The sequence below is a fragment of the Streptomyces violens genome (assembly GCF_000717745.1).
GTDB classification, from domain to species: domain Bacteria; phylum Actinomycetota; class Actinomycetes; order Streptomycetales; family Streptomycetaceae; genus Streptomyces; species Streptomyces violens.
On the sequence record NZ_JOBH01000019.1, the window covers coordinates 1 to 57,671 of the forward strand.

At 68.8% G+C, this 57,671-nt stretch carries 44 protein-coding genes and 6 pseudogenes (1 of these 50 running past the window's edge); 32 read left to right on the top strand and 18 right to left on the bottom strand.

Annotation, left to right across the window (positions count from 1 at the left end):
* The 4 genes from IF04_RS0129910 to IF04_RS0129925 all read left to right on the top strand — a co-directional run.
* On the top strand, positions 1-469 hold a 469-nt coding region (locus tag IF04_RS0129910; protein WP_030264809.1), incomplete at its 5' end, for an adenosylhomocysteinase.
* Positions 470-1,139: 670 nt separating this feature from the next.
* Positions 1,140-1,436: an RHS repeat-associated core domain-containing protein gene (locus IF04_RS39970; RefSeq protein WP_245654555.1), complete on the top strand. Its 297-nt coding sequence runs from the start codon at positions 1,140-1,142 to the stop codon at positions 1,434-1,436.
* Complete coding sequence (locus tag IF04_RS0129920) at positions 1,436-1,885, top strand: hypothetical protein (RefSeq protein WP_030264813.1); 450 nt, start codon at positions 1,436-1,438, stop codon at positions 1,883-1,885. Before IF04_RS39970 ends, IF04_RS0129920 begins: the two co-directional genes overlap by 1 nt.
* The gene (locus IF04_RS0129925) at positions 1,852-2,448 is read left to right on the top strand and encodes a Hint domain-containing homing endonuclease (protein WP_030264815.1); all 597 of its coding nucleotides are present in this window, start codon (positions 1,852-1,854) and stop codon (positions 2,446-2,448) included. The genes IF04_RS0129920 and IF04_RS0129925 overlap by 34 nt, the downstream gene beginning before the upstream one ends.
* Positions 2,449-3,354: 906 nt before the next feature.
* Here the strand turns inward: IF04_RS0129925 and IF04_RS0129930 are convergent.
* A complete protein-coding gene (locus tag IF04_RS0129930) occupies positions 3,355-3,732 on the bottom strand; it encodes a hypothetical protein (protein WP_030264817.1) in 378 nt (125 codons plus the stop codon).
* A gap of 86 nt (positions 3,733-3,818) precedes the next feature.
* Here IF04_RS0129930 and IF04_RS0129935 point away from each other — a divergent pair, with 86 nt between their 5' ends.
* The 3 genes from IF04_RS0129935 (at position 3,819) to afsR (ending at position 9,020) form a co-directional block, all read left to right on the top strand.
* Positions 3,819-4,136 carry a CU044_2847 family protein gene (locus tag IF04_RS0129935; RefSeq protein ID WP_030264819.1) on the top strand — a complete coding sequence of 106 codons (318 nt, stop codon included), beginning with the start codon at positions 3,819-3,821 and terminating at the stop codon, positions 4,134-4,136.
* The gene (locus tag IF04_RS0129940; protein WP_030264822.1) at positions 4,133-4,987 is read left to right on the top strand and encodes a S1 family serine peptidase; all 855 of its coding nucleotides are present in this window, start codon (positions 4,133-4,135) and stop codon (positions 4,985-4,987) included. The genes IF04_RS0129935 and IF04_RS0129940 overlap by 4 nt, the downstream gene beginning before the upstream one ends.
* Positions 4,988-5,726: 739 nt before the next feature.
* On the top strand, positions 5,727-9,020 hold the full coding sequence (gene afsR, locus IF04_RS0129945; protein WP_078601011.1) for an SARP-family global regulator AfsR: 3,294 nt from the start codon (positions 5,727-5,729) through the stop codon (positions 9,018-9,020).
* Between the two features lie 274 nt (positions 9,021-9,294).
* Here the strand turns inward: afsR and IF04_RS37845 are convergent, their stop codons facing one another.
* The 7 genes from IF04_RS37845 to IF04_RS0129990 form a co-directional block, all read right to left on the bottom strand.
* Positions 9,295-9,492 carry a hypothetical protein gene (locus IF04_RS37845; RefSeq protein WP_030264829.1) on the bottom strand — a complete coding sequence of 66 codons (198 nt, stop codon included), beginning with the start codon at positions 9,490-9,492 and terminating at the stop codon, positions 9,295-9,297.
* A 481-nt stretch (positions 9,493-9,973) separates the two neighbouring features.
* Positions 9,974-11,830 carry a recombinase family protein gene (locus IF04_RS0129960; RefSeq protein WP_078601012.1) on the bottom strand — a complete coding sequence of 619 codons (1,857 nt, stop codon included), beginning with the start codon at positions 11,828-11,830 and terminating at the stop codon, positions 9,974-9,976.
* Positions 11,831-12,427: 597 nt separating this feature from the next.
* Positions 12,428-13,303 carry a DUF4231 domain-containing protein gene (locus IF04_RS0129970; RefSeq protein ID WP_030264845.1) on the bottom strand — a complete coding sequence of 292 codons (876 nt, stop codon included), beginning with the start codon at positions 13,301-13,303 and terminating at the stop codon, positions 12,428-12,430.
* Between the two features lie 199 nt (positions 13,304-13,502).
* The gene (locus IF04_RS0129975) at positions 13,503-13,892 is read right to left on the bottom strand and encodes a hypothetical protein (RefSeq protein WP_030264848.1); all 390 of its coding nucleotides are present in this window, start codon (positions 13,890-13,892) and stop codon (positions 13,503-13,505) included.
* Positions 13,893-14,140: 248 nt separating this feature from the next.
* On the bottom strand, positions 14,141-17,134 hold the full coding sequence (locus tag IF04_RS0129980) for a WD40 domain-containing protein (RefSeq protein WP_030264851.1): 2,994 nt from the start codon (positions 17,132-17,134) through the stop codon (positions 14,141-14,143).
* A 510-nt stretch (positions 17,135-17,644) separates the two neighbouring features.
* Positions 17,645-18,154, bottom strand: a complete 510-nt coding sequence (locus IF04_RS36150) for a hypothetical protein (protein ID WP_030264855.1) — start codon at positions 18,152-18,154, stop codon at positions 17,645-17,647.
* A gap of 366 nt (positions 18,155-18,520) precedes the next feature.
* Positions 18,521-19,720 carry an FAD-dependent monooxygenase gene (locus tag IF04_RS0129990; protein ID WP_030264857.1) on the bottom strand — a complete coding sequence of 400 codons (1,200 nt, stop codon included), beginning with the start codon at positions 19,718-19,720 and terminating at the stop codon, positions 18,521-18,523.
* 300 nt (positions 19,721-20,020) lie between these two features.
* Between IF04_RS0129990 and IF04_RS0129995 the strand changes: the two genes are divergently transcribed.
* Complete coding sequence (locus IF04_RS0129995) at positions 20,021-20,785, top strand: GNAT family N-acetyltransferase (RefSeq protein WP_030264859.1); 765 nt, start codon at positions 20,021-20,023, stop codon at positions 20,783-20,785.
* Positions 20,786-20,841: 56 nt separating this feature from the next.
* Here the strand turns inward: IF04_RS0129995 and IF04_RS36155 are convergent.
* Positions 20,842-21,153 (bottom strand): annotated as a pseudogene (locus IF04_RS36155) (chitinase); the annotation flags it as partial.
* 181 nt (positions 21,154-21,334) lie between these two features.
* Here IF04_RS36155 and IF04_RS0130005 point away from each other — a divergent pair.
* The 8 genes from IF04_RS0130005 to IF04_RS0130040 all read left to right on the top strand — a co-directional run bounded on the left by IF04_RS0130005 (position 21,335) and on the right by IF04_RS0130040 (position 31,234).
* Positions 21,335-23,440: an ATP-binding cassette domain-containing protein gene (locus tag IF04_RS0130005; RefSeq protein WP_030264861.1), complete on the top strand. Its 2,106-nt coding sequence runs from the start codon at positions 21,335-21,337 to the stop codon at positions 23,438-23,440.
* Between the two features lie 58 nt (positions 23,441-23,498).
* Entirely contained in the window at positions 23,499-25,037 is a 1,539-nt protein-coding gene (locus IF04_RS0130010; protein ID WP_051831665.1) for an ABC transporter substrate-binding protein, read from the top strand.
* A gap of 627 nt (positions 25,038-25,664) precedes the next feature.
* Positions 25,665-27,146: a hypothetical protein gene (locus IF04_RS0130015; RefSeq protein ID WP_030264868.1), complete on the top strand. Its 1,482-nt coding sequence runs from the start codon at positions 25,665-25,667 to the stop codon at positions 27,144-27,146.
* Positions 27,147-27,535: 389 nt separating this feature from the next.
* Entirely contained in the window at positions 27,536-29,230 is a 1,695-nt protein-coding gene (locus IF04_RS36160; protein ID WP_051831666.1) for an ATP-binding protein, read from the top strand.
* Entirely contained in the window at positions 29,227-29,655 is a 429-nt protein-coding gene (locus IF04_RS0130025; RefSeq protein ID WP_030264875.1) for a roadblock/LC7 domain-containing protein, read from the top strand. The genes IF04_RS36160 and IF04_RS0130025 overlap by 4 nt, the downstream gene beginning before the upstream one ends.
* Positions 29,656-29,657: 2 nt before the next feature.
* Positions 29,658-30,035, top strand: coding sequence for a DUF742 domain-containing protein (locus IF04_RS0130030; protein ID WP_030264878.1), 378 nt, complete (start codon positions 29,658-29,660; stop codon positions 30,033-30,035).
* Positions 30,013-30,672, top strand: coding sequence for a GTP-binding protein (locus tag IF04_RS0130035; protein WP_063829543.1), 660 nt, complete (start codon positions 30,013-30,015; stop codon positions 30,670-30,672). The genes IF04_RS0130030 and IF04_RS0130035 overlap by 23 nt, the downstream gene beginning before the upstream one ends.
* Positions 30,662-31,234, top strand: coding sequence for a GAF domain-containing protein (locus IF04_RS0130040; protein WP_051831667.1), 573 nt, complete (start codon positions 30,662-30,664; stop codon positions 31,232-31,234). The genes IF04_RS0130035 and IF04_RS0130040 overlap by 11 nt, the downstream gene beginning before the upstream one ends.
* Before the next feature lie 7 nt (positions 31,235-31,241).
* Here IF04_RS0130040 and IF04_RS0130045 read toward each other — a convergent pair whose 3' ends face one another.
* A complete protein-coding gene (locus tag IF04_RS0130045) occupies positions 31,242-32,441 on the bottom strand; it encodes an acyl-CoA dehydrogenase family protein (protein ID WP_030264885.1) in 1,200 nt (399 codons plus the stop codon).
* 745 nt (positions 32,442-33,186) lie between these two features.
* Here IF04_RS0130045 and IF04_RS0130050 point away from each other — a divergent pair.
* Together IF04_RS0130050 and IF04_RS38460 are read left to right on the top strand one after the other, a co-directional pair.
* Positions 33,187-33,369 carry a TetR-like C-terminal domain-containing protein gene (locus IF04_RS0130050; RefSeq protein ID WP_030264886.1) on the top strand — a complete coding sequence of 61 codons (183 nt, stop codon included), beginning with the start codon at positions 33,187-33,189 and terminating at the stop codon, positions 33,367-33,369.
* A gap of 258 nt (positions 33,370-33,627) precedes the next feature.
* Positions 33,628-34,242, top strand: a complete 615-nt coding sequence (locus tag IF04_RS38460; RefSeq protein ID WP_245654556.1) for a transposase family protein — start codon at positions 33,628-33,630, stop codon at positions 34,240-34,242.
* 521 nt (positions 34,243-34,763) lie between these two features.
* Here IF04_RS38460 and IF04_RS0130060 read toward each other — a convergent pair.
* Both IF04_RS0130060 and IF04_RS0130065 read right to left on the bottom strand, forming a co-directional pair.
* Positions 34,764-36,095: an MFS transporter gene (locus IF04_RS0130060; RefSeq protein ID WP_030264888.1), complete on the bottom strand. Its 1,332-nt coding sequence runs from the start codon at positions 36,093-36,095 to the stop codon at positions 34,764-34,766.
* Between the two features lie 168 nt (positions 36,096-36,263).
* On the bottom strand, positions 36,264-37,025 hold the full coding sequence (locus IF04_RS0130065) for an ArsR/SmtB family transcription factor (RefSeq protein WP_030264890.1): 762 nt from the start codon (positions 37,023-37,025) through the stop codon (positions 36,264-36,266).
* Between the two features lie 319 nt (positions 37,026-37,344).
* Between IF04_RS0130065 and IF04_RS0130070 the strand changes: the two genes are divergently transcribed.
* From IF04_RS0130070 to IF04_RS0130080, 3 genes are all read left to right on the top strand, one after another.
* Positions 37,345-37,746: a RidA family protein gene (locus tag IF04_RS0130070; RefSeq protein WP_051831668.1), complete on the top strand. Its 402-nt coding sequence runs from the start codon at positions 37,345-37,347 to the stop codon at positions 37,744-37,746.
* Complete coding sequence (locus IF04_RS0130075; protein ID WP_030264893.1) at positions 37,743-38,519, top strand: ArsR/SmtB family transcription factor; 777 nt, start codon at positions 37,743-37,745, stop codon at positions 38,517-38,519. The genes IF04_RS0130070 and IF04_RS0130075 overlap by 4 nt, the downstream gene beginning before the upstream one ends.
* A 209-nt stretch (positions 38,520-38,728) precedes the next feature.
* Positions 38,729-40,057, top strand: a complete 1,329-nt coding sequence (locus tag IF04_RS0130080; RefSeq protein WP_063829544.1) for an MFS transporter — start codon at positions 38,729-38,731, stop codon at positions 40,055-40,057.
* Positions 40,058-40,157: 100 nt separating this feature from the next.
* On the opposite strand, the pseudogene IF04_RS39975 reads toward IF04_RS0130080, so the two are convergent.
* The 4 genes and pseudogenes from IF04_RS39975 to IF04_RS0130100 all read right to left on the bottom strand — a co-directional run.
* A pseudogene (locus tag IF04_RS39975) lies at positions 40,158-40,457 on the bottom strand (citramalate synthase); the annotation flags it as partial.
* Between the two features lie 70 nt (positions 40,458-40,527).
* Positions 40,528-41,490, bottom strand: coding sequence for a hypothetical protein (locus tag IF04_RS0130090; RefSeq protein WP_078600977.1), 963 nt, complete (start codon positions 41,488-41,490; stop codon positions 40,528-40,530).
* The gene (locus IF04_RS0130095) at positions 41,478-42,362 is read right to left on the bottom strand and encodes a ThiF family adenylyltransferase (RefSeq protein ID WP_030264902.1); all 885 of its coding nucleotides are present in this window, start codon (positions 42,360-42,362) and stop codon (positions 41,478-41,480) included. Before IF04_RS0130095 ends, IF04_RS0130090 begins: the two co-directional genes overlap by 13 nt.
* Positions 42,363-42,425: 63 nt before the next feature.
* Positions 42,426-43,592, bottom strand: a complete 1,167-nt coding sequence (locus tag IF04_RS0130100) for a CapA family protein (protein WP_211259872.1) — start codon at positions 43,590-43,592, stop codon at positions 42,426-42,428.
* A gap of 516 nt (positions 43,593-44,108) precedes the next feature.
* On the opposite strand from IF04_RS0130100, the pseudogene IF04_RS36170 reads away from it, so the two are divergent.
* Positions 44,109-44,581 (top strand): annotated as a pseudogene (locus IF04_RS36170) (phosphotransferase); the annotation flags it as partial.
* Positions 44,582-44,653: 72 nt separating this feature from the next.
* Positions 44,654-45,397 (top strand): Tn3 family transposase, encoded by a 744-nt coding sequence (locus tag IF04_RS0130110; protein WP_030264908.1) that lies wholly within the window; start codon positions 44,654-44,656, stop codon positions 45,395-45,397.
* Here the strand turns inward: IF04_RS0130110 and IF04_RS0130115 are convergent.
* Entirely contained in the window at positions 45,370-45,987 is a 618-nt protein-coding gene (locus IF04_RS0130115) for a CGNR zinc finger domain-containing protein (protein ID WP_030264913.1), read from the bottom strand. The two genes, IF04_RS0130110 and IF04_RS0130115, sit on opposite strands and share 28 nt — an antisense overlap.
* A gap of 80 nt (positions 45,988-46,067) precedes the next feature.
* Between IF04_RS0130115 and IF04_RS0130120 the strand changes: the two genes are divergently transcribed.
* The 9 genes and pseudogenes from IF04_RS0130120 to IF04_RS40435 all read left to right on the top strand — a co-directional run.
* Positions 46,068-46,862 (top strand): MBL fold metallo-hydrolase, encoded by a 795-nt coding sequence (locus IF04_RS0130120; protein WP_030264916.1) that lies wholly within the window; start codon positions 46,068-46,070, stop codon positions 46,860-46,862.
* 247 nt (positions 46,863-47,109) lie between these two features.
* On the top strand, positions 47,110-48,195 hold the full coding sequence (locus tag IF04_RS0130125) for an LLM class flavin-dependent oxidoreductase (protein ID WP_030264920.1): 1,086 nt from the start codon (positions 47,110-47,112) through the stop codon (positions 48,193-48,195).
* Positions 48,196-48,581: 386 nt separating this feature from the next.
* Positions 48,582-49,854: pseudogene (locus tag IF04_RS36175) on the top strand (MFS transporter).
* 793 nt (positions 49,855-50,647) lie between these two features.
* A complete protein-coding gene (locus IF04_RS0130145; protein ID WP_051831670.1) occupies positions 50,648-52,399 on the top strand; it encodes a tetratricopeptide repeat protein in 1,752 nt (583 codons plus the stop codon).
* A 130-nt stretch (positions 52,400-52,529) separates the two neighbouring features.
* Positions 52,530-53,096 carry a TetR/AcrR family transcriptional regulator gene (locus tag IF04_RS0130150; RefSeq protein ID WP_063829545.1) on the top strand — a complete coding sequence of 189 codons (567 nt, stop codon included), beginning with the start codon at positions 52,530-52,532 and terminating at the stop codon, positions 53,094-53,096.
* Positions 53,097-53,584: 488 nt separating this feature from the next.
* Positions 53,585-55,012 carry a hypothetical protein gene (locus tag IF04_RS0130155; RefSeq protein ID WP_051831672.1) on the top strand — a complete coding sequence of 476 codons (1,428 nt, stop codon included), beginning with the start codon at positions 53,585-53,587 and terminating at the stop codon, positions 55,010-55,012.
* A 288-nt stretch (positions 55,013-55,300) separates the two neighbouring features.
* Positions 55,301-55,444: pseudogene (locus IF04_RS38470) on the top strand (IS5/IS1182 family transposase); the annotation flags it as partial.
* 242 nt (positions 55,445-55,686) lie between these two features.
* On the top strand, positions 55,687-56,811 hold the full coding sequence (locus tag IF04_RS0130160) for an amidinotransferase (RefSeq protein ID WP_030264932.1): 1,125 nt from the start codon (positions 55,687-55,689) through the stop codon (positions 56,809-56,811).
* A 452-nt stretch (positions 56,812-57,263) separates the two neighbouring features.
* Positions 57,264-57,368, top strand: a pseudogene (locus IF04_RS40435) (DUF1326 domain-containing protein); the annotation flags it as partial.
* A gap of 243 nt (positions 57,369-57,611) precedes the next feature.
* On the opposite strand, the gene IF04_RS0130170 reads toward IF04_RS40435, so the two are convergent.
* Positions 57,612-57,671, bottom strand: the 3' portion of a protein-coding gene (locus IF04_RS0130170; protein WP_030264937.1) for a DUF4396 domain-containing protein. It continues 483 nt past the right edge of the window; 60 of the gene's 543 nt are visible here — the last part of the coding sequence; its start codon lies beyond the right edge, outside the window — the gene reads right to left on this strand; it ends in the stop codon at positions 57,612-57,614.

Consider the following 57,671-nt stretch of genomic DNA (forward strand, 5'->3'; position numbering starts at 1 on the left):
CAAGGACATCATCATGGCCTCGGACATGGCCAAGATGAAGCACCAGGCGATCGTGGGCAACATCGGCCACTTCGACAACGAGATCGACATGGCCGGCCTCGCGAGCATCGAGGGCATCGTCAAGGACGAGGTCAAGCCGCAGGTCCACACCTGGACCTTCCCCGACGGCAAGGTCCTGATCGTGCTGTCCGAGGGCCGTCTGCTGAACCTCGGCAACGCGACCGGTCACCCGTCCTTCGTGATGTCCAACTCCTTCGCGGACCAGACGCTGGCCCAGATCGAGCTGTTCACCAAGCCCGAGCAGTACCCGACCGACGTGTACGTGCTGCCCAAGCACCTGGACGAGAAGGTCGCCCGCCTGCACCTGGACTCCCTGGGCGTCAAGCTCACCGAGCTCCGCCCGGAGCAGGCCGCCTACATCGGCGTCGAGGTCGAGGGCCCGTACAAGCCCGACCACTACCGCTACTGAGCCGACCGGCCAGACGGAGGGGCCGCACGACCCACGGGGGTCGTGCGGCCCCTCCGTCATGGCACACCGATAGAAGGCTTTGAGTCACCGTCAAGCGTGTTTCAGTCACGAGCCTCTGCGTGTCTCCGTCCGGTTCTCATCCCTGGTCAGCGATAACCGTTCGCCGGTGGTTGGCGGTAGCCATACAGGTCGGTATAGTCCCAGTGTGGCCTCGTCCATACCCGCTCAGCCGTCAGGACTGTTTGGAGACGCCCAGATGAGGATGTTGCTTCGGCACGTGTGGACACTCTTGCGAGACGTCGCGTACGGGATCAATGCGGGACATGCCATTAGGCACGGCGCGCGGGAGTGCAAACGCGCGGGAGTTGGATAGATTCCAAGATCGATTGCGGTCGGCGGCCCGCGCCTGAGTCGGCCGTCGCGGAGCCACTCGGCTCCCGAACCCATGAGATCCATACGACCCTTGCGCACCAGATCTCCCTTCGCGCCCGCCGCGTCAGTGCCGGCCGCGGCCGATCGCGCGCTCACCAAGGCCTGCGGCATCGCCGTGCAGGACGGGCGAGACGACGCCTCCAGGAGCCGCACTACCTCACCCTGTGGGGCTCGCAAAGTCAGCGCTGCAGCTCAAGCGGCATATCGGTACTCGTTGATTCCTCCGCCGAGGATGAGGGTGCGCAAGAGTCTTTGCGCGGCGACCGGCGAAACCACCCGCCGCCGGATGGCCCCGTTCGGCAGCGAGCGAGGGAAGGGAGACCCGGACAAACCCTGGGTCGACGACAAGGGATTCCTCGGCAAGCCCGTCGACAAATCCACCGGTCTCACTCATGTCGGGGCGCGTGAACACGAACCGGAGAACGGTCGCTTCATCTCCGCCGACCCGCTCATCAACTTCACCGATCCCCAACAGATCAACGGGTACGCCTACGCCAACAACAGTCCGGTCTCCTTCTCGGACCGACCGGCCTGATGCTCTACGACGAGGTCACCAAGCTGGGGTACGGCAATGCCCGGGTGCTGCACAACCGCATCGCCGCCAGCCCCGGCGCCCACCAGCGCAGGTTGGCGGACAACTGGGTCAGCTTTCAGCGCTACTGGTCGCAGAAGCACTCGCCGGCCGAGGAGAAGGCGGACCGGGCCCGGGCCGCGGCCAATGCCGCCAAGCAGCGGGCGATCGCGGCGGCCAAGGAACTGGCCCAGGTCGCGATGGACGAGCTGCGCATCACCGACGCCCTGGACTGCTTCACCACCGGCAGCCTCGGCGTGTGCGGCGCCACCGCCCTGACCATCGCCACCAGCTTTGTCGGCGGCCTGGTCGGCAAGTTCGCCACCAAATACGGCCTGCCGTGGAAGTGGTCCAAGGCCGTCGCACTGGGCAAACGCGTATGGGGCCCGGCAAACGCGTATGGGGCCTGCTGAAGAAGATCAAGGATGGCTTCACCGACTGGCTCGATGCCGTGAAGAAGGCCGACCGGCTGGGGGAGGCGGCCGAAGCCGCAACCAGCTGCGCCACCAACAGCTTCACCCCGACGACCAAGGTCGTGATGGCCGACGGCAGCACCAAGTCCATCCAGGACGTCGACATCGGCGACAAGGTCCTCGCCACCGACCTCCGCCCCGGCCAGTGGCTCCGCACCAGCACCGGGACGTACGTCCAGGTCACCGCGGTCAAGCGCTCGACGCAGCACGCGTCGGTCCGCAATCTGACGGTCGCGGGTGTGCATACGTACTATGTGGTGGCGGGAACTGCGCCGGCCCTTATGCATAATTGCGGTGAAGGGGACGGGTATTTGTATCGCGGAGTTCCAAATGGTCACTCGAAGTACGGTGATGCACTGGAGGGACGTTCTGTTCCGCATGGTGGTCATAGTGACCCGGGGCGCCATGCGGGCGGTAACACGGACAGTGAATTTACGTCCTGGACTCACGACTATGACGGTGTCGCCTTGATGCGGCTGAAGAGCTCGGATCGGGTGGGATAGTCATGAGAATCCCTCATTCTGAGGTTCCAGCCGGAAGAGATATACGAATCCATGGAACTGACTATGAGGTGTATGAGGAATCTGAGCACGCGCTGCGCGGAGTCATTGGAGGCGCAGAGATCAGCATCAATAGGGGGCCATGGTACAGGCCGGGTGGCTAAAGAGTAGCGTGCATTCGGTTCACCGAGATTGATGCAACCCAAGACCGGTTGCGTCTGCAGATTCACTGGAGGGTGTCGCGGAAAGAAGCCGCCTCAAGCAGCTGTTGGCAGGTGAGGGTGAAGTGCGGCTTCTTTCGCGATCTGCTCTGAGTGCTGGCGCGGAGTATGAGATTTGGCCTGAATCCATGCCGCCCCAGCGCCTCATCTCGCTTTACGAAAGGAGGCGGCGTGGTGCGCGACGCTCCGGGCAGCCTTCGATCGGATTTGACGAGGCCCTCCGAGACCTCCGCGCCTACCAGGGTTCCGAACTGATCCTAGGGTTCATCGACGATCGACCTCGAGGCGGATACTACTTTCAGCTCTTTTTGGATCCCGCGCTCGAAGTGGTCGTGGCCGGCTTGGCGATCAAGCCTACTGATGCGCATCGGGCTCCGTGAGATGTCATCTGCTGTTCTCTCCTCCGCGAGCGTCCCTTTCAACTCGTGAAACCCGTATGAGAAGCTACCTGATAACTTCTTGATTGGCGTTAGGTGGAACGCCCGACTGGTTGTAGCTTACCTGCGGCAGCTGCGATTCGCCTCGCGGGCACGGGTATAGCGCCGGCTGCCCACGCCTGGTACGAAAGTCTCGCTCGGATACGTTATCCCCACATGTTGTGTGCTTTCCGTTGTAATATGCGAGATGGAGATACGCCGCCACAGCTTTGGTGGGAAATTGAATACCTCGGGCTTCGTGTGGGTGACAGTCACGAGAGGCTGAGTTCATCGGTTACCCACATCTGCATGGCGAATGGTCCAAGACTGACCTCGGACACGGACCATTTCCCCACGGTTTCTCTGAGACCGTGGGATTTGTCGTTGCTGGGGCTCTGTGGCCTGTGTGGATCGGGAGTGATCTCAGCCCGCACGGTCATTCGCGCGGAGTCGTAGGTGAGCCGGAGCCCCAGCTGACGGTAGATCTCGGCCTTGTCCTCGGGACGGGCCTGGCGCACGACGGCGACGAGATCGCTGATGGCGTGCACGAGCCGGGCGATCTGGTCCCGGCTCGTCGGCGGGTCCGGCCCGCCGGTGTGCGGCGCGCAGAGCGCATCGAGGACGCTGGGTAGACGCTGGGTAGCGGTCATGTCCTCACGTATTGGAGCGGTCCCCGCTAGGCTTGCGGGAGTTGGATCTACTGGGCCGGAGCGAGGGCGATGGGGGCGGTTCGGCAGTGGGAGCACCGGAAGTAAGGGTCGAGACCGTCCCGTTGGACGCGCAGGGGTCCCGGCAGATCGGGAGCAGGCAGCGGGCCTCGGTGCCGCTCGGTGATCGTGCCGACGAGGTACGCGAGGCCATCGTGCAGGCATCCGACATCGCCCAGCGGGCCCTGGCCGAAGTACCACAGCGCGACGGGTGGAAGGTCGCCGGGATGGAGGTTGTCTTCGGGCTGACGCTCGCCGCCGAGGCCGGAGTGATCCTCTCCAAGGCATCCGCTGAGGCGTCCTTCGAGATCACGCTCACAGTGGAACGGAGCCCGGAGACGCCATGACGCGGGTCGGCTACTGGGTCGATCTCTTCCAGGCCCAACGGCACTTGGGGGCCGGCTTTCTGCTCACCCGCCGTTTCGCTCTCACCGCCCTGCACTGCCTCCGGAACTTGGACGCGCTCGACGATCGGGTCGACATCGCCCTGGCCGACGAGCGCCGGGTGCAAGGTCGCGTCTGCCGCCGGGCCAAGGACGCAGACCTGGCGCTGATCGAGATCGCAGCCTCCCACGAACTGGCGTTGCAGGTGCCGGCCGCTCATGTCGCGCTGCGGGGCGACCGCTGGTGGGGCCCCTACCGCCCGGCACCCGGGGACGCGCAGCTCAGCGGTGGGGTCGACCACGGTGCGCTGCGGCACACCTGCGAGGGTGGTGGTGCCATCGAAGCCCTGCAGCTGACCGCCGATCAGCACCTCGGTGACTACTCCGGGTATTCCGGAGGACCGGTCGAAGGCACCTCCGCGGAACGTGACCCGGTTGTCCTGGGCATCCTCCTGGAACAGGCCATGGATCGTCAGTCCACCGAGCACCGAGCCGCCAATGTGCTGTTCGCGGCAACCATCGCCGAGGCCATGCGCCGTTTCGACCACTTCGACGTCGGTCATCTCATCGATGCGCTGCGGCCTCCTGAGGAGATCGAGGGGATGCCCCGGCCGCCCGCCCCGGCTCCGGAGCTGCGCAACGAAGATACGCCACCACCTCAGCACACCGAGGCGGAGTCCTTGCTGGTCACCCTGCGGCGGTGGTCGGAGCGGGGGCTGATCGACCCGACACAGGCCGCACAGCTGCGGCTTCAGGTGGCTCAGCGCATCATCGACGGGGAGTTGGGCGCCGGAGGGCGGGATGAGCGTGATTGAGACCTGGCCGGAAGCCATTTCCTGTGCCGAAGGGGCCCTGCACGGCGACGTTTCCTCCCGCACAAGGCTGCTCTCAGGCCTCGCCCGATTCATGCGGAGAACGGACGCCATGGACGCTCCCGACGCGGGGAAGCACCTGGCGTACCTGGTCGGCATGCTGGAGACACTGGGCCTGCACGAGTCGTCCCGTATGGTCTTGACGCAGGCGGCTCAGTGGGTCTCGCACGAGCGTGTCGGCCCCGGCCAGGGCCGCGAGACAATGCGTCACCGACTGGTCACCCTGCTCGCGGACCTGGGTGAGCCCGACGAGGCCATGCGCCTCCTGCGTGCTGCGCTCTCGCAGCTCCCTGCCGCACCTGGTCCGGACCGTGCCCGGACGCTTGCCAACTATGCCGCGCTCACCCTGCGTACGGGTAGGAGGTCTGTGGCGCTCCCGCTCACAGCGTATGAGCTCGCCGCAGCCGCGCTGGCCGCAGTAGGGCCGGACGGACAGGGGCTGGACGAGGACGATCTACTGGAGATCCGGCTGTTGGGGCTTTCGGTCCAGATGGAGGCGCTTCGCCAGGGCGACGGCCCCCGCGCCGTTGCCACGGCCAAGCGGTTGACCGACGAGCTGGAGCAGGTGTGCCGCCGCCTGGTGGCACGGCTCGGCAGCGACCATCCGCTGTCCCTGTCAGCGCTGGTCACTCTGGCTGCCGCCGAGTTCGAGGTAGCCAAGAACGCCGGGGTACGGGACCGGATGGAGCGCGCGATCGACGTACTGGCCGTTGCGGCGCAGAAGTCCGCCGCCACGTTTGGCCGGGGCCACCCACAGGCCAAAGCTGCCTTCGCCGGCCTGGCCACCGCGGAATTCGAAGCAGCACGGGCAAGCGGCGACGCGGCACGGCTGGCGCGCGCCGTGGACCTGGTGGCGGCCGCGGGTCGGCAGTCCGAGGCATCTGCGACTGCGCAAAGGAAAGTCCCGGCCGCCCCGCACGCACGTACTACCCAGGCCGGACCGTATCCCCGTACAGCGGCCGGCGCCCCGCACACGCGCCCTGCCCCGTCTACGCAGGAGCGTGTCGCGGCCCCACCGGGCCATGTCGACGAGGTCAGTGCCGGCGTTCAGCAGGGCGCGGCCGCGACGCGACTGTTCTTCACGGTGCTCGGTCCAGTACGCGGCCGCCAGAGCGACACCCCGCTCCGAACCGGTAGCCCGCAGCAACGCGCACTGCTGGCCATCCTCTTGCTACGCGGCGGGCGGACCGCCACCGCTGCCGAACTTGTAGAGGCCATATGGGGGGACGAGCCCCCGCAGGGCGCTATGGCAGCCCTGCGTACCTACGCCTCCCGCCTGCGTAAGGCTCTCGGCACGGACGCCGGTGTGCTGGTCTCAGAGTCGGGTGGCTACGCCCTCTGTTCCAACGACTCGACGGCGATCGACCTCGACGTGGACCGCGCGGAGCGGTACGCGGCCGAGGCCGAGCGGGCCAGGGCGGCCGGCGACCGAGTCCGTGCCCGTGACCTGCTGGACGCGGCCCTCGCCTGCTGGGACGGCGAGTCGCTGGCCTCGCTGCCCGGCGCGTATCTCAAGGCCCAGCGCCAGCGCTTGGAGGAATGGCGGCTGGCCCTCACCGAAAGCCGCCTGGACCTGGCGCTGGAGCTCGGTGACCACGCCGCGGCCGTTTCCGAGCTCACCGCCCTCACTGCCGCGCACCCGCTGCGTGAGGGGCTGCGCGAGCTCCTGATGCTCGCCCTCTACCGCAGCGGTCGACAGGCTGAGGCGCTCGCCGTGTACGCGGACACCCGTCGCCTGCTCGCCGACGAACTGGGGATGGATCCCCGGCGGTCTCTCTCCGACCTACAAATGCGCATTCTGCAGGCGGACCCCGAGTTGGCCGAGCCGGACACCGAACCGGGGGACGAGACCCGCAACGGTCCCTTCTTCGTACGTCCGCAGCAACTACCGGCCACTGTCCCCGACTTCATCGGCCGTGCGGCCCTCACTGCCGAACTGGGCGATCGGCTGGCCGCCGCGGAGGGAGTCATGGCGGTCACCGCGATCGCGGGCCTCGCGGGATCAGGGAAGACAACGCTGGCCGTCCACGTCGCGCACGCCGCACGGGAGCACTTCCCCGACGGACAGCTCTACGCCGACCTCCATGGCACGGGGCGCGAGCCGGCCGAGCCGCAGGCCGTGCTCGGCGCGTTCCTGCGCGTCCTGGGCACTCCGGACTCCCAGATCCCCGACGGCCTCGACGATCGCGCTGCCCTCTACCGCTCCATGCTGCAAGGACGCCGACTGCTCGTCCTGCTGGACAACGCCCGAAGCGCTGCCCAGGTACGTTCCCTGCTGCCCGGTACGGAAGGCTGTGCCGCGCTGATCACCAGCCGAACCCGCATGGTGGACCTGGCGGGGGCCCACCTCGTGGACCTCGATGTCATGAGTCCGGAAGAAGCGCTGGGTCTCTTCACCCTGGTCGTGGGCGAGGAACGGGTGGTCTCCGAGCGCGAGGCCGCCATGGACGTGGTCGCCGCCTGTGGCTTTCTGCCGCTGGCGATCCGCATCGTCGCCGCCCGGCTGGCGGCCCGGCGCACCTGGACCGTCTCTGTGCTGGCTGCCAAGCTCGCCGACAAACGCCGTCGTCTGGACGAACTCCAAGCCGGGGACGTCGCGGTCAAGGCCACCTTCGAGCTGGGATACGGCGGGCTGAACTCCGAGGAGGCGCGTGCCTTCCGCCTCCTTGGGACGGTCGACGGCCCGGACCTCTCGCTCGGCGCCGCGGCTGCCGTCCTCGGCCTACCCCAGGAAGCGGCTGAGATTCTCATCGAATCGCTCGTCGACGTGTCCCTGCTGGAATCCGCCGGCCCTGGCCGTTACCGCATCCACGACCTGGTACGCCTCTTCGCTCACGCCTGCGCCGAGCGGGACGAAGCGGCGTCCGAACCCGCCGCCGCTCTATCCCGTGTGCTGGACTTCTATGTGGCTACGGCTGCCCGTGCGCACGCCCTGGAGCGCCCCGGGGACCGGCTCCCGCACGACATCGAGCAGACCCGGTACCCCGGCCTGGACTTCGAGCACCACGACGCGGCACAGAGCTGGCTCTTCGCCGAGTCGCGGTGTCTGATGGCCGCTGCCGAACAGGCCGCTGGGCAAGGGGACGTGCGGCGAGCCGCCGACCTGCTGCTGCTGTGCCGGGACCTGTCCGAATCGGGTGCCGGCTCCGTGCAGTACGAACGGGCGTGCAACGTCGTGCTCGATGCCGCGCATGTGGTGGAGGACCAGCGAGCGCAGGCCCGCGTCCACCTCGCCCTCACTGGCGTGTGCATCACGGCGGGCCGCTTCCCTGACGCGGTCGTGAACGCCGAGGCGGCGGTGCTGATCGCGCATTCGGCCCAGGACTCTCTGACCGAGTTCCGTGCCCTGCACGAGGCGGGCGTTATCGCGACCGTACAGCGCCGGCCCGCGGAGGCTGAGGAGTATCTGCAGCGCGCGCTCGTCGCATATCGCGCTGACAACGACCGCGAGGCCGAAGCCGGTGTGCTGTGCGATCTGTCGCGTGTGCACCTGGATACCGGACGGACCGACAGTGCGATTCGCCTCGCCGAGCAGGGGCTCGCCATCTACCGCAGGCTCGGCTCGCCCAGGCGCTCGGCGTACGCAACGTACATGCTGGGGCTGGCCTTCGCGCGGGCTGAGCGTCTGGAAGACGCCGCACGGGAGCTCAGGGAAGCAACCAGCGTCTTCGGCGACGGCCGACAGCGATTCTGGGAGGGGATGGCGTACTTCAGACTTGCCGAGGTCGAGCTGACCGCCGATCGGGCGGCGGATGCCGCCAACTATGCCGAGCAGGCGCTGACCGCCCTGCGGGGGATCGGCGGTGATTGGTGGCGCGCCACCGTACTGACGACCCTCGGGCGCGCCCTGCATCGGATCGGACACAGCAGCCGCGCACAGGTGTGCTGGCAAGAGGCCCTCAGTGTGTTCGAGCGGCTCGGTGCGCAGGAGGCCGCCGAGATCACCGCACTTCTTGATCCCAGGATCGTTGCCTAAAGCATGTTGCAGGACCAAGGTGGCTCCACCTCCATGACGGCCCCAAGTCCTGTCCCGACCAGAGTCACCCACTCCACGCCGACGGATGGTGCCATGCGGCAAGAGGACACAGAACCCTTTGGTCCATAGCGGTATCGGAATCAGTCGACAGCGGCCATACAGGTCGAGTGATGGCCCCTTGCCGCACTCCACTTCCTGGCGATCATCCGGCGGTGCCAGGCCAGCGGGGTTCCCGGCGTGACCGGGAAGACATGGCTCCAGCGGTGGTGCAGTGTCAGCGACGGCAACACGGCCAGCCATAACCGGTCGGCGAGCTCGTAGCGGACCGGACCGCCGAGTTGCCGCCGCAGCACACCACGTTCTCGTGCCGCAGCACCAGGATTTCCGCTTCCTTGGCCGTGTCCCGGCGCAGCAGCACCGCAGGCACCGACAGCAACGCCCGGGTGGTCCGGTACAGCATCGAGATGATCACCCGTGCAGCATCCCAGCCACCATTGATCACTCTCTACGCAGCTCTCTCACTGCAGCGATGACTTTGCGATCCCCACAGGAAGCCGGTGTTCGAGCACGAGGCTCCGCTGATGGTGCCAAGCCTCCACACCGACGCCCCGCCCGAAGCGCAGCGTGTTCTTCACCTCGACGCTCCGGAGGAAATCGAGAGCCTCGTTCTGGAGCTGCTGACCAAGAAGCCCACAGACCGCCCCACGCACGCGGGTGAGGTGTATCTGTGCCTCGCTGCCCATCTGCCCGCGCCGGGAAACTCCGCAGGGAGCTCTGGTGCCCTGGGCGGAGGCCGATCCGTGCCGCCCTACGTGTGTGGTTGTTGATCGCTCGTTGCACGGCGGTGCGCTGCCTTTACGCCTGATGGTCGAGGGCGGCAGTGATCCCCGCCCCAGATACCTGTGATTACCCGACTCCGCAGCCGGTTGTGTACGCCCTTCCCGCGATCCGTACTACCCGGCCCGTCGCCGCGAGTCATTCTCTCGTGCCGTCGGCAGTACTCGAACGAAGAATGGGGGGCAGATCGGAGCAGCGGTAAATTGCCAGTAGACCGATTGAATTCCTGGAAGAGTTCCAGGCAGTCGGGATTCACGGAAGTTCGAGCTCCCCGGTCGCCCACTTCTGCGTGGCGAATGGTTCAAGACTGACCTCGGACACGCACCATATGCACATACAAGCGCGGGTCGTGACTCAATGCTCACGACTCGCGCTTGTGCGTTGTAGATCAGCTCAAGCCCGAAAGCCTCATACAGCGGTCGCTTCTCCAGCGGCTTGGCGGTACTCAGCAGTCCGGCCATGCCACCGAGCTCGTCGATCATGGTGCGGATCTGTTCGGTAGTGAGGACCACGGGGCTCTGCGTGGAGCGGCGATGGAGCTGCTGCTGGGCGACGTGCCGCTCGGCTTGCGCTTCGTTGATCCACCTGGTCACCACGACGGGGTCGGCTCCGCCGTCCAAGGCGGTCCGGTACTGAGTGAGGCGGCGTTCACAGTCGGCCACCGTTCTGCGGGCGGCTTCCCACGTGGGATCGGGCGCCTGTGCGTGCTCCTGGCTGCGCTGTAGCAGCTGGAGTGTGCGACCGAGCCGGGCCGGGGCGAATGCGGTAGCGATCCAGGCATCGAGTGCCGGCAGGATGGCGTCCTCGCGGAGGTAGATCGTGAGTGGGTGGTCCATGGCGGCGGTGCGGGCGAATTCCGCGGTGTAGCGGCAACGGTGGTGGGCCTTGTCGTTGTTGAAATTGCCTTGCATCTTGCGGTGGCAGATTCCGCAGCGCAGCAGCCCGCGCAAGGCGTATGGGCGTGGCGTGCTGCGAGGTTTACGTTCGGCGTTGCGTCCTCTTCCGCCGGCGCGGGCGAGTCGCTTGGCCTCTACGGCCTGGAAGTCCTCCCGGCTTACCAGCGCATCGTGAACCGGGATAGCGGACCAGATCCATGCCTCGCGGTCGTTCCAACGCGGCTTGGTGCGGTGCCCGAGCGTGACATCCTCAACGTCCAGCAATACCTCGTCCTTGCGCTGCTTGTTCCATACCTCGTAACCGGTGTATCGGGGGTTGCTGAGAATGGCGCGGATGGCTCCTTTGGACCAGGCCAGACTGTTGCGGTGCGGATTGCGTGCGCGATCGTATGCCGAGGGGCAGGGGATGCCGTCGTAGGTGAGGCCTTCCGCGATGGCGTAGATGCCTTTGCCCTTCAGGTATTCGGCAAAGATGCGCTGGACGATGGGAGCGGCAATGGGATCCGCTTCCAGCCGGTGTCGCTGTCTGCCCTCGGCGGCTTTGCCGGGGTGCGGGTGGGGCCCGTCATCGACGATCTCGAAGCCGTACGGTGGCCGGCCCCCGAGAAACCGGCCCTCCAGCTGGGCCTGGGCCGCCATGGAAGTGCGGACGCGAATCTTGACCCGGTTACGTTCCCCCTTGCTCATTCCACCGAAGACCGACATCACCAGATCGTGGGCCTCGTTCTCCGGGTCGATAGCCCCGCCGACCTCGGGCACCCACAGAGGCACTCCGAAGTGGACGAACAGCGGGAATGTGTTCCCGAATTGGTTTCCGTAGAAGGTGCGCTGCGGTTCACCGATGACGACGGCATCAAAGCCGCGCTGAGGGTCACGCAGCGCCTGCAGCAGCTCGGCGGCGCGTGGGCGGCGCTTCCACGGAAGAGCCCGGGAGTGCCCGGAGCCGAAGTACTCAGCAACGACCTGCCCGCCGACCGGTTCGATCAAGCCGGTCGCTCTGCGCAGCTGCCATTGCCGGGACGCCTCCGGATCCTGCAGATCTTCGGTTGAACAACGCCCGGCAAAGGCGAATCGCATCACGTTGACCTCCGTGCGGCGGTAGGACGCGGGAATGGTGGTCGTCCGTGGTACCTCTGGGCGGCGTCAGAGGGCCAGCCACGGGGTGACAGATGCTGCGATCGAGAAGGGAAGCTCCTGGCCAGTCGTCGACTGTAGGTGTCCTTCGGTCGACTTCTGGCGGCGCGGGGAGAGGCGAAGGTTACGGTCCGCCATCGTCACGCGGAGCCTGCAGATGATGGTCATCACGGACGTCCACCGGCACGTCTGCCGTCGGAAGAGCACCAGCGCGAGGGCGGCCGGTGGCGTCAGTCGGGGTGCGGGGGTTGCGAACAGCACCCGAATTTTCGGTACATCTCCGAGAGCGTGGCCCTCGTTCCTGTCCGTGTGTCGGGGAGTCAGAGCCATGACGGTGTTCCGGTCAGAGCCATGCCGCACTCGACGCGAGCTCGGCGACGCGACACCGAGGGTGGTTCGGCAGTCTTGAGGACGAGGAGTTGTTTGGCAGGCAGCCACTCTGAGTTGGTCTGATCAACCTCGGGCTGGGAGTGGGTGACATCGCGCTGATCCACATGTGAGACGCCGTGCTGACCCACATGTGAGACGCCATGCAGCGCCTTACATGTGGGAAGCCCGCCACAGGGTGTGTTCGCGGGAGACGGCGTCCTCGGCGTTCGCCACGAAGGTCGCCCATTCCGCCTCGGTGACCGGCTGTTGGGCGCGGAAGGCGATCGTCGCCAACTCGTGCCGGGCGACGGCGTACGCGACGGCGAGGGTCTTGTGCTGCTTCGTCTGTACCCACGCGGTGCCTCCCGCGGCGAGGGCCGCGCACACGCCGAGGAGGTCCACGTCGATGACGCCCGTCACCTTCGCGACGCCTGCGCAGACGCCGAGCAGTTCCAGCGCCGTGAGGGCGAGCGCCCACATGGTGCTTCTGCGCTCGTTCCACCGCGACTTGGTGCCGTACCACTCACGCTGGTTCTCGATGCGTTCCCGCAGGTAGATGGCCCGGCGTTCATCCAGGGGCAGCTGGCGCACCCGCGTCATCCCGGTGGTGACCTGCTCCGGGGCGCCCCCGTCGGGCACCAGCCAGGCGGCCTCGACATCGGACTCGATCTCCACGAAACGGGTCAGCAGCAGGTCGGCGGCGGCATCGGACGAGGTCTCCTCGCTGCCCATCGGGCTGCCGCCGACCATGTACCGCCAGGTGAGCGTCTTCGCCGACTCGGCGACCGCCCGCCCCTCGTACCAGATGCGGTCCGGGCGTTCCTTGAGGAGGTACACCTCGGTGACCACGGCCGTGCAGAACGCCACCACCGAAGCGGCGGCGGCGACGTCCGCGCCGTTGACCTGCCAGCTGAACACACCCAGCGCGGCCGCGGCGACCAGCGCCCCCAGCTGGAACTTGGTCGCCAGCAGATAACGCCGCTGCCCCTTCAGGGAGTTGGCGTCGGCCGCTCTGAAGAGCGCCGGGAAATCCTCGTATGCAGGCATTGCCCCCCCCCGTTCGATGGTTTCCGCCCGCTCGGCTACCGGAGCCATATGATCGCAGATGGGAGATCGGGAGTTCCATGAAGGCCCCCCGGGTCACGGTGACTTCGTTCATGTCCGGGTCGGCGCACAGGTGCGGGAATTCCTGGTCGTACGGCGACGGTGCTCGGAGGAGAGGCCCCTCGCCACTGCCAGGCACGTCCTACGCCCCCGCCTGTCGCTCAAAGCTTTCGCCGTTCCAGGTGAAGGTGCGCTTGAGCCTCAGTGAGGGGCAACAGAAGGCGTCGTCAGCGGTGTAGGCAGCAAGGCTCAGGGTTACGGAGTCGCCGGAGAAGGAGATGTCGGCCACCCGCGGTCCAGGGCCGTTCGCCTTCTCCTCGGCACTGAGCAGCACCCCGATACGCCTGGGCGCTTCAGGAGGCGACGAGCCGTCGTACACCTCCACCTGCTGGGGGTAGGTGGAGGCCTGGTGTCGGCAGGTGAACGAGACGAAGGCGTCGGGCACTCCCGTACCGCGGACGTCGGCGAACCAGGTGCGCAGGATTTCGACGCCTTCGTTGCCCGCGTCGGTGCAGTCGATGTCGTCGATCACGGCTGCCCAGTCGGTGTCCGCCAGCGGTGTTCCGTCGGGCGAACCGGGCTCATCCGGTGCGGGCTTCTCACTGGGGGACGCTGCGTGGCTCGGGCTCGGGGAGGAGGGGATACCACCCTTCGGGTCAGCGCCCCCCTCGGAACCGCTGCATCCGGTGATGAGCAGGCTCGCCGGGAGCAGCAGGAGAACGGACAGGCACAGCGGGAGTAAGCGGCCAAGGGACCGCCGGGCACTGGGGATGTAGCACCTCATGATCTGCTCACCTCGGTCGAGTACGGCTGGAGCGGTAGAACCGGATGGTTGCGGATGCGCGAAGGGCCGGCGTCAGCGCAGATCCGGGCGGCGACGCCGGTGGCACCGGTCAGGGCGGATGTGCTCCGGGTGCGGTGCAACGCCTCGTCGACCAGGCGGCACAGGTCCTGTTCGGTGCGTCCGCGCCACAGCCGCACCGCCCCGTCCTCACCGCCGCTGACCAGCCGGGTGCCGTCCGGAGACCAGCTCAGCGTCGTCACAGCCCCGTCGTGCGCCGTCTCCCGCAGCTGCGGCGGTACGTCCCGGCGCGGTTCCCACCAGCGGATCGTTCCTGCACCGTCGCCCGCGGCCAGCCGCGTGGAGTCAGGGGACCAGGCCAGCGCCTCGACGGAGTTGTCAGCGGACTTCAGAACGTCCGGCAGCGGGGTGCCGGTCTCGCCGTCCCACAACCGGATGGTGCCGTCCACCCCGCCGACGGCGATCAGCTTGCCGTCCGGTGACCAGGCCATACTGCGTGCCAGATGCCGGGACGCCCTCGGGGCAGCGCCCCAGGGCTGTCCGCTTGCCGCGTCCCACAGGTGCAGCGAGCCGTCCGGCAGTACGGCGGCCACGTGCCGGCTGTCGGGGGACCATGCCACGGAGCGCACGCTCCGCCCGCTGTCCCGCGCCTCGTCGTTCGTCTGTCGCCCGCTGCTCACGGTGGCGTCCCGCGGCTGTCGGCGCGTCGGCTTTCCGCCGGCGGCGTCCCAGATCCGGACCGTGCCGAAGCGTGTCCCGGAAGCGACTCGCGTCCCGTCCGGGGACCATGCCGCGGTGAAGGCACCTCCACTGCCCCACCAGTGCTTGCCGGTGGTCGCACCGCCGGGCACCGACCTTGGCAGCAGGCCGTCCTGACCCACTCTCAGCAAGCGGCGCCCCTTCGGATCCCATACGACGGCCGTGACGTTGTCCGACGTCCGGCGCGGCCGCTCCGGGCCGTCGGGGAGGGGTTCTCCCGTACGGGGGTCCCAGACCCACAGGGTGCCGTCACCACTGCCGCCGGCGATGTGGCGGCCGTCCGGTGACCAGGCCACGGAGCGGATGGCCTCGGTGGGCCCGGACAGGCCGGCCTCACGGGGTGGCGGGGGCGCGACCTCCCACAGCCGCAGCACGGATCTGGCCGGTCCGTTATGGCCGTCCGAAGCGTCGCTGACGAACGTGCCCGCCAGGAATCGGCCGTCGGGAGACCAGGCGAGTCCGCTGGTGAGCGAGCGATTGCTGTCCCGGCCGAGGGGCTGACCGATTGCTTCGCCGGTGCCCGCATCCCACAGCCGAACGGTGCCGGCGAAGTCGGCCGCGGCCACTCGCGTGCCATCGGGCGACCAGCTGATCTCCTTGACCGCGTCACCGAGCCGCCCGGACGATGACGCCGTGACCTTTCCCGTGCGGCCGTCCCGCCAAGTGATACTGCCGTCCCTGTTGCCGGTGGCGATACGGCGGCCGTCCGGCGACCAGGTCGGTGTAAAGGCCTCGCGCTCCGTCCGCTCGGTCCACAGGAGCCTGCCCCGCCGTACGTCCCAGACCTTGAGGGACTTCCAGGCGAGGGCGCACAGGAACCGGCCGTCGGGCGACCAGGTCAGGCCGTGGATACGCTCCTCGGACTTCGACAGGGGCAGCGGATCCTTCCGGGACGGTCGGCCGGTCCTGACGCTCAGCAGGCTGATGCCGTCCCGTACCGACGCCACGGCGAGCGCATCGCCCTGAGGGGAGAACTTCATGGTGGAGAACCTGATGGACTCGCCCGGCAGCGCGTGCGGGCCTGCGGTGACCCTGCCGGAGACGCTGTCGCGCACGGCGTAGGAGGGCGGACCGTCCACCGAGCCCTTATCGGTCAGCAGCAACGACCGACCGTTCCCGCTCCACTGAACGGACGTGGGCATCGTCCCGTCGACCCTGAGCTCGGAGGGCTTCCAGTACCGTACGACGCTCCTGCCCTCCCGTACGTTCCAGCGGGCCACGCCCCCTGCCGCGTCGGCCACCCATATCCGCGAACCGTCCGGGGACCACCGCACCGCGGTGCCGAAGACGGCCTTCACGGGGACTTCGCCGACCAGGCGCGCCTGCCACGAGTCGAGGGCGCGCACCGCCGCGGCGAACGCGGCACGGGCCTCGGGCAGGGGCGGGGTAACGCGTTGTTCGGCGGCTATGGCGTACGCGAGTGCCGTATAGGGGTCGGTGGCGTTGTGGGACTGTGCCGCGTACTGGCGCACTTCGGCCAGCGCCGTCTGGTCCCGGGCCGTGTTCCGCTGCTGCACAGCGGTCACGGCGGCGAGTGCGGCGAATACGGCGAGTGCGGCCAGGACGGCGGTCGTCAGCAGCACGTGACGCCGCGTCCTGCGGTGCTGGCGGACGTCCTCACCGATCAGCCGGTCCTTGGGAACACCGTGCAGTGGGGCCGCCAGGGTGGCCACCGCGCTGCGGAACTCCGGGTCCCGCAGCGACAGTTCCTGTCTGCTACGGGCCCACCCCAGGACCACCGCGTTGGGCTCCTCCCGGAAGCGGCCCGACAGACACCGCGGCAGCGCCGTCGTGCGCCGCCAGTCGAAATCGCCCACGGACGCGTCCCAGGCCATACCGGGTGGCTGGCGGCTGCCGTCGGCGGGAGGGTCGGTGAGGACGATGATGAGGTTGTCGACGCCCCGGTGGGTGCACCAGTGCTCCACCTCCTGCTGGACCCAGGGCGCACGGGCCGACTGCTCGCAGGCCAGAAGAACGAAGAAGCGCGAGGCGTCCATAGCCTCCTGGAGAGAACCCCACAGCTGGGAGCTCGCGGCCAGACTTCCCTCGTCCCGGAAGACCCGCAGGGCACGCAGCCGGTACCACGGCTTGGCGAACGCGTGCAGACCGTGCTGGATGCCGCGGGCCAGTTCCCCGTCGGCGGCCCTGCTGTACGAGACGAAAGCGTCGTACGCGAACCGGCCCTCGAACCGGTTCTCGGACTCCTGTGGCACGGCAGGAAGTCCCCCGCTGGATAATCGCCGGGAGACCAGGAAACGAGGGACCTTCACCACGGTGCCAGACTCCCGGAGGCTGCTGTGACGCCCGATCAGTTCGGTGCTGCCGACACAGATTGGCAGAACGGGGCTGGAGGGGGAAGGGGTCGACCTACCGCCAGGCTGCTGTCGCAAGCCCCTGCCGCGCTGCATCTGACGGCCGAGTTCGCCGGTGGCGAGGTCGGGGTGCTGAGGTCACGACCGTGGACCCGCCCGGCTGGCACGAGGACGGCAGCGGCAACGTCTCCGGCATCAGCCGGCGCTCGGGATTCGTCCGGCCGGCATGTCCGGGGCGAGTTGGCTCGTACCGGAGCCGGCGGATCGCGGCACAGGAGATCGCCCAGAGTGCCACAGTCCGAACGACGACTGGGGGCCGAGTTTTATGAAGAGTTCTGCCGGACTACAGCACGGAGGCCCGCACCGTCGTGGTGCGGGCCTCGGAGTCTGTGCGCTCCTGTCGTTGGAGTGCTACCTGATGTACTTGTAGCGGTAGGGCTCGAAGGTTCCGTTGCCCGCGAAGTAGGGGTACGGGACGGTGCGGTTCTTGACCCTCGGCGGAGTCTGCTCGTACGTCCAGTACCTGGTCTTGGCCGCGTTGGCCCACCCCGCGAAGATCACGACGTGCTTGCTCTTGTTGAGGAGCAGGTCGCCGACCTGGAGCTGGCTCTTGGTGATCTTCTCGGTGACGGCGGGGTCGGCAAGGCCCTGGGTGTTGCGCCCGGGCGCGGGCAGTTTGAGGACCATCGAGGCATAGCCACTGGAGTCGGTGCGGTACCGCTTGCCCTGGGGATCGGGGTAGGTGCGCTTCTGGCTGTAGGGAACTTGGCGATCGAACCAGAACTTCGTACGAGCCAACACTTCGTCGCGGGTGATTGTGGCCGCGGCGGCGGGGGCGTCGGCGGCGTGCGAGCTGGGTGCGGCGAGCGTGGCGGCAGCCACGGTCAGCGCGGCGAGCGCAGCCGAACGTCGCGTGATCAACAGTTGCTCCCTGGGTCTCGGTGGACATAGAGCGGGGCCCGATGCGTGACGGCTTGGCCCCGCGGGCAGTGTTGATCCTTCCTGCCCGGCGGACGCCGCATCAGTGGGAAATCCGTCATTCCGCCCCGCGATGCCGACCGCTACGCGGGAGTCGACTCCTCCACGCAGCCGTCCCCGGTCGCCCGGCTGGGTGACCGGTGCGGCTCGTGGTGGGTTCACAGGATCGTGGTGGGTTCACAGGCGCGATGGTGGGCTCATAGGCGGCCAGTTATGAAGGCGATGGCCGTCTGTCATGGGCCCGCATGACAGCTGTCGGGGCCTGCGGCGGCGAGGTAGGTCGTCGTGCGGCGGGGCAGGGCCGGCAGGTCAGAGTTCCGGTGTGAGTTCGGGGCCCATGTAGCGCTCCAGGAAGGCCCGCGCGTACGCCGGGTCGTCACGCAGCCGGAACAGCCGGGCCCGCCGGAGCTGTTCGAGGTATCCCACGTCCGGGGTGCCGGGGTGCGGACCGTGCTGGAGGTGGAGCATGAAGTGGCTGAACTCCTGCACCTGCCACACGTCGGCGAGGCGCCGCCGCGAGTAGGCCGCCAGCACCTCGCCGACGTCCCCGGCGGCGCCCTCGGAGAAGTGTCGGCCCAGGGCTGCGGCGAGGTCTGCCGCGTCGGCCATGGCCAGGTTCATCCCCTTGCCGCCGGACGGCGGCACGATGTGCGCCGCGTCACCCACCAACGCCACGCGTCCGAGATGCATGGGCTCCACCACTCGGGTCCGCATCTCCACAATGGACCGCTCGGACACCGGCCCTCGCCGCAGCGCGCCGGGCGGCAGCGCCAAGCGGCTGTCCAGCTCCCGCCAGACGCGCTCCTCGGGCCAGTCCTCCAGGCTCTCCTCCTCCGCCACCTCCAGGTACAGGCGCGTCATCTCCGGCGACCGCAGCATCTGCCCCGCGAACCCGTCGCGGTGCTGGCCGTAGACGGTGTGCGGCGCGAAGGGCGGAGTCTGCGCCAGGACGCCGAGGAGCCGCACGCCGTGCCGGACGTCGTACTCGGTGAAGGCGTCGGCGGGCAGGGCGGCGCGCACGGGACCGTACTGGCCGGCGGCCTCCACCACCACCTCGGCACGTACCGTCGTGCCGTCCGCGCACCGTACCGCCGGCAGCCCCCGCTCGGTGCCGAGGCCGACGACGGGGCGGCCCAGCAGTGCGGCGCCGCCCGCCGACTCGTACCCGTCCAGCAGGTCGGCCACCACTTCCTGTTGCGGATAGACGAAGCTCGGGGTGTCGCCGCACAGCTCCGCGTAGTCCAGCCGTACGACCTCGCCGTCACACCGGAACTCGCACGCGGTGTGCGGCAGGCCCTCGGTGCGCAGCGGCTTCGAGCACCCGAGGCGGTCCATGAGCTGCACGGTGCGGCGCTCCAGGAAACCGGCGCGGGCCCTGGCCACCAGCTGGTCGCGGTCAAACTTGTCGATCACCACACAGGCGACGCCCCGCTCGTGCAGCAGCGCCGCCAGTGTCAGGCCGGCGGGCCCGGCACCGACGACAGCCACCTGGGTTTCGACGGTCCCCACCACAGTGCTCCTTCGTTCGTGCTGGCAAAAAGGGTAGGGATCCGCCGCAGGAACGAGCACAGCGGGGCGTCCAACGCGAGAACCTGGTCACCGTCCGTCTCCCTCCGGCCCCCGCCGCGGCCGGCACCGGCATGCCCTTCACCCTTACCGCTCCCCGAACCGTGAGACACCACCACCGAGCTCTCCTACAGCGGACAAGGCCCGAAAAGGGGAGCTGGCGCGCTCACGGACGTGATGGGATCAATCGTTATGGACGCAAGGAAGACACCGCTCAGCGGCAGCGGCGAACTGTTGGCCAGGATGGAGCAGAACCTGGCCGAGCACGCCTGTCACCTGCACCGTTACATGGAAAGCGCGACCGTCGTGGAGACCGACGACCTCCTGGTCGCCGACAGCGGCCTCGCCGACGACACCTTCAACATCATCGCGGTGGCCCGCTTCACCCCCGAGACCGCTGGGTCACGGATCGCCGAGACCGTACGGACCCTGGCTGCTACCGGTCGCCCGTTCTCCTGGTGGGTGGGGCCTGCCTCCGCACCGGCGGACCTGTCCGCCCGCCTGTCGGCCGCCGGCCTGCCGGCCTCCGAACAGGAGACGGCCATGTGGGCCGAGCTCGACGACACCCTCCCCCGGCCGCACGCGGATGGACTGGACATCCGCCCGGTGACCACACCCACGGAGCTCTCCGACTACGCCACGGTCCTCGCCGCCAACTGGGACCCGCCCGCCGAAACCGTGCGCCGCTTCTTCGACCGGGCTGCTGCACACGCGCTGGCCGCCGACTGCCCAGCCCGCTACCTGGTCGGCTATGCGGAGGGTCACCCGGTCTGCTCCGCCGAGGTCTTCCACCACGCACAAGTCGCCGGGATCTACAACATCTGCACCCTGGCCACCCGCCGACGACGCGGCTACGGCGGTGCCATCACCCTCGCCGCTCTCCACACCGCACGTCGCCGGGACCACCCCATCGCGGTCCTACAGGCGTCCGCGGACGGCGAACCCGTCTACCGCCGCCTGGGCTTCCGCTCCTGCGGCCGGTTCACCGAACACGCCATCACCCCCTGAGCTCCCGTCCGGCGGGCGCCTGCCGGGGGCGGTCAGCAGCTGAGGTTGCCGCCGGGTCAGACGCCGAGGATCTGGGTGAAGCGCTGGTAGTTGTCGATCCGGCTCCGGACCTGTCCCGGGTTGCCGCCGTTGCACTCCAGGGTGCCGTTGAGGGCGCGGATGGTCTCGCCGAACCGACGCCGTTGACCATGGCGTCGTGCGGCGTCATGGTGCCGGGCCCGCTCTGGGTGTTCCAGTACCACAGGCCCGCGAGGGCGCCGCCCGCTGTACTTGTCGTGGCCCGCCGGGCAGCCGTAGGGCCGGGTGGTGTCGCAGTAGTGCGGGTAGTTGGCCTCGTTCTGCTCGACGATGCGGACGAGCCCGCCGGTGAGTCCGCTGTTGCGCGTCATTGGTAACAAGAGGATCAACTACCCGTAGCCGCCCACGACTTCGCGGCAGCATGGCAGGAGCGCATTGACGGAGGGACGAGGAGGGTAAACGACGTAGGGCACAGAGCGGAGAGGCAGACAGCAGGTACACGGCACAACGGGGGAGGGCGACAGATTGGCCATGCCGACGGAACGTCCCCAGGGCGTCAAGGACATCGTCCGTCTGTTCAACGAGTGCCGGACACGCGGGCAGGGCGACCGGGAGCTGCCTGTCATCACACTGCTCGGCAGACGGGGCAGCGGCAAGACCACCACGCTCAGATGGCTCGGATATCTGGCATCCAACAGACCCAACGCCTTCTACGACTTCGCCTCGGCCGTGCCCAAGAGACCTCACGAAGTCGCGGCCCGGCTCGCTCTCGGCCTGTCCTACCGTCTGCCCAGACAGCCGGCGGTCCACTTCCCCCGACTGGCTCTCGGGCTGCTCGTGGTGCGCGCCGGTCTCACCATCGACAGCGCGGACGCACGGCGCGTACGGGCCGAGCTCAAGCAGGCACTGCGCCAGGCGAAGGAGAACACGGAGGCGTACGAGAGGACCAACGGGGTCATCGAGGGAGTCGCTCTCCTGCAGGACCTGAACGTGGTGCAGCTGCCCGGCCTCAATCTCGTACTGAAACTCGTCCAGTTCGGTCTTCCGAGGCTCCCCGTGAGCGTGATGTGGCGTACCGGGCTGACCTGGTACGCCGACAGTCCGAACCGGCCGGTCGATGCCCTCATGAAGCTGAACGAGCTGGCCGGGAGCGAGGCAGCGGCGGACGTCGAGGAGGTGGACCGGCAGCTGTGCGGGGCCTTCCTGGAAGACCTGCGCGATCACTACGCCCGGCATCCGCGCGACAAGGAGTGCGTCGTGCTGCTGGACAACATCGATGCGCCGCAGGGGCGGAAGTTCCTCGACCTCCTGGTACGCATCCGAGAAGTGAACGCGTCATCGGACCGGGCAAACGACCCGCTGCTCGTCGTCGCGACCGCGGCCAACGCCCGCAGTGTGCCCGGCCCCTACGCCCGGGACTTCCCGGCCGAGCTGCGCATCCGCACCCCTGAGCAGGCCTCGTACACGGACTGGCAGGACAGCATTCCGCGCCCCGCGTCCACCACCAAGTGGCACTGGTACCCGGTTCAACTGCGCGACCTCACCGAACCCGAGGTCACCACGCTGGCCGAGCAGGCGGCGTCCGCCGTGGTCCGCGTGACACCCTTGATCCACCGCCTTTCCTACGGGCACCCCTGGAGCGCGCGGGTCCTTCTCGACGCGACGTACGCGATCGTGGTCGAGCGAAGTGGCGGTGCGGCCGAGCTGCGCCACATCCTCGACCACGCCCCGCCGCTTCCGGGCCTGCCGGAGGCTCCCACGGATCCGGAGGACCCTACGGCCGCGGGGGATCCCATGACTCTGGACGAGGCTGCCCGCCACTACCTCCTGCGCGATCTGTCCGAGGGGCAGCGCGCCGCGCTCGTGGTCTGCTCCGCCGCGCGCGCATTCGAATCCGCCGTCGACGCCGGCATCCTGGAGGAGTACGACCAGCTCACCAAGGACACGCTGCGCAGGGACATCGACGCCCGGCTCTGGCTGATCCCCCCGGTCCCCGAGGACGCCAACACACGAGGTGGCCAGGGCAGCGGCTATCTGGAGCACTGCCGGGACCCGGAGGAGAACAAGCCGACGGGCGTACTCCATCCGTGGCTGCGGCTCGTGCTGCTCCAGGCATTGGCCCAGCAAGAGCCGGAGGGATCGATGGGCTGGACCGCCGCCCACACGGCCTTGCGGGACTGGCACCGGCGTGAACAGCAGACCCAGCACCACCGGCTCGATGCCCTCTACCACTCCCTCGCCCTCAACGACCTCAACCAGGTCGTCGCCCACCTCGCCGGACAGTTCGCGGAGCTTCCCGGCACCGACCAATGGCTGTACGAGCTGTACGCCATCACCGCGGCACCCATGCTCCTTCCCGTGGCTCCCCGGCAACGCGGGGAACGGGACCCGTCGCCCTCCGACCGGGTCCGCGAGCTCGCCGCCCGGCTGGCGCCCGGGGCCCTCGAAGAGCACTGGGCGCTCACCATGCTCGTGACCGCCCTGTGGCTGGCTGCCGATCCCCGTAACCGAGTGGCCAACTCCACGCCCGAGCTCAACTCCACGATTGCAGCGATGTTCCACACACTTGCCGCTCTGCCCCACAGCGGTGCCGCCGGCCTCCTCAGAGAGGCCGAGAGGTACGAACCGCGGCCATGACCGAGGTACGCACCGCGGCCACGGCCGCGTCCACCGGCCGACAGGAGACGACAGCACAATGGCGACGCTGCACGCACAGGACCGTCCCGATGAGAATCCCCCCGTTCCGCGGTGGCGGTACATCGCCGCAGGTATCGTCGCACTCCTCCTCGTCGGCGGTGGCGTCACCTTCCTCCTGCGGCCTGAGTCCACCGACTGCGCCGAGGGCGTGAAGAAGGTCGAGGCGGCCGGCGGAACACGCTGTGTGGGGCTCACCGACGGCAGCTATCCGTTCACCAAGGACCTGCGCGATGTGTCCCGCAGCATCGAGAAGGAGAATCAGCGGGTCACCCGCGAAGCCGCCGAGCCGGACGGCACGCCGTACGTCAGCATCGTGTATCTCCTGGGCATGGCACCGGGCAGAGGGGACAGCAACACCACCGAATCCGTACGCCATGAGCTGGAGGGCGCGTACACCGCACAGTACGAGGTGAATCATCACCGCGGCCACGGCCACACTCCCCGGATCAGGCTGCTGCTCGGAGACGTCGGGAACGAGGAGGCGCAGCGCGACTACACCCTCAGTCAGATCAAGGCGCGCCGGGGCACCGACCGGATCGTCGCGGCCGCCGGCCTCGGCACCAGCCTCACCGGCACCAATGCGGTGATCTCCAAGCTGAGCAAACTGGACATCGCGGCCTTCGGCTCCGTCATCACCGCCGACGAGCTGGAGAAGACCGGCGGGTTGGTGCGGGTCGCGGCACCGAACGCCGATGAGGCGGCAGCCGCCGTGCAATTCCTCAAGTCCAAGGAGCACGCCAAGGACAAAGTCCTCATCGTCCAGGACGCCAACGAGCAGGACCTCTACACCAAGACGCTCGGCTCCAGATTCGGCGCCGAGCTCCCGAAGGGCCGGCTCGCGGCTCCGGAACCGATGCAGTACGACTCCTCCAAGTCCCAACTCGCCACCTATTTCAGCAACCAGATGGCCAATCTCTGCCTGAAAAGCCCCGGCATCGTCTACTTCGCGGGCCGGGGCCGCGATCTGCCGGACTTTCTCGCGCCGCTCGCCAACCGCCAGTGCAAGTCCGAGCAGATCACCGTCCTGTCCGGTGACGATGTGTCACAAGCCGCGCAGGCGGCCGGCTTCAACGATGTCAAGCAGGCGCTGCGGAACGGGAACATCAAGCTTCTCTTCACCGGTCTCGCTCACCCCGGAGCCTGGACCGAGGCCCCGCAGTACTTCGACAAGAACGCCATCGTCCCCTTCCGGCCGGGCGGTACCTTCTCCACCACTTTCAAGGACGACAGCCTCGACGACGGCCAGGCCATCATGGGTTACGACGCCGTCCTCACCGCCGTCACGACGATCCGGAAAGCCGTGCCGCTGGAGAACTCCCACCAAGAGATCAAGCGCGATGCCGTCCTGCAGATGCTGACCACGCTCAACGACACCAACGCAGTCCCCGGGGCCAGCGGCTGGATCTCACTGCGGAACAACGGCAGCCCCAAGGACAAGGCCATCCCCATCATCGAAATAGCCAGCAATGGCGCCACCCGAACCGTCGACGTAACCTCCAGCAACACCGGCAACGGCCACCCGTACACTCCCGAATGAGCACCGCCGCAGCCAGGCCGAACAATCGGTGGCCCGGGCCGCACCTCCCTGTGCGGGACGTTCGCCGAGCTTGAGCCCAGCCGGAGGCCGAGGCCGAGTTCGAGACCGAAGGCACGCCACCTTGCCACATCTACCGCACGCAGGTGAATGCTGCCCGAAAGACGCCGAGGGCCCAGGCAGTACGGCGAGGCAACCGATCATCGCGACGAGCAGCGCGGCGGAACAGCCCAGCGGTGTAGGGGCGTAACCGCCGGTCAGGTCGTCCAGGGCGCCGGGGAGGCAGGAGCCGAGGGAGGAGCCGACCTGGTGCGCCATACACAGCAGTCCGAAGACCAGCCCCGGTGACTCGACCGGAAAATGCCGCGAGCGGCGGGCACGGCTGGAGGCAGTGATCAGGCCGGATGATTTGTGGGATGCCGCGCGTATCAATCTCCGAACCTGTGGCCATGGTTTGACGGCGTGTATGCATAATGCTCGGCATGCCGAAGTTGATCTCCGCTGCTCGAGCCGTGCCTGCTCCGACAGGCCCGCAGCGGACCCGCGACCAGGGGCGACGACGGACTCGGACTGTTCCATCAGCGAGCCATGGGGGACTCGCGACTCTTGCAGAGTGGAGATTGGGAATCGATGCGCCCCCGGACGCTGTTGCGGGTCCTGCTCACGGAGCGGGGCTGCGGCCACTTCGCCACGTTCGAAGAAGAGTTCACCCGGTCCGCCCGGCAGGCCGCCGTGAAGCTGAACCGGCCGGATCTTGCGACGGTGACCGCCTCGCAGGCCACGTGGAAGCGCTGGCTCTCCGGTGACCAGACCCCGCGAAGTGACGCCGCCGCCGTCCTCGAATTCATGCTCGGGGTTGACGTAGAGACGCTGCTGAGGACCGCGGCGGAGCGCGGTGTCGTGCTGCCGGAGATCGCACCCAGTACCGCGCGGGATGCGGCGCGGCTCCTGAATGCCAGGTTCGACACGTCCCACCTGAACCCGATGGGCCGGGTTCCGGGCATGGAGGGCGTGTGGCACCTGGAGGGGCAGCGGTTCTTCGACGGCACGTCCGTCGCTGTCCAGATATACGAGGCCACGGAGCAGGATGGCCGAGTCGTCATCGGGCCCCATCACCACGCTCACATACAGGCCTTAACGCGGGCCACCCGACGGGCGCTGGTTCTCGGTACCCTCGGGGACGACGGCCTGTACGCCTTGGACGCTGCGCACGCTCGTCGGCAACTGGCGGTCACGGTCGAGACGCTGCCCATTTCGACACCGTACGAGGTGGATGACCTCACGTACGGACTGCTGTGGGCGATGCTGAACCTGGACGACAGCCTGTCGGCCGACGACCATGCGCTGCACGCCGAACAGCAGATGCTGGAACCGTTGTGGGCGCAGCGGCGCTCGGCGGTTGCCCGCGCCGCCATACCGGAGCTCACGAATGTCGGCAGCGTGTGGCTCGGTATGTACTTCTGTGCCGAGCACATCATCCGGCGACTGGACGAGGACACCCGCGCACCGGTCTTCTGGACCCCAGTACGTACCGGCGAGGAGGCGGCGGTCTGGCTGTTCTTCGCCTCCTGGCCGCAATTCCGCCTGGCCCTCCGGGAACGTCTCGCCGACGGGGGCCCCGCCCCCGAGCGGGTGTTCTGCATCCCCGAGGGTGATTCCCGGGCAAGTCAGCCCTACGAGCGGATCCTGATCTGGCTGACGGTGGCCATGATGGAGCGGGACGGTCAGACCACCTGGGTGTGCGTTGAGCCGCAGTACGAGCGGATCGACGGCTTCGTGCTGGCCCCCGGGCGCCGAGTGATATCTGCCAATTGGTCGGACTCCAGCGGAATTTGGCAGGTGGACACCACCGACAGCCTCACCGATGTCAGCACCTACGCCCAAGTGGTCGACCATGCTCGCAGGCAGAGCGTCACCAGTGGTGGCACCTCCGAGGAACGCCTTCGTTCACTCGCCGACCATCTCGACCTCGACTGGGACTGGCTGGTGCGGCGCTGCCGCGAACTGGGCGCATACGGCATCGCGGGGATGCTGCGCCCGCGCAGCCGCCTCATCGGCGTCGAGGAACTCGAACGAGTCCTGTGCTTCGCGGGCGAATTCGACGCCGACTGAGTCACCCGGGGCGACGGAGGGGCGACGGGGGGCGACCATCGTCACCGGACCGCTGGAGGGTCGTTCGCGGGTCGTTGCGGGGATGCCCTGCGGAGTCGGGCGGGTGTCCCGTCACCCACGCGGCGCGGAGTCGCACCATCAGTCGCGAGTGATCGCCCGGAGGCAGGGAAACGACCCCGGAACGACCCTGGGCGCCGATAGCTCCGCCCTGGTCGGAGCCGAGAAGTTGATGGTTGCTCCAGAAGCCGCTTTGCCACGCGACTGTCACCCTGGACAAGATGCTCGCGAGTCCGAACGGGCCCCCGCCGCAGGGGGTTCGGACGACTGCGGGCGCAATCGACAGCACGTCGACGCGTCGCCTGTCCCTCCGCTCGTATCCGAGGACGACCATGTCTCACTACACGCCGGACGCCACCGCACCTGGCGCCCCGCGCAGCGGCCGCGGGCGCGGCAAGGCCGCTCGGGCCGACCTGAGCACCGAGCGCGGTCTGCGGGAGCGCACCACGATGCTCGCAGTCGCGCCGGCCGGAGCGGTTGCCGCACTCGCCGGCGGAGCGTTCGCCGTCTCCGCGACGGGCGCGACCGGTCCGCTGGTGTGGGGTGCGGGAGTGTCGGCCGGAGTGTGCTGCGCGGCCGTCCTGGTCGCCGCGCGGCGCGCCGCGCACGGCACTGCGGATGCCATCCACCGGCAGCGTGCCGAGACCGACGCCGCGGTCGGCAAGTGGATCAACCATCTGAGGCACCTTGCCGCCGAGGGACACGCGAGCGTCAACCGGACAGTGGACCAACTGCGCAGCGGCGAACGCCCCGAGGAGCCCCCGCCGCTGCCCGAAGCGGCCGGCTCGCCGCATGCCTTCGCCGTACTGGAACAGCATCTGCGGCAGCTCCAGCACGCAGCGCAGACCGCGGTGATCCATGCGGGTACCCGCCAGCAGGTGGACGCCTTCGTCAACATCTCCCGGCGGCTGCAGATCCTGGTGACGCGCGCGCTGAAACAGCTCGACGACGCCGAGCGGGTCGTCGAGGACCCCGAGCATCTCGACCGGCTCTACACCATCGACCACCTCGTCACCCGTGTCCACCGCGCGGTGGAGAGCCTGGCGGTCCTCGGTGGCGCGGTGCCCCGGCATTTCACCTCACCGGTGCCGCTGGCCACGGTGCTGCGTCAGGCTGTCGCGGAGATCGAGCATTACCCCCGGGTGCGTGTGCTGCCGCCGCCGTCCGGTTACGAGGTACTCGGCCACTCCGCCGTCGAGATCATCCACCTCATCGCCGAACTCGCCGAGAACGCCACCAAGTTCTCGCCGCCCCGAACCCAGGTGATGATCCGTACTCAGGTGGCGACCTCCGGCGTGGTCGTGGAGATCGAGGACCGCGGTCTCGGCATGTCCGCCGAGGTGCGGGACGAGATGAACCGACTCCTCGCCCAGCCTGAAATGTTCGACGTCGACCGGCAACTGCAGGACGGGCGTACCGGTCTGTTCGTCGTGGCGAAGATAGCCAGGCGGCGAGGGCTCGTGGTGCAGCTCCAGCAGAACCTCTACGGCGGCGTTCAGGCCGTCGTGGTCCTGTCGCACTCGGTGCTCAGCGACTCCCGCGCCCCGCAGCCACCGACGCGGCACACGACCCCCGAGCCGCCTCCCGAGCCTTCGACACAGCACACCGCCCCGAAGCCGCCTCCTGAGCCGGCGGCATCCCGCGCTCCCGCGCCGGGCCCGAACCGGCAGGCGCAGCCGTCGCCGCCCGCCGTGGACCACGCGCGGGCCCACGAGGACCGGGAGGTCCAGGGCGTGTCCACACCGCCCCTTCCTGAGCGGCCGGTGCAGGCCACGCCCCCCGCGGCCGCCGAAGACGGCACCGGGCGCCCGCGCCTCGCCCAGCGGAACAAGGAACGCCGTTCCCACCTCACCCCTGAACTTCGCGAGCAGCCGCCGACCGCAGGCCACGACCACGGCGACTCGATCGACGCGGGGCTGCTCGCCCGCTTCACCGAGGGACTGCAGAGGGCCGAAGAAGCCGACCGGGCCACCCCCGGACCCCCTGTGGCACCCACTCAGCGCACTGATTCCCAGGAGTACCGATGACGACCCAGCCATCATTCGAGCAGGACCTGGACTGGCTGCTGGCGGACCTCACGGCCCGGGTGCCCGCCGTGACCGGCGCCGTCCTGGCCTCCAGCGACGGTGTGATGCGCCATCGCCACGGACTGGGGCACGACGACGCGGACCGGCTCAGCGCGATCACCACCGGCATGTGTTCGCTCGGCGGCGGTCTCGCCACCATCCGGCAGAACTTCGGCGGGGTCGAGCAGGTCATCGTGCAGGGCGAGGGCGGCTATCTGTTCGTGTCCCGAGCCGGGCTCAACGGCGTACTCGGCGTGCTCACGGACAAGAGCGCGGACGTCGGCATGGTCGGCTACGAGATCGCCATGCTCGTCAAGAGCGTCAGGGGACACCTGGGCACGCCCTCGCGCGTCGCCTCGAGCCCCTCCGGCGCTCCGGTCGACTGACCGTGCCGGATTTCGCCGACGAGCCCTGGCTGGCCGAGGACACGGCGCACCTGCGGCTTTACGCGTTGACCGGCGGCCGCACCCGGCCGGCCCGCGCCCTGGGCCTGGTATCGCGGGTACGGGTCGCCCCCGGACTCGCCCCCGCGACGCTGGACACTCTCGGACCCGAGAGTGCCCAGGTGGTCGAAGTGTGCGGCCGGGCACCGCGTTCGGTCGCGGAGATCGCCGCCCGGCTGGGTATCCCCGTGAACGTCACCAAGATCCTTCTGTCCGATCTGCTCGACTCCCACGTACTCGTCCCCGCGCTTCCGCCGCGAGAAGCGGACGGCAGCGACCCACTCCTCCTGGAGGCGGCACTTGAAGGCCTTCGAAGCCTCTGACGACATCCCCCTGACTGCACTGAAGATCCTCATCGCAGGAGGGTTCGGGGTGGGCAAGACCACCATGGTCGCCACGGTCAGCGAGATCGCGCCGTTGACCACGGAGGAGACGCTCACCACGGCCAGCGCGGACACCGACAGCCTGGCGGGCGTGGAGAACAAGACCACCACCACAGTGAGCATGGACTTCGGACGCATCACGCTGTGGCGCCAGCAACTGCAGCTCCTGCTGTTCGGTACGCCGGGGCAGGACCGCTTCTGGTTCATGTGGGACGACCTCGCCCACGGCTCCATCGGCGCGGTGGTGCTCGCCGACACCCGGCGTCTGGACTCCTGTTTCAACGCCGTGGAGTTCTTCGAGGACCGCGGTGTGCCCTTCGTCGTGGCGGTCAACGAGTTCGACACCGCGCACCGCTACACACCCGAGGAAGTACGGGGCGCGCTGGAGCTGAGTCCCGACGTCCCCGTCATCATGTTCGATGCGCGCGCTCCATTCTCCGCCCGACAGGTCCTGATCCGCCTCGTCGAGTACGCGCTCACCGTCTCCCTCCGCTCCTCGCGGCAGGCCGATGCACCGCACACTTCGCATGCCACCCCCACCGAATCCTTCGACGGGAACTTTCACCGTGCCCTTTGACGCAGAAACAGGCCTGCACGTGCCGGCCCCCGACACCGAACTCGCCGCTCGCACCGCGCGGCTCGCCGAACTCGGACTGGGCGAGGCGGACAGTGGCCTCGACGCCCTCGCCGCCGAGCTCGCCGAGGCGGCAGGCACCCCGTACGCGATGGTTAATCTCATCACCGACCAGCAGTTCTTCGCGGGCCTGCACACACCGCAGGGCCTGCCCAACACCCTGGGCCCGCACGACGCGATGAGCGGGCCCGAGGTCGGCCGGGTGATGGCGCGCGACCACGGCTACTGCCCCGAGGTCATCAGCCGCCGCATCCCGCTCGTCCTGCCGGACGTGTACGCGGCGCCCCGCTTCGCGGGCAACCCCGTGGTCGACGAACTGGGTATCCGCGTGTACCTCGGGGCACCGCTCATCGATGAGGAGACCGGCATCGCTCTGGGCACCGTGTGCGCGGTCGGCACCGAGCCCCGCCCGCTGGCCACCGCGCGCGGCTCCCTCGACCTGATCAAGAGCTTCCGCGACCAGGCCATGGACCGCATCTACGAGGCCGGGCGTTCCCGCCCGTGATGCCGTCCTACACGGCCGCCGCTTCGGGGACGGACGGAGCTGCGAGCCGGCTGGACCAGTCGCTGCGCGAGGTGCCGAGTGCGACCTCGGCGAGGCGGTACAGCTGGACGTCGGACGTGCCGGCGGGGGCATAGATGTGCGAGGCGTCCCGGGCGAACCGCTCGATGGGCCGGTCGGGGAACAGGCCGCACGCGGCATGGATCTCCATCGCCGACCGTGCCGAGTCGATGGCGGACTCCACATTGAGGTACTTGGCGTTCATCAGTTCCGCGTCGCAGGGGAGCCCGGAGTCCAGCAGATGCACGGCATGGTAGGCGGCCAGGCGCGCGGTCATCAGCCGGTGCTGCATGAGTCCGAGCTTCTGCTTGACCGTGGGCACCGCGCTGAGCGGTTTGCCGTAGCGCTGCTGCTCGGCCGCGTACCGGGTCGTCTCCTCCACCAGTGCCTGATGAATGCCGAGCGAAACGGCGGTCAGATTCGGTCTGCCGTACAGCACGCTGGAGGAGTACGCCACGTCGAGTCCGCGGCCCTCGCCGCCGAGCAGATTCTCGGCGGGGACCCGGCACTCGTCGTAGCGGATCTCACCGAAGCTGAAGCCGTGCAGGCCCATCGCGGGCCGGTGCGGGGCCAGTGAGAAGCCGGGCCTGTCGGACTCCACGAGGAACGCCGAAAGGCCGCTCGACCCTTCCCCGGTCCGTACGACCACACCGTGCAGATCGCCGACGTGACTGTTGCCGACGAACACCTTGCGGCCATTGAGGACGTACTCATCGCCCTCCCGCCGGGCGGTCGACTCCATGCCGAGCACATGCCCACCGGACTGGGGCTCGGTCACCGCGATCGTCGGCAGGCAGTCGCCGGCCGCGACCGCGGGCAGCCACTTCCGCTTCTGCCGCTCGTCACCGAAGTGAATGATCTTGGCCACGCCCAGCTGCGATGCCTGCACCATGGCGCCCATGGCCCCGCTGACCCGGGACAGCTCCTCGATGATGACGGTCTTCGCCAAGTGACCCAGCCCCATCCCGCCGTATGCCGGGTCGACGGTGACGCCGAGCCAGCCCTCCTTGGCGATGAGACGGGACAGCTCGTGCTCCACGGACCGGGACGCCTCCATGTCCGCTATCCGGGGCGCCACCTTCGCCTCGGCGAAGGCACGGATCTCCGCCCGCAACATTTCGTGACGCTCCGTCATGAAATAGCTGTCCATCTGCAACCTTTCCTACATGCAGGCCACTTGGACCCCGCCCCGCGCCGCACGGCGCAGGGCCCGGTCGGCCTTCTGGCGAACATACGAAAATCAGGAGCCCGTGAAGATGGCGCTCAGTCGATTGCGGTCCGCCCACCACGCGCGGTGGCATGGGCGGCACGGCCATCCGAGGGCTCGTCGGACAGAAGGAGGCAGACGCGTTCACCGAGGGCGGCGCAGCGCTGCTGCCCGGCGCCGATCCGTCATCCGGCAGGCCTCCCCGGCAGGAGGCGTCGGGCGGATAGGGGCGGGGGCGTGCCGGTACGCTCGGCGCGGACCTGCGCGCCGACGACGCGCACGCGGATCACGTATCGCCCCACACTCGCTCCCGTGGTCGGTTGGCACATTCGATGGCCACAGGTGTGACCACTGCCGGAACAGTCGGACGGCCCTGCCCTGAGCGCGTCTTTGCGCCCCGGAGAAGGACCCGCCTCTACGGTGACGATCTGTCGGCCGGTTTTCACTACATGGCCGGGGTCGTTTCAGGGTCGTTCTCGACGGCCGAGCCCGCGACCTGCACCTTTAGCCGCCAATTTCACCGTTGTCCGCTGTTGCTCGCCGTTGTTCGATCCGAAAGCCGGGGACCCACGCCAAGAAACCGACCCCGCTCGCCGCTCCTGCGGGCGTCTCGACGCCGGGCCGGCGCATGGGCCCGAGGACCGGTCGGAGCCGCGAAAGGTTCCCCCAGTTCACCGGAAACAGAGCCGTGCGCCTCGACGATCAGGTGGTACTCGCTCCCTGCCTTACTCCGCGCGACGCCGACCTCGACCTGGTCCTCGAAGTGCTCTACGCCCCCCTCTTCCAGCGGTGGCTGCACCGCAGCGGTCCGCTGACCACCGCATACGCCGACTCGCTGGTCGACGCGACCCTCAGAGCTTTCGGCCCCTGAACGGGAGAGGGCCCACATCCGCAGAGCTCGGCCCGGTCGGCTCCTGACGTCCGAGCGCCCGTCATCGAGCGTTCCGGCGCGGAGGCCCAGGTGGTATCTCCGGGACCGGACATGCACTGACAACGGAGGTGATTGCTGAGCTCGTCGCCCAAGTAGGCCCGCTGTGGTGCGCCCAACGCGAGCGACGCCTTCAGTCCCGGTCGCGACAGCGAGCGATGGGCGCCGGAGGCCGATACAAGCTCGTCTTCGTCGAACCGGATGCTGGCCACCTTGGTCCATCTGCGGCACGGCGGCACGCGCGATGTGCTGGCCCCGTTGGTTCGGCGTGGACCGCTCCACCATCACCGGGCGATCGGGGAGGTGCGGCCGCTGCTGGCCCAACGCGGCTGCTCAGTGGCGCCGGACGTACGGCTGCACTCGCTCGCTGAGGTCATCGAGCGCCTCGGGGCAACAGGGCAGACGGCGATCGTCGATGCCACCGAAGTCCGAGTCCGCCGACCCGCGGCCGGAACACCCGGTCGCAACAGCTATGTCTCCGGCAAGAGCAAACAGGACGCCATGAAGGCCCTCATCCTCACGGACGCGGCAAGACGCCTGCTGTTCGGCGGCGCCATCAGGCCGGGCAGTTGTCCCGACATCACCCAGGCCCGCGACGCCGGCTTGGTGAACCTGTTCTCCGGCCGAGTCGGACTCGAGATCCTGGCCGTCGCCGGCTACCAGGGCTTGGGCGCCCAGACCGGCGGTCAAGTGATCACCCCTTCGCATCGCAAGTTCAAGAGGAATGCTCCACCGTGGTGGAGGAGATGTTCGTCCAACAGCGCAAGGTGCATTCGTCTCGACGCATTCGGGACGAGCACGGTATCGCCCATCTGAAGAACTGGCGGGCGTTGGCCCGCCCTACGACCGCCGCGAATCGCTCGACGACACGATTCAAGCGATCGCAGGCCTGGTCTCACGCCAGCAAGCAAGAGCGAAGCCACCGGCGACTGTCCTCAGGTGATCTCCGCACGCATCCGCGCTCACTCACGCCGCGGGCCAACCACGCACGAGGCCGTTAGGGGGAGGCGGTTGGCCAGCGCGTATTCGTTGGGGTAACGGCAGCGGTAGTACGCCTCGTCGCAACCAGTTCGGCAACACCTTTCCCCTCTTCATCCACTACGGCATGTCCACCCGCCACGCGCACACCGCCGCGTTTCCGATCGACCACGTACCGGCCGGCCCTGAAACAGGCACCGAGTAGCCGACACGGACGCCAGAGGCCCGGCGGCGCGGGCTCCCTCCCCGGGCATGCCCGCGCCGCCGGGCCTCATTCCACTTGGGGCCGGTCATGCTCAGTGCAGCCAAGCCTGCCACGTACTGCTGCTGCCGTGCTGCGAACGCGATTCGATCACAACTCAAGACAGTTCCTGCCCGTCCGTCTGGAAGATGTCGATCGCGCGCCCGGTGGTGCGTGGCCCCAGTGTCGCGACATTGACGATCAGGAGCAGCATGACGGCGGCGATTGTGGCGAACATCGGGCCTGCTCCTTGCGCGTGCAGCAACGGAAGGAGCAGGAAGGGCAGTGCCGCCGTGACGCTCTTGCCGACCGCGTAGGCCGCGCCGACCGCTGCGCCGCGCAAGTGCGTGGGGTACTGCTCGGCGAGATAGATGTGGTACGTGTTCGAGAAAAGGTTGCTGACCAGGGTGTAGGCAAAGCCGCAGACAACGATGGCGGGTCCGGTGCTGCCCAGCCCGAAACCCAGCCCGCACGCCGCCATGAGCCCGGCCAGCACCATGATGAGGTACTTGCGCTCGAAGCGTTCGACCACGGGTACCGACAGCAGGGACCCCAGCGGATAGCCCAGGTACGAGACGGCCGTATAGGCGAGCGAATGGATCAGGGGGAAGCCCTTGGCTGTCAGGACGAGCGGAGCCAGAGTGCCGAAGCCGTAGTAGCCGACGGCCTGCGTGCCGCTCAGCACCCACGCCATGACCGTGCGCCTGCGCAGCGGGGAGGTTCCGGCGCGCACGGGCGCCGGAGCCGTGACCGCTTGGGTTGGCAGGAGCGGCCCCGTGGCCTGCCGCTCCATGGCACCGACGATGCCGTCGGCTTCCTCGGTACGTCCCTTGGATGCGAGCCACCGCGGCGATTCCGGTAGCGCACGGCGGATCGACCACGTCAGCCCGCTGCCCAGTGCACCGATGACGAAGAGCCAGCGCCAGCCCGCCACTCCCAGCGGGTGCAGCGGCACCAACCACAGGGCGAGGAAGCCGACGAGCGGGATACCCAGGAAGGACACCGTGTAGGCCCAGGCGATCTGTCGGCCACGGTGCGCCGCCGGTAGCAACTCGGAGAGATAACTGTCCGCCAGGGTGAATTCCGCGCCGATGCCGAGCCCTGCTAGAAAGCGGAAAATCGCCATTGTGGTCGGGTCGACAGCGAAGGCCCCGGCCAACGTGAACACCGAATACATCAGCAGATTGACCACGAAGGATTTTTTGCGTCCAAAACGATCCGCGAATCGCCCCATTGCCACCGACCCGATGACCTGACCGATGAATGCAGAAGCGAGAACCAATTCGAGGGCCGACCCGCTGAGCAGGAATTCGTCCTGTAACACCTGCGACACTGTGCCGGCGAGGAAGGTCTCGTAGGCGTCGAAGAGCAGCCCCGCTCCTACAAGGAGTACCGCTTTCCGGTGCATCGGTAGGAGGGGGAGCCGGTCGATGCGCGCCTGGACCGGCACGTCGGGTTCATGGGCAAGGCGGGGTGATGCAGCGGGCTGCGGTTGTGCGCGAGTCATGGCGTCTCCGGCTCCGGCAGCACGTGATGCGTGAAGACACGTGATGGATTCGATGAACCTGCGCGGGGCGTGGCTCCGCAGCTCGCTGGAGCCACGCCCGGGGGTGGGCCGTCAGGCCTGCGTGAAGCTCCTGGTGTCGAGACCCAGCCAGGAGCGCAGGCCTTCTTCGCCGGCGGGCAGGATGCGCAGCGCCCGGCTGTTGGGCGAGCGCTCCACCCAGCCTCGGTCGATGCAGGAGTCCAGGACCGCAGCACCGACGGCGCCCGACAGATGGTGGCACTGCTCGGTCCAGTCCACGCAGTAGCGCACGAGTGGCCTGCTGGTCTCCGGTGCCGTCACGCCGATCTCGGCCATCATGTCCCAGCCTCGCGGGGTGATCCGGTATTCGAGGTCCTTGCCCCGGGAGGAGAGCTTGTCCTCTGTGGCGCGGTTCGGGTCGTGTCGGCCGTCCCCGCCGACCACTGCCTTGCGGTCGATCAGGGCGCGCATAACGCCGACGCCGAGGTGCCCGGCGAGGTGGTCGTAGCAGGAGCGGGCGATACGCAGCGCGCGGGCGCGGGTGCCGGAGCGTAGCGACTTAGGTTCGAAAGGCGGAGCCAGCCGGGCCAGGGACTCGATGGCTCGTGCGACTTCCGGAGAGGCCAGACTGTAATAGCGGTGCCGCCCTTGCGTCTGGACCCGGAGCATCCCACCGCCCACCAGCTGACTGAGATGACCGCTCATCGTGGACAGCGCCACGCCGGCCTCGGAGGCCAGCATGGACATAGGAAGCGAACGTTTGTCGAGCAACGCGAGAAGAATGCGAGCCCGGGTCTTGTCGCCAATCAATGATGCTGGATCGACAAAATTGGCGTCACCGGCGAGATCACGCATCGGCTTGACTTTCCCCCTCGTTCGTCAAGAAACCTGACGGTCCATGCATGACACAAGATCAACAGAGGGTCCGTGTAACTGTCAACCGCCGTGCAATCAAAGGCGAAAAAGGACGGTTTGCTGCGTGTGCCGCGATGTAAGTTTTCCCATGGCATGGGACGAGTAAATTCTTGGCGATGAAGGTAATGCGATTCTCTGCGGTTTCCGTCGCGGCACGCTTCGGCCGGGGCCGAAGGATTCCGGGGTTACGGTGATCGAGCCGATGGGGTGCTCGACACCGGACACCCCGTCAACACCGTGTATTTCCAAGGAGGTTGCAGTGGGTCGGCAGGTCATCACCAGGGGAAAGGTGCCTGGCTACAAGTACTCGCCGGGCGTCGTCGTCGGGGACACCGCGTATCTGGCTGGTCACTTCGGTGTCGACGATCAGGGAGAGCTGGTGTCGCAGGACGTCGCCGAGGAAGGCAGGCGGGCGCTGCGGAACATGGACGCCACTCTCGCGGCCGCCGGGATGAGCCTCGCTGATGTGGTCAGCATGCGGGTGTGGCTGGTCACCTACGACGACATGCCCGCCTTCGACAAGGTCTACGGGGAGTTCTTCCCGCAGGATCCGCCCGCGCGCACCGCGTTCATGGTCGGCCGTCTGCCGCTCGGCGCCAAGGTCGAACTCGATGCCGTCGCGGTACGTGGCTCGGCCGAGGTCGAAGCCCATCTGGCATGACGGACACGTCCGGACCCCCCGAGCCGGCCTCACCCGCCGTCGGCGAGCCGGACCTCGCCCGGCTCGCCGATCTCATCGGCGTCCCGTCCCGAGCCAGGATCCTGCTGGCGCTGGCCGACGGCCGGGCACTTCCGGCCAGCCTGCTGGCCCGGTCGGCGAAGGTCGCGCCGTCCACCGTGAGCGAGCAGTTGGCGAAGCTGGTCGACGGCGGCCTGCTGCGCGTCGAGGCCCACGGCCGCCACCGCTACTACCGGCTCGCCGGACCGGAGGTCGCGGAGGCTCTGGAGACCCTCGCGGCGCTCTCGGGGCACCGTGACGACCGCCCGGGCCAGCTCCGAACCCTCTCCTGGGCGCGTACTTGCTACGACCATCTCGCGGGGAAACTCGGGGTGGCACTCATGCGGGCGCTGCTCGATCTGGGCTGCCTCGCCGGCGGCAACGGTCTCTTCGACTCCCGGACTGCCGTGTGCGACCGGCTGTCCGCCCCCGGCAAGGACCTCACGTACGAGCTGACCGCCACGGGACGCAGGCTCCTCGTCGACGAGTTGGGTGTCGCGTTGCCCAACGGCCGCCGACCGCTTGTGCGGTACTGCGTGGACTGGAGCGAGCAGGCCCACCACCTGTCGGGGGCACTGGGCGCCGAGTTGCTGCGGCGCTTTGTGGAGCTGGGCTGGGTGCGCAGATACGCGGGGCGCCGAACGGTCAGCGTCACCCGGCTCGGAGAGCAGCAGCTGCCTGAGCGGCTCGGCATGCATCTCCCTGGCCAGGCCTGAGGCCCCCTTTACGACTGATCCACCACTCTCCGCGCCGGTCGCGCCGGTCACGCCCGCCGGCGCGAGTGCTCCCCGGTCCGCGCCGGAGCGGGAGCAAAGAAAGAAAGGTATGTCACGTGCCGGATGCACAAGTGCAGGAATCCGGATCCGCATCTGCCTCTCGGAAGGCGTCCGAACGCCCGTCACAACTGCCGCTGATCGCACTGTGCATGGGCTTCTTCATGGTCATGCTGGACGCCACGATCGTCACCGTGGCGCTTCCCCCCATCGGGAAGGAGTTCGGCTCCGGAGGAAACCTCACCGGCGTCCAGTGGGTGGCCGACGGGTACACCGTCGTCTTCGCCGGCCTGCTGCTGTCCGCCGGCTCCATCGGCGACAAGCTCGGCAGCCGCTCCGCGTTCCAGACCGGCCTCGGACTCTTCGTCATCACATCGGCCGGCTGCGGTTTCGCCCCGTCCCTGTGGTTCCTCGTCGTGATGCGACTGTTGCAGGGGCTCGCGGCGGCGCTCGTCGTACCGACCTCCCTGGCCCTGATCCACGCCTCGTACGAGGACAAGAAGGACCGCGCCAAGGCGATCGGGCTCTGGGGCGGGATCGGCGGCCTGGCCGCGGCATCGGGTCCTGTCCTCGGCGGCCTGCTGGTGGCGGCGTTCGGCTGGCGGGCGGTGTTCTACGTGAACCTGCCGTTCGGCATCCTCGGACTCATCCTGACAGCCCGTTACGTCACGGCCCCCAGGCCCGAGCGAGGGGCCGCGCTCGATCTGCCCGCACAGGTCCTGGGCATCCTGGCGCTGGGCGCGGTGGCGTTCGGCATCATCGAGGCGGGGCACTCCGGCTGGACGGACCCGGTCGTCCTCGGCTCGCTGGCCCTGTTCGTGCTGTGCGGTGCGGGCTTCCTGCTGGTGGAGAAGCGCACCACCGACCCGATGCTGCCCCTGGGCCTGTTCCGCAACGCCACCTTCTCCAGCGCCACGGCCGTCGGCCTCTTCCTGAACATCGGCTTCTACGGCCAGCTGTTCGTCGTCAGCTTCTACTTCCAGCAGTACCGCCACTACGCGGTGCTCTGGGCGGGCCTGGCGCTGCTGCCGCAGACGGCGATGGCGGCCGTCGCCTCCACCCTCGGTGGCCGGATGACCGCACGTACCGGACCGCGGCCGCCGATGCTGCTCGGCCTGGGGCTGGGAGCCGTGGGCTTCGTCGGGTTGCTGCTCGCGGGGCGTACGACGCCGTACCTGGAACTGGTCCTGCCGCTGGCCGCCATCGGCTTCGGCACGGCCTTCACGATGCCGGCCGCGGTCGCCGCGGTCGTCGAATCGGCCCCCGCGCACCGGGCGGGGGTAGCGTCGGGCGTGCTCAACGCCGCCCGCCAGGTCGGCAGCGCGGTGGGCGTCGCCCTGCTGGGCGCGCTGGTCACCCAGACCGCCGGCTTCATCGACGGCATGCGCATCGGCTCGGTGATCAGCGCGGCCTGCTTCGCCGCGGGAATCCTCCTTGCTCTCTTCGGAGTGGAGCGCGAGGGGCGGGCGCAGGAAGCCTAGAAGCAGTGGAAGGGACTGGGGGCGTTGCCCGGAAAGCTCTCCGGGCAACGCCCCCAGTCGTACCGCCCCGCTCGCACTGCGGCCAGTCCAGGGCGTCCAGTGCGTAGCCGTCGAAGAAGTGCTCGCAGTCCAGGAAGATCCGGCGGCCCTGCGCGCGGAGGTACGCGACGGTGTCGCGGATCATCGCCAGGTTCTCGTCGAGGGTGGTGCGCAGCGCCGGCTCCACGTGCCGGAAGGGCACCTCTTCCTGTACCCGCTGGAAGAATTCGGTGTCCCGGGGGTTGGCGCCGGGCCAGCCGCCTTCGATGAAGCCCACGCCGAAGTCGTCCAGGTGGCGCGCGATCGTCAGCACCCGATCGGTCATCACAGCACCGTTTCCGGTTGAAGAAGCCGTAAGAATCGAAAGCGGCGCAGGAAGAGGTGGGCACCCCGCTGTGCGGGGTGCCCACCTCAGGGGGCGGCGCGTGCGGTCAGGGCCGCCCGAGCAGTTCTGCCATCAATGCGGCGCGCAGGATCACGCTCCGTCGCACACTCTCGAAGTAGTGCGCGTTCGGGAGCGAGTCCGTTCCCGGAGGTAGTTCCGGGCCGCGGGGACCCGCATGGACCACCGGGACACCTGGCCACCGCGCCAATAGCTCACGGTCGAAGACGTAACGGGAATCGAGACGTTCGGAGCGGAAGTGATCCCGCACCGCCGGCTGATGGAAGTCCGACAGCTCGAACGGAATCACCGACACGGCGTCGGCCTCCTCCATGAGCCGGGCCGCATCATCCACTGTGCGCCAGGCCAGCCCGCCCTCTCCCATCGTCCGCACGATGTCGTCGGGGAAGGAGGCACCGGGCGGGGGCAGGAAGACCAGCTCTGCCGCGTTCACGGCAATGAGCGCGTGGACCAGCGAACGCGTCGCCCGGCACGCCGGATCCCCGGCATAACCGATGACTGCGCCGTCCAGCTTGCCGAGCTTCGAGCGGAGCACCCACAGATCCAGCAGCGTTTGGGTGGGATGCTCCCGATCACCACACCCGGCGCTGATGACCGGCACCGGCGACACGGCGGCCGCACGCTCCGCCGCGTCGTCCTCCGTGTGCCGTAGCACCAGGACATCGGCATACTCGCCGATCACCCGGACCGTGTCCTCCAGAGACTCCTGATAGAAGTCCCCCGCACGGGTCGTGGACACGTCCGAGAACCCGATCGACGCACCACCGATACGATGCGCGGCAGCCTCGAAGCTGATCCGGGTCCGGGTGCTGTTCTGGTAGAAGAGCGTGCCCAGCAGCGCTCCCGGCGCGATCTGCTCCAGTACGGCCCGGGGCTGTTTCAGCATCCGGTCCGCACGGTTCCACACCGCTTCGAAGTCGTCGCGGCGCCACGTACGCAGTGTGGCGGCCTGGCGAAGCGCTACGGGCTTCGCCTCGATCACTCCCACCACTTGCCCTCCACCGTCTTAGCGACCCACTTTTGCGTGTCGAGCATCGCGTAGCCGGGCGTCACCGGGAGCTGTACCGAGCCGGGGAGCTGGTCGAGACCAGTGATGGCCATGCCGATGCGGGAGGCGAGCATCCCTTGGGCCAGCGGCGGAGTGCCTGCGAAGATCGGGCACTCCTGGTTCTTGATGAACCACTCCTCCAGAATCTCCGGCCCCGGGTAGTCCGGCATCTCCGGAATGAACCGGCTGATCAGCTGACGGGCGTTCTTCTCATTCATCTCCTCACCCTCGGGCACCCCGAAGTACTCCTCGGCGGGCATGGAATCCCGGGTCCACTTGAAGAAGAACGTGCGGTGCCCGAACACCGGCGTGCACATCATGAACTGACACTGCGTAGAACGCCGGAAGGCCCTGTGCAGTGTGTAGCGGGCGGATATCTCATACAGCTCGATCTTGTCGAGGACGTAGTCACAGTCCTCGAAGAACTCGTCCACCGACTCCTCGGTGATGCCCTCGGGGAAGACCTCGATGTTGACGTCCCTCGTGGTCTCGTAGACCAGTTCGGCGACGGCCTCCGCCTTGTTGCGCCCGACGTTCCCGAAGGTGGCACCGAACTGCCGGTTGATGTTGGACTTCTCGAAGGTGTCAGGGTCGGCGACCTTCAGGTTCTGCACGCCCATGCGCACCAGCCGCTCAGCGGTGGCGCCACCGATGCCTCCTACGCCCGCGATGCCGATCTTGGCGTTGCGGAGCTTCAACTGGCGCTCGCGCTGTTCCTCTTCGGTGTTGCCGAGCCAGCCGAGGTTGCGCCGGACGCGCTCCCAGTAGTAGCTCTCGTCGGTCTCGGTCGCCGTGTAGCGCATACGGTCGCTCATGCTGATGTATTCCTGTCGTTCTTCGTTGATTGTCCAGGGGCGGCGCGGCTCGCGGCGCCCAGGTCAGTCGGTGGAACGGATGAGGGTTACGGGAGCGCCGGCCAGCTCGTAGCTGTCGCGGACGAAGTGCGTGGGAAGGTCCTCCTCGGCACAGCAGCGTTCGAGGTAGTCGATGATCTGCTTGCCTTCACCGTCGAGGGCCGAGACGGGGCGGGGGCTGTTGTCCGGTCCGAGTACGCAGGGCACGAAACCTGCTTCGATCGCCCCGCCGGAGGCCTCACCGAGCACGGCGAATCCGGTCAGCCGGCCATCCGGGTGGAATGGCAACAGGGGGTAGCCCTCACGCGGTCCGATGCGGTGTTCTCCGAATCGGCGCAGACTTTCTCGCTGGGTACGCGCGTCACCGCGCCCCAGGTACGCCGCTTTCTGCAGCCGTTCCTCCAGGTTTGGCAAGTCGAAGGCGAAGTGCCCCAGACCGTAGTAGATGGGCTTGCCGCGGTAGATTTCGATACCGCGCAGCAGATGGTGGTGGTGGCCCAGGACGGCGTCCGCTCCGGCGTCCACCACAGCCCGTGCCGTACGTATCTCGTGATCGGTCAGGACGTAGGGCCGTGTGAAGTCGCCCCAGTGGAAGCTGACGACTACCAGATCGGCCGTTGCCTTCGCCCGCTCGATGTCCTCATGAAGCGCGGCCAGATCCGCTTCGTCCGGACAGGTGGTGATCCGCGGCACCAGGCCCGGGTTCCACTCGTTCTGTTCCCACGGGGTGAAGTGGGTGTGGGCACGCATCGGCGCCAGCCCCGGTACCTGCGCCCGTGCTTCGTAGCCATGCGGGAACACCGATGCATAGGCGAGTACGGCGAGCCGGCCGCGACGCGTGTCGAGGAGTGCGGGCTCCCTCGCTGCCGCGAGGTTCTCACCGGCTCCTGCCGTGGCGACACCGCTGTCACGCATCAGCCGACGGGTGTCGAGAAGCGCCTGGTACCCGCCGTCCAGACTGTGATTGTTGGCGAGGGAGACGACCGTGAACGCGTCGGCCGTGACGCCGACGGCATTCTCGGGGGCGGCCACGACAGGAACACCCGCGCTGGGTGCCCGTTCCGTGGTCCTGCTGTAATTGCCCTCGAGATTCGCGAAAACTGCATCGCACTGCCCGAAGACTTCTCTGACGTGTTGCAGCGCTTGGCCGGGGGCGTCCCTGTGGACGAACACATCCCCTGCCGCGGCCATGAATACCGACCTGCTGGAAGACATGATTCCTCTCGTCGACGGGCTCTCGGAGAGCGGGCATTGGCGGACAACTACGGTGCAGGCGCGGGTCGTTGGGCCGCGCCATCGCTACCCAAGAAGCGGTGGCTTCCGGAGCTGCGACGACACTAGATCGATTTGACTTCGGCCCCGCCCGAAGCGTGCTCCGGCATGGGCCCCGCTCCGCCGGCCCGCCGATACGAAAAGGAAGGCAGAACGAAGCAGCAGGGGCCACTTCTGCCGGGGCACAGAAAGAGGACCCTCGTGGGCGAGGGCGTTCGGGGTGCCACCCCCGCGCGGTGCGGTGCGGTGCGGGGCGGGAACGGGTCAGGGCCGGGCGGCGGAGAGGGCGGCGGTGGCGGCCTGGCTGATCGCGGCGGCGGCCCGGGAGGGGGCGGTGAGTTCGAGGACGGTGGTGCCGGCAGGGGGTGGGGCGGAGGCGAAGCCAGAAGATGGCGCAGCCGGCGGCGTGGAGGGCGGCGATGCGGCTGGGCGGACGTGTTCCTGAAGGTGGACGCCGATCAGGCGCGCATCGACGTCGAGGTCGAGGCGATGGCCCGGGCGCCGGTCCCGACCCGCAGGTCCTGTGGCGCAAGCCGCCGGTGCTCGCGATCAGTGCGGTCCCGGGGACGGCGCTCGGCCGCCTCGGCGAGCCGTCGAGCGCGTCCCCGGCGGCGTGGGCCGCGGGGGGTACCACCCTCCGGAAGTTGCACGACGCGCCGTTGCCGCCCTGGCGCGGCCGGGCAGGCCGGAACCTCGAGGAATTGGTGGCGGATCTCAACGGCGAATGCGAGTGGCTCGTGACGAACGGCGTCCTGCCCTCCGACCTGGTCACCTGCAACCGCCAGGTCGCCGAGGCCGCGCTCCGGCCGTGGACTCCGGCGTTCACGCGCGGCGACCTACAGGTAACTCACGTGTTCGTCGACGGCGACGAGGTCACGGGCATCATCGACTGGTCCGAGGCGGGCCAGTGTTCGTCCTCCGGATTGCGCCAGCGAGCTGCACCCTCGACGTAGATCTCGTTCGCGGGCCTGAAGAAACGCATGACCGCGGGCCTGGACCGGTTCTCCGCCTCACTCGCGGACGGCAGCGCGGGCGGGGTGAAGGCACCACCCGCAAGGGCGAGCCTTGGATCACCGTTCCGGGGCTTCACCGAGGAGCTCTCCTCGGTGGCCGGGTACGAGCGGATCGAGCGTGACGTTCCCCAACGCCGCCTGCTGCTGGCCCTCTTCGTGCTGGGCACGAATATGGGCATCCGGGTGATCGTAGCGACCGGGGAGCACGGTGAGGGCGAGGCCGCGCTGCGGCACGTGTGCCGGCACGTCATCACCGTCGACAACCTACGGGCCGCCGTCACCAGGCTGGTGAACTCCACCTTCGCCGCCCGCGATGCCGCGTGGCGGGGCCGGGGCACCGCTTGCGCGTGGGACTCGAAGAAGTTCGGGTCCTGGTCCTCGAGCTTCATGACTGAGAACCACGCCAGCTACGGCGGCAACGGCGTGATCATCTACTGGCACGTTGAGCGGAAGGACGTCTGCATCCACTCCCAGCTCAAGAGCTGTTCGTCGGCCGATGTCGCCGCGATGATCGAGGGGGCTGCTGCGGCACTGCACCGACGCCGGGCGATGCCCTGTCCGGCTGGCCCGCGCTCGGCGCCTCGCTGGCGAGGCACGATCCGCTGGGAGCTGATCGAGCAGCAGGGCGACCAGATGGTGAAGTACGGGTGCTGTTGTGTCCTGCCGGGCCGGAGGTGCCGCCGTCACTCCGTCGCGGTGCGGCGGGCGTAGGCGCGGGCGGCGCGGGCGCGGTCGCCGCAGCGGGTGGAGCACCACTGGCGGCGGCCGTGCTTGAGCAGGAAGCGGTTGCAGGGCGGGGAGGCGCAGGCGGTCAGGCGGGCGGCGTCGGCGGAGGTGAGCAGGTCGGCGGCGTCGGTGGCGATGACTGCCAGGGCGTGGTCGACGATCGCGGTGGTGGGGTGGGGGGTGGCTCGGTAGGGGCCGGTCTTCTCGTCCCACAGCAGCAGGGATGCGGTGGGGACGCGGGTCATCGCATCGTTGATCGCCGCGACGGCGGCGGGTGGGGCGGGCCGGTCGGCGACGCGGGAGGCCAGCAGCGACCTGACCTGTTCACGCAGCGAGCGCAGCTGCGTCGCACATACCTCCGCAAGGCCGGTGCCGGCCGGGGCGAGGTCGCGCTGTGTCAGCCACTGCTCGGCCTGCGCCGGGGTGCCCAGGAGGTCGGCCGTGTGCCCGCCGGGCAGCGCCACGGCGCTGTTGGCCAGGGCGAGGGCGGGGTGCTCCGCCTCGCCCTGCGCCGACGGCAGGGCGACTTCTTCCCTCGCGACTTCTTCCCTCACGAACTCTTCCACGCTTCTCATGGTACGGGTTGCCATCATCCGTGAGACATGCGTACAGTCGACTCACGGTTACACGCAATCTATCCGTGAGGAACCCTTTCGTGTCTTCCCCGACCCTGCAGACCGCGCCGTTCCCCGTCCGTGTCTTCGGCGGCCCGACCGCCCTCTTCGAGTACGGCGGCCTGCGCTTTCTCACCGACCCGACCTTCGACGGCCCCGGCGACCACCAGGCACCGGCTGCCGTGCTGACCAAGACGGCGGGGCCTGACGGCAGCCCGGCCGATCTCGGTCGCGTCGACGTGGTCCTGCTCTCGCACGACGAGCACGCCGACAACCTCGACACCTCCGGCCGGGCCCTGCTCGCCGACGTTCCGCTGACGCTCACCACCCCCGGCGGCGGAGAGCGTCTGGGGGAGGCGGCCACCGGCCTCGCCGACTGGCAGTCGGTCGAGCTCGAGCGCCGGGATGGCGGGCCCGGCACGGTCACCGTGACCGGCGTGCCCGCCATCCACGGTCCCGGCCCGCGCGAAGAGGTCGAGCCGATCACCGGCCAGGTCGTCGGGTTCGTCCTGACCGGCGAGGGCCTGCCCACCGTCTATGTCAGCGGCGACAACGCCTCCCTCGACGCGGTCAAGGACATCGCCGAGCGCTTCGCCCCGGTCGACACCGCCCTCCTCTTCGCCGGCGCGCCCCGCTTCACCGAGGTCTTCGACGGCGAGGTGATCGTCTTGGACAGCGCCCAGGCCGCCCAGGCCGCGAAGATCCTCGACGCCGGCCGCGTGGTCCCCGTCCACTACGACAGCTGGGCCCACTTCACCGAGGGCCGCGACGAGCTCGTCGCCGCCTTCACCGCCGCCGGTCTCGCCGACCGCGTCGACTTCGGCGTCCGCGGCTGACCCCACGTACGTCAGCCACGTACGTCAGCCACGTACGTCGGGCACGTACGTCGGGCACGTACGTCAGCCACGTACGTCGGGCACGTACGTCAGTCACGTACGCCGGACACGGCCGGGCGCCGGCCGGCAGAGACCCGCCGCGACTGCCGGCCGGCGCCCGGCGCCCCACCTCCCCGCGCGCCCCACCTCCCCGCGCGCCCCACCTCCCCGCACGCCGCACACCTCGAAACCGAAGGACCGCACGACCATGACCGACCCGATCCGCGGCACCCGCCATGGCTCCGCCCCCGCCGCCCTGTCCGTACTGGACTCCGCCATGACCGGCACCGGCCAGACCGCCGCAGAGGCGCTGGCCGGCAGCATCGAACTCGCCCGGCTCGCCGACCGGCGCGGCTTCACCCGCTACTGGATGAACGAGCACCACGCCATGCCTGGCGTCTCCACCTCCAGCCCGCCCGTCCTGCTGGCCCGGCTCACCGCGGAGACCAGCAGGCTGCGGCTCGGCGCGGGCGGGATCATGCTGCCCAACCATCCGCCGCTGGTCGTCGCCGAACAGTTCGGCATGCTGGACGCCCTCGCCCCCGGCCGCATCGACCTGGGCCTGGGCCGCGCCCCGGGCACCGATCACGCCACGGCCGCCGCCCTGCGCCGCGGCGCGAGTGACGCCGAGGACTTCCCCCAGCAGGTCGCCGAGCTGCTGCACTTCCTCGGCGACGACTTCCCGGCCGAGCACCCCTACGCCGACCGCGTGTACGCCGTGCCGGGGCCCGCCCAGGACCGGCTCAACGGCGTCACCCCGCCCATCGGCCGCCTGCCGGTGTGGCTGCTCGGCTCGTCCGGCTACTCGGCGCAGCTCGCCGCCCGGCTCGGCCTGCCGTTCGCCTTCGCCGCGCACTTCAACCCGCGCGATGTCGTGGCCGCCCTGCGTCTGTACCGCGAGCGGTTCACTCCGTCCGAGGCCCTGGCCGAGCCGTACGCGCTGGTCAGCTTCACCGTCGCGGCATCCGACGACGAGCGTGAGGCTCGCCGCCAGGCCGGCACCCTCGCGCACGCCATGCTCCGCATGTTCCAGCGCAAGTCCTACCTGCTGCCGTCCCCCGAGGAAGTGGACGCCTACACCTACGACGCCCAGGAGCGCCAGGCCGTCGACAGCTGGCTGAACCACGTTCCGCACGGCACTCCCGAGCAGGTCACCGCCCACCTGAATCAGGTCCAGCGGGACTCCGGCGCCGACGAGCTCATGATCGGCAGCGTCGGCCACTCCGTCCAGGCCCGGCTGCGCTCCACCGAACTGATCGCCGACGCCTACGGCATGCCCGACAGCCCGCGCTGACGCGGGACGGGCGGGCCTCCGCCCTCCCAAGCCCGCCACCCTTCACCGCCAAGCCCCCCTGATTCTCCAGGAGTTACCAACGGCGCCCCCGTGGCCACCGTCCTCGCCCTGCCCGGCAGCTCGACTACGCCCTGCGCCCGGTCCTCACCGCGCTCGGCGCCCAGGTCTCCCACGGCCGGTTCGTCCTGGGCCGGCACATGGCGACCGCCCCGGACGGCGCGATGACCCTCGACCACGACGACGAGCGGCAACTGGCCGGCGTCACCGACCAGTTCGCCACGGCACTCCCGTCGAGCGCACACCTGTCCGCCGCCTGACAATCACCGGGCCACTCCGACCAGAGCCCCTCCACCCCGGCCTCCCGGCACACCGAAAGCACGGACCACATGACCCACCCGCATTCCACTCCCATCCGTACCCCGCCCACCACCGCCCCCGCCGCCGCCATATCCGCGGTACAGAAGCGCACCCTGACCGTGCTGCTCGTCTCCCAGGTCCTCAGCGGTGTCGGCCTCGCCGCCGGTGTCACCGTCGCCGGGCTGCTGGCCGCGCAGATGCTGCACAACACCTCGCTGTCCGGGCTGCCCATCGCCCTGCTCACCGCGGGCTCCGCCGTCGCCGCCGTCGTCATCGGACGCGTCTCCCAGCGCCTCGGCCGCCGCCCCGGACTGGCCGCCGGATATCTCACCGGCGCCCTCGGCGGTGCCGGTGTCGTCGTCGCGGCCGCGCTCGGCAGCCCCGCGCTGCTGTTCGTCTCCCTGTTCCTCTACGGCGCCGGCACCACGTCCAACCTCCAGGCCCGGTACGCAGGAGCCGACCTCGCCGCGCCCCATCAGCGCGCCCGTGCCACCTCCACCGTCATCGTCGCCACCACCGCCGGCGGCATCGCCGGACCTCTGCTCGCCACCCCCGCCGGCCACCTCGCGACCGCGCTCCACCTGCCCGAGCTGACCGGCCTGTTCCCTCCTCTCCACAGTCGCGTTCACGCTGGCCGCACTCACCCTCCTCGTATGGCTGCGCCCGGACCCGCTGGTGCTCGCCCGCACCCTGCCCGCGGCCTCGAACGAGGGCGCACCCGCGGATTCCCCCTCCCGGTCCGGCCCCGGCCTGCTCGTCGGCGTCGTGGTCCTCGTCCTCAGCCAGCTCGTCATGGTCGCCGTGATGACCATGACCCCCATCCACATGCACGCCCACGGCTTCGGCACCGCCGCGTCCGGCCTGGTCATCGCCCTGCACACGGGTTCCATGTACCTGCCGTCGCCGCTGGCCGGTCGCCTCGTCGACCGATTCGGCGCCACTGCAATGAGCGTCGTGACGGCCGGCACACTGCTCGCCGCGGGAGTAGTCACCGCCCTCGCGCCCGGCCACTCCTTCACCCTGATCACCCTCGCCCTCGTCCTGCTCGGCGTCGGCTGGAGTTTCGGCCTGGTCACCGGCACCGCGATCGTTACCAACAGCGCGCCCCTGGCCACCCGCGCCAAGGTCCAGGGCCTGGTCGACGTCGCCATCGCCGTCGCGGGCGCCGTCGGCGGCCTTGCCTCCGGCATCGTCGTCGCCACCACCAGCTACCCGTTCCTCGCCGCCCTGTGCGGCGCCCTCGCCTTCGTGGCCGCACCTGCGGCCATCGCCGCCGCCCGCAAGAGCTCCGCGCGCGCCTGACCGACGTAGCCGGGGTGGGACCGGAATACGAGCGAAACGTGCCACACCAGCGGCCGGGTAGGTCACAGGCGCGAATCGGTGGGGCACCCGGGCATCTGGACCCACTGAGCGCCTGACCACCTCCGCGCGCAACCTCAACCGCATACCGCGCTTCATCCCACCTCAGTGCGGTGGCGGTGGAGTGCGTGACTACCCCCGGTGTGGAGTCATTCCGTCAGCCCCGTACCGGTTACCCCGGACGGTTCCCGGTGACGGAACTGACCTCGTACCGACTAGCGCTGTACCGCTTCGTTCAGGCGGTCGCGTGGATGGCGGCGCGCATCTTCTGCTCGGTCTGTTCCTGCGCCTTGTCTCGGCAGTGCAGCGGCTCCGGCTTGCGAGGGCTGTGCGCGCGATGTGACACAGATGTTCCTCAGCGCCCGAGGTCGCTACAACTGCGCCGTGGTGCCAGGATTCCGCCGCTGCCGGCAGGAACTACCGCGACTCGACGAACCTGCAGGTCATCGGCGATACCAACAGGCGCCTGGTGGCGGCAGTCGAGGTTCCGGGCACGCCGTTCCGCAGGGGCGATCGACGCGGCGACGACTGACGCAGTGGGGGGAAGACAGCCGCGCCCACCCCCTGGACCAGACGTGCGCCGACCAGCACCCGGGAGCTGTGGTGCCACGGCACCGCCCAAGCAGCCGAGCAATTCCAATACGGCCCGGTGCGTATTAGTTATACGATACGCACCGGGCCGTATTGGAACTAGCGACGGCGCCCGCCCATGAGGCATGACCAACGCCGATGAGGCATGACCAACCAAGCGATCGGAGTCAGCATCGTGTCCGACACCTATTACGACCTCGGTGAATACCGCCGCCAGGTGACGACCTCGGCGCCGGAGGCTCAACTGTGGTTCGACCGCGGCCTGTTGTGGGCGTACTGCTTCAACTTCGACGAATCGGCTCGCTGTTTCGAGCGGGCCGCAAGCCTTGACCCCCACTGTGCCATGGCGCACTGGGGTGCCGCCTTCGCGAAGGGGCCCAACTACAACAAGGCATGGCGCCTGTTCGACTCCACCGACCTGGAGGCATCCATCACCTACGCGAACGCCGCACTGGAGCGGGCACGCGCCTCCTCCGACCGGTGTACACCGTTCGAGCAGGCGCTCATCGAGGCACTGACCGCACGGTTCCCCACCGACGGCCTCCCCGAGGGGCCGGAGGGCTTCGGCAAGCTCGACGTCGCGTACGCCGAGGCCATGCGCGCGGTCTACCGGGCGCACCCCGAAGACTTGGACGCGGCGGCGCTGTTCGCCGACGCGCTGATGTGCGTGAGCCCGCGCGCCCTGTGGGACCTGGACAGTGGGGAGCCGGTCGGGTACGGCACCGTCGAGGCCCGTGAGGTGATCGAGCAGGCCCTGGCCCGGCCCGGCGGGGACCGTCACCCGGTTCTCAACCACCTCTACATCCACCTGATGGAGATGTCGCCGTACCCGGAGATCGCGCTGCCGGCGGCCGACCGGCTGCGGAACCTGGCCCCCGACGGTTCGCACCTGGCACATATGGCCACGCACATCGACGCCGCGTGCGGGGACTGGCGCCGCGTGGTGGACTCCAACACCGCCGCGGCCGCGGCGGACGACAAGTACTTCGCGCAGGAGAACCCGCAGGGCTGGATCTGGCTCTACCGTGCGCACAATCTCTGCGTTCTGGCCTACGGCGCGATGATGTCCGGGAGGTCCCGCGACGCCCTGCGGGCCGCCCGGCGGCTGGACGAAATCCTCACGCCTGAACTGCTTCAGGTCACCAGCCCACCCATGGCCGACCTGGCCGAGAGCTACCGCACCACGCTGCCGCACGTACTGATCCGCTTCGGGCGCTGGGAGGAGATCCTCGAGCTCGAACCGCCGCAGGACCAGGAGCTGTTCTGCTCGACGACGGCGATGATCCACTACGCCCGCGGCATCGCTTACTCCGCACTCGGTCGCATCGCCGAGGCCGAGGCGGCCCGTGACGCCTTCGCTGCCGCCCGCGCCGCCGTCCCCGAGTCCCGGCTGAACTCCCTGCCGGCCAGGGAAGTCGACGTGCTCGCGGTTGCCGCGGGGATGCTCGACGGCGAACTGGAGTACCGCAAGGGCAACTTCGACGATGCCTTCGCCGCTCTGCGCCGCGCCATCGAACTCGAAGACGCGCTCCCGTACACCGACCCGCCGGCGTGGCTCCAGCCGGTGCGCCACGCCTATGGCGCTCTGCTGATGGAGCAGGGGCGGACCGAAGAAGCCGTCGCGGTGTACCGGGCGGACCTTTACCTTGACCGCGCCCTCGCGCGGCGCCGCACGCGTCCCAACAACGTATGGAGTCTGCACGGGCTCCACGAATGCCTCACCCGGCTGGGCAGGCACGATGAGGCAGAACAGATCGCACTCGCCCGCGACATCGCCGTCGCCACCGCCGACATCCCCGTCGCGGCCTCCTGCTTCTGCCGCCTGAGCGCCTTCACGGGGGACGCCCCCGGCTGCTGCGGAGCGGAAGGCGCGGAAGACGCGGCGGAAGAGTCGTGATCTGAAGTCGCTCCCGCTATGGACGGTGGATGCCCGGCGCGCAGCGCGCCAGGCATCTGCCGCGGCCCCTGACCGGCGGCGCACCGAGTTTCAATACGCAACGGTGCGGAACTGGCGTAAACTGGGCCTTGTGTATGGACGACCGCGAGACCCCGCCCTCGACGCAGCCATCCGCAAGGCCGCCCTCGAAATCGTCACGGAACACGGCTACGGCCGTATGACGATGGAAGGCGTTGCGGCGCGCAGCGGTGTCTCCAAGCAGGCCCTTTACCGCCGTTACGCCTCCAAGGGGGAGTTGCTGCTGGCCGCCGTGGACTCCTTCGCCCGCGAGGCCCTCCCCGCACCTGATACCGGGAACCTACGGGACGATCTGCTACCTCTGGTACAGACGGTCTTCGCCGTCCACCGCTCCAGCGACAGCGCGTTCAGCCAGGCCGTCGCCGCGGAGTCGGCGCAGGGCCCGGACTTCGCACGGCGGGCAGTCGAGTCGGTCATCAACCCCCGCCGGGAAATCTTCGGTGAGGTCTTCCGCCGTGCGCGGGAGCGCGGTGAAATCACCTGCCCCGACGACGACGTCCTCGTCGATCTCATTTACGGCCCCATGTGGTACGCCCTGCTTTTCGGCATCGAGCGCCTCACCGACGACTACGCAGAGTCGCTTACCGATGCGGTGATCGCGGCAGCCCGCCCTGCCTGAGGCGTTTCGGCCTCCCGGAGCAGCAATCCCTGGCCGCTGGAGATGGTTCAGCGTTGCCTGGCTGCGCCGCGGCCGCGTGGCCGCAGTATCCAGGGTTGCGTGCGCCTCACCAGGGCGAGGCGCAAGCGTTCCGTTGTTGTTCCGGCGGGAGTGCGAGGGAGTAAAGGCGTCCGATGCGGGGTGCACCGTCACGGATGCGTATATGGATGCGTATACGGATGCGAATGCGGATCACCGTCGACATAATCAGGTCATAAAGGCGATCATGGAGCATTTCGCCTGCAGTGGGCCCTACTCCCTGTAGGGTAATTGACCCTACAGGGAGTAGGGTTTGTAGGACTGGAGGTGTTCCCGTGACGCTGTTTCCGGCGGCCCTCCGGGCGGGTGCGAACACCCGGCAGCCGGTGCGGAGCACACCGCGTGGTGCGAAGGCCAGGACGGTGCACGGCGCGAAAGGCAGTACCGCGTGGTCGCCCTCGCGAGAGCGCATGGCGGTCGCCGCGGTCGCCGCGGCCTTCGTTCTTGTGCAGTTGCTGCTCGTGGTTCCGGGGCAGGGTCAGGGCCTGGGTTGGGACGAGACCGTCTACGTGAGCCAGGTCAACCCGCATGCCCCCGCCGCGTTCTTCAGCGCGCCACGGGCCCGTGGGGTCACCCTGCTGGTCGCCCCGGTGGCCACCTGGACCGACTCCACGACCGTGCTGCGCATCTATCTGGCGCTCGCCTCTGGCATCGCCCTCTATCTGGCCCTGCGCGTATGGCGGCGGCTGCAGCCGCCCGGTGTGCTCGCCCTCGCCGGACTGCTCTTCGGCGGCCTGTGGGTGACGCTCTTCTACGGATCGCAGGCCATGCCGAACCTCTGGGTCGCGCTGGCCGCACTGGCCGCCGCCGGCTGCTTCCTGCGGGCCGCCAGGGATCCGCACGACCGCGCCGCCCTGCTCGGCCTCGGCGGCAACGTCGCCGCCGTCACGCTCCTGCGCCCCATGGACGCGGTCTGGCTCGCGCTCCCGCTGCTGGCCGTCACGCCGTTCGCCCGGCGGGGCCGGTGGCGCGCGCTGCTCGGCGTGCTCGTGGCGGGCCTGGCACTGGGCGCCGCTGAGTGGGTCGTCGAGGCGTACGTCAGTTTCGGCGGGCTCGCGGCCCGCCTGACCCGTTCCAGCCAAATCCAGGACGGACTGGGCTGGAACATCGCCATCGTCGATCAGATCCGGTCGCTGGGTGGCCGTACGCTCTGCCGCCCCTGCACTGGGCCGTTGCCCGAGCCGCCCGTCTGGCTGTGGTGGGTCCTGACACCGGTACTGGCCGCGGTGGGCGTGCACGCGGCGGTACGCGCCCGGCACCCCGCCCGCGCCCTGCTGCCCGCCCTCTGCGCGCTCGCCATGGCCGTGCCGTACCTCTTCTTCATCGGCTACGCCGCGGCCCGCTTCCTGCTCCCCGCCTACGCGCTGATCGCCCTCCCCGCCGCGGCCGGCCTGCACCGGATCGGCGCCGCCGTCCGTCCCGGCCTGCGCCCCGCCGTGGCCACTCTGCTGGGCCTGGGGCTGGCCGGACACCTGACGGTCCAAGGCATCGTCCTCGTCCATACGGTGGACAACAGCCGGGCCACTCATGACCAGTACGCGCTCATCGCGGAGCGGCTGCGGGGGCTCGGCGTCCGGCCGCCCTGCCTCCTGACGGGCGAAGCCGCCATCCCCGTCGCGTACTACGCGGGCTGCCACTCCGCCGATACCGGCGGCAACAACGGCAACATGACCCCGGTCGGCGTCCTCGCCACCGCCGCCCGCGAGCCGGTCGCCGTCCTCTTCCCTGCCGACGGCCGCCTGCCCGACTACGCCCGCACCTGGCGGGTCGTCCCCCTCACAGGGTCGGGCCTGGAACCGGGGTACCGGGTGGTGCTTGCACCAGGTGTGCTTCGGTAGGCCAGGTGTGCATCGGTAGGGGTGGCAGACACACCAAGCCATCGCACCGCCTACCCGTACCTCTCACGCGGACTGATCACTGGGCCGGCGGGGAGGAGGAAGCGTCCGTCCGGTGCCGCATTGATGGCATCTTCCATGGGCCACCAGGTGAGCTTGAAGCCTTCTCTGCCGACGTGAGCTGTTGGCTTCGAAGAGGTGGACGCGGGCCGTCGAATCGAGGGTCATGGCGTAGGCGCCGAGTGGTCGCCACATTTCGGCGGTGCTGCCGGCTTCCTCGCGAAGCTCGCGGCGGGCTGCACGTGGAACCAGTTGCCGCCCGGCTTCGGCTTGTCAGGAGTGACAGCCTTCCGCCGGTTCACCGAATGGTCCGAAACCCGGGCGTGGGCCAAGCTCCACCGCCTGGTCCTCGACGAAGTCGGCTCCCGAGGGAAGCCCGAGGGGCGGAGTGGGATCGGCATCCGATCCTCGCCCGGAATCGCATCGAGTTGACCCGGAATCGTATTGCGCTGTGCAGGCGTGCACGGTTGGGGTACGTGGATGTGGTGAGTCACTGACTTCTGCGTCGATCGAAAGCGGTTGAGTATGGCGAAAGTACAGAGGACCGGCATCCCGACGGCGGCGGCAGGCAACGACGCATGTACGGGGGATTCCCCTGTGCGGGCTATGGACTGCGCATGATGTCGGAGCCATCGGCCACGGCTGCCGACGCCGCGGAACCCCTCGTTTCACCGGTCAATTCGCACAACGAATGGGACCCGCTGGAGGAGATCATCGTCGGTCGTCTCGACGGCGCGACGATCCCCTCCAGCCACCCGGTCGTGACGTGCAACATCCCGCCATGGGCGGCCCGGCTGCAACGGCCTGCGGCCGGTTTCAAGTATCCGCGAATGATGATCGAGCGGGCACAGCAGGAGCTCGATCAATTCATCGCGCTTCTCCAGTCCCTCGACGTCACGGTCAGGCGCCCGGATGCGGTGGACCACAGCCGACGCTTCAGTACCCCCGACTGGTTGTCGCGCGGATTCTGCAACACCTGTCCGCGCGACAGCATGCTCGTGATCGGGGACGAGATCATCGAAACCCCGATGGCATGGCCGTGCCGGTATTTCGAGACGCATTCCTACCGCGAGATCCTCAAGGACTACTTCCGGCGCGGCGCGCGCTGGACGGCGGCACCGAAGCCGCAGCTCACCGACGCGTTGTTCGAGACCGATTTCCGTGTCCCGAAGGTCGGCGAGCCCATGCGCTACATCCTCACCGAATTCGAGCCGGTGTTCGACGCGGCGGATTTCGTGCGTGCGGGACGCGACCTGTTCGTCACGCGGAGCAACGTCACCAATCAGATGGGCATCGACTGGCTACGCCGCCATCTCGGGCCCGGGTATCGCATTCACGAGATAGAGAGCCGCTGTCGCACGCCCATGCACATCGACACGACGTTCGTTGTGCTCGCGCCCGGCAAGGTACTGGTCAATCCCGAATACATCGACATCGACCGCCTGCCCGACGTACTGAGTTCGTGGGACATCCTGATCGCGCCCGAACCCGACCCGCTCGACGAACACCTGCTGAAGATCACCTCGATGTGCGGCAAGTGGCTCAGTATGAACGTTCTCATGGTCGACGAGAAACGAGTGATCGCGGAGCGGCACCACACCGGCATGCTGCGCGCACTGGAGAAATGGGGGTTTGAGCCGATCCCGTGCGACCTGCTGCACTACGCGCCGTTCGGCGGCTCTTTCCACTGCGCGACACTCGATGTCCGGCGCCGCGGCACGCTCGAATCGTATGTCGATTGATCGGGCCACTTGGAGGAGCTGACACAAGGTTCGGACGCGTCGGTAGGTGACCACGCAGCAGGCCAATTCGAGGAACACCTCGTGGACATCGCCCTGCCAGCTGCCAGCTGCCAGCTGCCAGCTGCCAGCTGTCAGCTGTCAGCTGTCAGGTGTCAGCGCAGGGCGACCGCTGCGCCCGTTCGTTCGGTGGCGATCCTGACGGCGAAGCCCGCCAGCGCGGTGCCCCTCACATAGCGGTGCAGGCGCTGCCAGAGCGGGTGCCGGGCGAAGAACCCGGCGACGGAGCCGGCCGTCACGATGAAGAACGCGTTTCCCGCTACCCCCACCGCGATCTGGGTCAGCCCCAACAGCAGGCCTTGCACGGCGACATGGCCGCGCTCGGGCTCGACGAACTGCGGCAGCAGCGAGATGTAGAGGATGGCCCCGGTCATAACGCCGGGATCTGCGACTGGATGCCGAAGGTGACCGACCCGGCCTTCGCGACATTCGCGCAGGCACCGACGAACGGAGCCTGCCTGTTCACGCTCGTCTGGCGCATCCGCGAAGGCCACTTCAGTGACGTCCGGCTGGACGGACTGGGCGTGGTGGCGCTGGGTGAGTTCGCCGGCGACATGTGGATCGACGACCCGGGACGCCACGATGAAGGTCATGTTCTGGTCGCTGCCGGAGCCCGGAGCGGGGTCGGACGGCTATGCCTCTTCCCCCCGGCCCTTGGCGTGTTGACCGCGGCGCGGCGAAGCAAACGCCCCCGGGGTGCTCCCGTCGATGCGGGAGCGCCCCAGGGGCGTGGCTGCTCGGTTTCAGTGGTAGGCGTGGACGACGGCGTGGCCCTTGCCGCGGCCGATCATCCACTTGTTCAC

Bases quoted from the DNA above. Each gene is read 5' to 3' on its own strand.
- IF04_RS0129920 (WP_030264813.1), top strand. From the start codon at position 1,436: ATGCTCTACGACGAGGTCACCAAGCTGGGGTACGGCAATGCCCGGGTG.
- IF04_RS0130110 (WP_030264908.1), top strand. From the start codon at position 44,654: ATGACCGCGGGCCTGGACCGGTTCTCCGCCTCACTCGCGGACGGCAGC.
- IF04_RS0129940 (WP_030264822.1), top strand. From the start codon at position 4,133: ATGACGCGGGTCGGCTACTGGGTCGATCTCTTCCAGGCCCAACGGCAC.
- IF04_RS0130145 (WP_051831670.1), top strand. From the start codon at position 50,648: ATGACCAACCAAGCGATCGGAGTCAGCATCGTGTCCGACACCTATTAC.
- IF04_RS0129960 (WP_078601012.1), bottom strand. From the start codon at position 11,830: ATGCGATTCGCCTTTGCCGGGCGTTGTTCAACCGAAGATCTGCAGGAT.
- IF04_RS0130155 (WP_051831672.1), top strand. From the start codon at position 53,585: ATGGCGGTCGCCGCGGTCGCCGCGGCCTTCGTTCTTGTGCAGTTGCTG.
- IF04_RS0130010 (WP_051831665.1), top strand. From the start codon at position 23,499: ATGGCGACGCTGCACGCACAGGACCGTCCCGATGAGAATCCCCCCGTT.
- IF04_RS0130095 (WP_030264902.1), bottom strand. From the start codon at position 42,362: ATGAGCGACCGTATGCGCTACACGGCGACCGAGACCGACGAGAGCTAC.
- IF04_RS0130025 (WP_030264875.1), top strand. From the start codon at position 29,227: ATGACGACCCAGCCATCATTCGAGCAGGACCTGGACTGGCTGCTGGCG.
- IF04_RS0130160 (WP_030264932.1), top strand. From the start codon at position 55,687: ATGATGTCGGAGCCATCGGCCACGGCTGCCGACGCCGCGGAACCCCTC.
- IF04_RS0130125 (WP_030264920.1), top strand. From the start codon at position 47,110: ATGACCGACCCGATCCGCGGCACCCGCCATGGCTCCGCCCCCGCCGCC.
- IF04_RS0130115 (WP_030264913.1), bottom strand. From the start codon at position 45,987: ATGAGAAGCGTGGAAGAGTTCGTGAGGGAAGAAGTCGCGAGGGAAGAA.
- IF04_RS0130015 (WP_030264868.1), top strand. From the start codon at position 25,665: ATGCGCCCCCGGACGCTGTTGCGGGTCCTGCTCACGGAGCGGGGCTGC.
- IF04_RS0130045 (WP_030264885.1), bottom strand. From the start codon at position 32,441: ATGGACAGCTATTTCATGACGGAGCGTCACGAAATGTTGCGGGCGGAG.
- IF04_RS0129925 (WP_030264815.1), top strand. From the start codon at position 1,852: ATGGGGCCCGGCAAACGCGTATGGGGCCTGCTGAAGAAGATCAAGGAT.
- IF04_RS0129970 (WP_030264845.1), bottom strand. From the start codon at position 13,303: ATGCCTGCATACGAGGATTTCCCGGCGCTCTTCAGAGCGGCCGACGCC.
- IF04_RS36160 (WP_051831666.1), top strand. From the start codon at position 27,536: ATGTCTCACTACACGCCGGACGCCACCGCACCTGGCGCCCCGCGCAGC.
- afsR (WP_078601011.1), top strand. From the start codon at position 5,727: ATGGAGCGCGCGATCGACGTACTGGCCGTTGCGGCGCAGAAGTCCGCC.
- IF04_RS0129995 (WP_030264859.1), top strand. From the start codon at position 20,021: ATGGAGCAGAACCTGGCCGAGCACGCCTGTCACCTGCACCGTTACATG.
- IF04_RS0130100 (WP_211259872.1), bottom strand. From the start codon at position 43,592: ATGGCCGCGGCAGGGGATGTGTTCGTCCACAGGGACGCCCCCGGCCAA.
- IF04_RS0130005 (WP_030264861.1), top strand. From the start codon at position 21,335: ATGCCGACGGAACGTCCCCAGGGCGTCAAGGACATCGTCCGTCTGTTC.
- IF04_RS0129930 (WP_030264817.1), bottom strand. From the start codon at position 3,732: ATGACCGCTACCCAGCGTCTACCCAGCGTCCTCGATGCGCTCTGCGCG.
- IF04_RS0130080 (WP_063829544.1), top strand. From the start codon at position 38,729: ATGGGCTTCTTCATGGTCATGCTGGACGCCACGATCGTCACCGTGGCG.
- IF04_RS0130075 (WP_030264893.1), top strand. From the start codon at position 37,743: ATGACGGACACGTCCGGACCCCCCGAGCCGGCCTCACCCGCCGTCGGC.
- IF04_RS38460 (WP_245654556.1), top strand. From the start codon at position 33,628: ATGCTGGCCACCTTGGTCCATCTGCGGCACGGCGGCACGCGCGATGTG.
- IF04_RS0130065 (WP_030264890.1), bottom strand. From the start codon at position 37,025: ATGCGTGATCTCGCCGGTGACGCCAATTTTGTCGATCCAGCATCATTG.